Below are 45,522 nucleotides of genomic sequence, written 5' to 3' on the forward strand. Positions count from 1 at the left end.
TCAGTCCTTCCAGACCGCTGTCGTTATAGCGGCTGATGATCTTGTGACCGGTCTTGCGGGAGATGCCGAATTCGCGGCACAGCGCCGCTATCTTCTCGCCATCCAGAACCCGCGCAACGAATTTGAGACGCTCGTCCATGCGGTTGCACTCCTGCAAAGGCACCTTCGCTCTCCTCGCAAAGGCCAAAAGTGTAACCCATGTCTCCGGTATGAACTGTCACCCCTCTCTCGGGAAGGACAAACTGCTCGTTTCTTCAAAGATCGCCTCTTAGTTCCACGTATCGCGCCGATGCACCAACCCGCACGTGAAACCTTTTTGGCGCAGCCACGCAGGCCGCGAAGGCGGCTTTACCCGCAGGACGCTTGAGCGCCTCGTTCGCCCTCAGTTGGCCCAGCCCGGTCAGTAACCGCACGACAACGCGTTTGTCGGTCTGAAGCCATGTGCACAGGCGGGATTCACGGAATACCGCGGTTGATACTGAAAATCTCCGCGATTTGAACTTTGCGGAGTTGTTGTGCAGGCCGAAGCAAACGCGGCGAGCCCTATCAGCATAAGCATCCGAAGTCTGCGCATGGGTTTCTCCCTGCGGTGGGTGAACTCGTGTCGAGAAATAATCTATCACCGCCATCTGGCGCATGCGAACGAACAGTTGACGGCGAAATTGGCTTTGTGTGGCGCCAGTGGAGCGGTACCTTGCACGGCGTGAATACGCCCCTTGACGCTGTCGTAAAAAGAGAACAAAATAGGAACATTCCTATGGAGGTTCTCATGACCCATACTGAACAGGTTATCGCGAATGCCCTTGCTGCCGTCGCCGCAAGCCGGGCGGAGCGGGAGCGCGATGCCGAGCGCCGCAAACGCGTTTTCGGCCATATCGATATCGGCCGCCCTCTGCCTGTAATCAAAGGCCAGCAACTCAGCCTTGACCTTCACTGATGACGACGTGATTGAGACGATCGCCACCGTGCTGAAGGACGTCCGGTGCCAATCGGTATCTTGCGATGGCATTGCGTGGCCGGAACTCGTTTGCCGCCGGCCCAAATGAGTTGGTCCGCACCGGCTCCTGCCGCGAAATTCGACGACAGGGGTGCCTCTCGTGACTGCGGCCCAGTCGTCACCGTCGCCCATATTGACGGGACACGTGATCTGCCCGCCCTCTATTTAGAACGTGTCCCAGCCCGGACCCATGTCGATATTGCCGTTGACCGCTCCTGGATCGCTGAAGCCGAGATTGACATGTCAGTCGTCGCCCAGGCCCGTCGTCGCTGACCCAGCCTGATAGCGAACGCTCACCGCCGATGGCTTGCTGGCCGCCGCCTGAGGCAGGTCATCAACCTTCGCCGTTACCGTCGCCCGGCTCACGTGCTGAGGCGTGGTGGCAGGCACAGCCCAAAGCAGATCTTTCTCAGTCAGCCGATGTGGCGGTGAAGACAGCCAACTGGGCATCGAAGGCACGCTTGAAGGCCGGCCGCGCTTTGCCGCGGGCGACATAGGCGAAAAGGTTCGGGTATTCGTCCAGCATGCCCAATCCTTCCAATCTGCGCAGTACCGTCACCATGAGGATGTCGGCGGCACTGAAGTTCCCGTCGAGCCAGTCGGCATCGCCAAGCCGATCGGAAAGTTCGCTCAGTCGCTTGCGAATGCGTTTGTCAATCATGGGCAGGCGCTGCTCGTACCAGGGCTGGTCGCCCTCCAGGAACCTGGCAACTTCTCTATCGACGATCGGCGGCTCTATCGTGTCCAGTGCGGCAAACATCCATGCGATCGCGCGTGCCCGGGCATTTGTATCCTCAGGCAGCAGGCCCGCATGGCGCTCCGCGATATGCAGCACGATCGCCCCCGACTCAAACAGGGCGAGATCGCCCTCCTCATAGGTCGGAATCTGCCCGAAAGGTTGAACCGCGAGATGCGCGGGTTCCTTCATCGCTTTGAACGAAAGAAGACGAACGTCGTAAGGCTGGCCCACTTCTTCGAGCGCCCAGCGAACGCGCATGTCGCGCGCCAAACCCCGGCCGCGATCGGGCGACCGTTCAAAGGCGGTAATGGTGATGGCCATTGTTGTTCTCCATAGCGTGTCTGTCTTGAAGACGACTGGCTGAACGAGATTCTGACACCCAATGTTCAGGATAGTCCTCGCGGTTGTTCAAATAGTCAGGAAGGATTCCTGCTGGCGCGAGGGGGCAGCTTTCGACTTATGCTGGCCGTTTCTTCCGCACAGGTCGCAAACGCCCACATCGCGAAGGGTGCGTCGCCTGCTTCGACTAAGCCATCCTTCGCAGCACATCGAGCAGCGTCTGGGCGTCGTCATTGGCGCCGATCCGCCGGAGGCCGTCGTCCGCAAGCGTAGCGATCGCCTCGAGCGCTTCGTACTCGTTCCAGCCCGCATCGACCGATGCCGCGACGAGATCGCGGAAGGCGAACTGCAGCGCGTCCTGGCAGCGGATGTCCCGGTCGGGGTCATCAGTGGCGACGAAGGGTTTGTAAATGTCTCTCATCTCGCTCCCCGCGAATGTGCCGACGAGACAGAATAGTCGAAATGTGTTTAAGGAAATGCTTAAGAATTTGCCAATCTTCAGGGGTAAAGTGCCGATGCGATGGGCGGGGAGTGTTGCGGCGCGTAGCGGTCTCCCGAAACGGCAACAAAATGGTCTTCAGAAGGTTAAATCTCGGACGGCCGCCGTTCTCAATTCTATTGCGGAATGATAATACTGTCAGCGCAAACGGAGGGGGATACTCTATGCCACGCATATCGCAGCTATACTTCAGGACGGCAGTCATATTTCTGATTATCGGCATCCTCATGGGGCTGAACATGGCGATCTCGCAGGATCACAGCGTGATCGGCGCCCATGCGCACTGTAATCTCTTGGGTTGGGTGACCATGGCGATCTTTGGCGGCTACCACGCCCTCAATCCCCAGAAGGCCGAGAAGCGTCTCGCGATGATCCAGTATTACGTCTACACGGCAGGCATCGCGCTCATGGTGCCGGCGCTCTATCTCATGCTTCAGGGCAATACGGCCATGGAGCCGATCGTCGCTCTGGCGTCGGTCATCACCTTCGTCGGCGTGTTGCTGTTCGCTTTCATCATCTTCTCCAGCGAAAAGGTGGTACTCACACCGCCGGCGCCGTCATATCGCTGATCTGTCAAATGCAGCGTCTGGCAGGGTAGCCACCCTGCCCGGCACTCCGCCCAGCGCATCTCGTCGCCGGACATCGATGTCGCTTTAATTGCGAGCCCGTTGCGAGCACGTCGCCTCGAGTTTCAATGGACGATCTGAATCCGGATCTGTTCCTTCGCCGCGTATTCGTGGCAATCGCCGGCAGCGTCGCCGACGAAGATCACATCGCCATCGGAATCGAACAGGCCCCAGCAGGCTTCGTCGTCGAGGTAGACTTTTCTGACATAGCCGAAGGGTTCGGCATCGAGGACGACGCTGGGTGCATCAGGAACAGCCGCAAGTGTTCGCATGGATAACTCCAATGAGTCGTTTCTGTTTTAGTGCAAGCTTATATTGCACTTTGAAGCTGACCTGGGGCTATCCTTAGAAATCGGGATGGGAAACTGAGGTTGACGAGCGGACGGATTGGAGTCGGCCGAATCACCCGAGTGGTCTGTTTCCGCCCCTTCGCCGGAGCTGAAGCGCATTGCCGCGGGCAATCAAAATCCTTATCTAGCACAGGCTGTCATCACCAAAGGATTTTCTCATGGCCGCCGATCTCAAGGCTCGTCCCCGTCCCGTTGGAGCAACCGCCGTTCTTGGTCGCACCGGCTTTCCACATGTCACCTCGGCCACCAAGGGTGAGCTCGATATCGTCACCGGCGCCTCGCAACCTGGCTTCAATCCGCTCGACCTCCTCTATGCGTCGCTGTCAGCCTGCCTGGTCCTGAGCGCGCGCATTGCCGCAAGCCAGATGGGCATGCTCGACCGGATCACGGAGATCACGGCCGACGTTACTGGCGAGAAGGCAAGCGAAGGCCCGTCGCGTGTCCAGACATTCAACATCGCCTTCTCGATCAAGGGCGACCTCGATGAAGAGACGCGCCTGAAGATCGCCCATGCGGCGGAAGAAATCTGCACGGTCAGCAACACAATTCGCGGGGCGCCTGAATTCTCGGCCGTCATTTCCGGCTGATAGGCTCGGTGCTGCAAATTCGCATCGGCGGGCAATAAGATTGCGCTTTTGCCTGCCCCTGTCGCTCCTCGGCTATCACGACACCATCGCTTCTGATAGGTCCGTTGCTCGCCGCCGGTCGTCAGGCGGTCAGAACGCATCGAGAGCTAATGTCGCAGGCCGCTTCCACCGTCGCAGAAACCCCCGCATCCAACCGTTTTCCCCTCGCCGCCCTGATCCTCGGCGGCGCGGCGATCGGCGGCTCGCCGATCTTCGTGCGGCTGTCGGAAGTCGGGCCGATGGCGACGGCCTTCTGGCGCGTCGCCCTGGCGCTGATCCCGATCTTCATATTCTCGCTTGCGAAGGGCAAGGATGCGGGCTCGAAGCCTGAAAAGCTATCCGACTATGCCCTGCTGGTCGTGCCGGGTGTCCTGCTCGCCATGGATCTCGCGGCCTGGCACCTCTCCATCACCATGACGTCGGTGGCCAATGCGACGCTGCTTGCCAATCTGGCTCCCGTCTTTGTCACGGTGATCGGGCTTCTGTTTTTCGGCGCAGTCGTTACCCGTGTCTTCGTTCTCGGGCTGGTATTGGCGCTTGCTGGCGTGGTTGTCCTGAAGGGCGGTCCTGCGGCGCTTGGCAATGGCGACCTCAGCGGCGATGGCGTCGCGGTCATCGCAGCCGTGTTCTATGCCGGCTACATCCTGGCAATCGGCAAGCTGCGCAGCCGGTTCGATACGGTCCGCATCATGCTCTGGAGCACGGCGTCGGCTGCTGTCTGCATCTTCCCGATCGGCTTCTTCTACGAAGGCCACATGCTACCGCCGACGGCCTATGGCTGGGCGATCGTCTTCGGTCTTGCCTTCGTCAGTCACGCGGGCGGGCAGGTGGCGATTGCCTATTCGCTCGCCTATCTGCCGGCCGCCTTCTCCTCACTGACGCTGCTGCTGCAGCCGGTCGTGGCGGCAATCCTCGCCTGGGTTCTGCTCAGCGAACCGATCGGCCCGATGCAGGCGGTCGGCGGGGCAGTGGTGCTCGCCGGGATTCTGGTTGCCCGGCGAGGCTGATCTCAAATCAGGCGGCGGCCGCAGCGGCGACGCGACGCGCATCGAGGATGGCGAGCGCCTCGTCGACCGTTGAGGCAAGCTCCGCCTTGTCGCTGTTGCAGGTGCCCCAGGCCTCGATGAAGCTGCTCGTCTTGCCGTAGCTGTTGTCGAGAACGCAGTGATCGGCGCCCAAGAGCACGCACATGATATGCCCGTGCATGCGATCGGTGATGACCTGGCGCGCCGAGCTCAGCAGGGCGACGCCACGGTCGAAACGCTGCTGCGCCCGTTCGCGATAGGCAAGCTCCGTCATCCGCGCGCGGCCGCCGATACGGCCGGTCAGAAGGCCCTTCAGGATCGCGGCGTGCTTCGTCTGGCGCTGGAAATCGGCAGGCTCGTCGGGCCAGTCCGATTTCACGGTACCCGGACGCAAGGTTGCTGCCGTCAGGTCCTGTGCGGTGCCGACTTCCTGGTCCTCACGCAGATTGAGCAGCAGCTCGTGCTGCGGCGTCGGTCGAGTGACCGGACCGATGCAGAAGGCCATGTCCGGGCAAAGCCGCGTTTCGCACTGGAACCAGCGCTGGGCAAATTCCAGGCTTCGCTGGTCGCGAACGAGAAGCGTGAACTGACCGTGGCGCTCGATCGCACGCGCGGTGCTGTCGACATTTGCCTGCTCCTTGAAATGGATCGTCTGCGGCATCTGGACGATCGGGCGGCCCTTGTGCTTGTCGAGCAGGCCTTCGCGGAACTGGCGGTAGCCGGCCCAGATGTCACCGAAATTGCCGCCGCCGTGCAGGAAAATGCGACCGCTGCTGATCGCGCCGAGCATCCGGTCTTCATCATAGGTCGGGATCTCGGTCACGTAGGTCGGGCGCGTACGTTTCTTGTCGAAATAGGCAAGCTCGCCGAGCCAGATGGCGCTGTCGCCGATATTGTAGTGGTTCGGGAAGTCGAGAAGCGCAAAACGCTCGGACGGATCAAAGAGGTCGGAAAGGCAATTGGCGATCACGCCCTGCAGGCGGTTGATGATCGTAATATTGGATTCCATGAAATGCTCCTTGTTTACGGACACTCGGGTCCATGCAAGCGGCTAGGCTTCGGCCTGTTTGCGGAATGGGTTGAGGGACATGGCAAGCGCGATGTAAGGGCGGATGACCGAGCGGCCGAAGATCGGCAGGAACGCCAGGTAAATCAGTCCGCCCAGGCCGATGCTAAGGCCAAGCGCGAGCCAGCGGTTCTGAATGTGCTCTACGATGACCGGATGCGCGAACCACACGCAGACGGCCATCAGTGTCGCGCCGCAGAAGGGTAGGGCGACGGCCTTCAGCGTGCTTTTGGCGTCGATATGCGCGTATCGCTGAAGCACATATTGCTGATAGGGCATCGTCAGCCAGGCACGCAGCGTATAGCCCGCAGCAACGGCGACAACGCCGTAGGGGACAAGCAGCCAGGTGAGGATCAGCGTCGTCACGAGCTGCAGGGCGGCGACGGAGAGGATCGATTCCGCCCGGTTGACAGCCGAGAGCGCCGACGAGGCAAAGAAGTTCGTGACGAAGGGAACCGCCATCAGCACGAGGACGGTGGCGATATCGCCGGCATTGCCCCACTTGTTGCCGAAGAGCAGCGCGATCATGTCGTTCGACAGGGCGCCGAAGCCGAGCAGCAGCGGGATGGTTCCGAGCGCGGCTGCACCGACGATCTTGTTGTAGGCGTTGCGGAAGGCCGTGTGGTCGTTCTGCAGGCGCGACAGCGTGACGAGCGATACGCTGCCGATCGGGGCCAGCACCGCTTGGCCAATCAGCTCGATCAGCCGCCAGGCAATGCGATAGCGGCCGACTTCGACCGGGCCGAACCAGCGCGAAATGAAGATATCCTGCACGCGGGCGAGCAGCATCCACATCAGCTGGGTCACGACAAGGCTGATGCTGAAGAGGAAAACGGACCGGAACATCGGCACATTGAAGCGAAACTTCGGCATCCAGGGATAGTAGAACCAGCCGAGGAGCACGGTCACGGCGGCGTTGACCGCGGTCTGCGCAACGAGCGCCCAGACGCCCCAGCCGAGAAAGGCGCAGACGACGGCGGTGATGCCTGAGAGCAGGCTGGCGGCGATTGCCTGCCCGGCGAGGCTCTTGTGGCCGAATTCACGGGCAAGGCGCGCATTGTGGATGACGGCCAGCGACGAAATCGGAAGCAGTGGTGCCAGCCAGCGCAGAATGCCTGAAACCGATGGATCGCGCACCAGATCGCCGTAGTAGGGCGCGAAGAAGAACACCAGCGAGGCAACGATGGCGCTGAAGGCGATCGTCGCCCAGAAGGCGGTATCGGCAAGCTCCTCGTCGAGATCAAGCTGGCGCGTGACCGCATCACCGAGGCCTGCATAGGCAAGCACGCGGCCGATTTCCACGAAGAGGCTCGCAAGCGCGAAGGTACCGAAATCGCCGGGCCCGAGAATGCGTGCGAGGATGACGAAGATCACGAAGGTCGCGATTGTGCTCCAGGCCACGCGAATGACCGACCAGAGGACGGAAAGTGCGGTTTTCTTCTTAAGCTCGGCGTGCGCAATTGCCGTATCGGCCATGCATTATCCAATCGAATTTGGCTCGCGAAGAGTCGCGCGTTGATTCTGTTGGCGGCGAAGCGAAACCTCAGGCGGGCTGCTTTGCCTTCGGCCCTCGCCAGTAGGCGAGCATGCCGGTCAGGTTGTCACGAAGCTGGCTGCGGTAGGTCAGGCCAAGTTCCTCGTTGAGTTTTCGGCGCCCGATGGCCTCCATGAGCGCCTGGCGGATTTCCCAGCGCAGCATGCCGCGCATGTTCGAGCGGCGATCGAAGAGATATTTGGCGTACAGCGCTCCGTTGCCGAAGGCGTAGCCGGTCTGGAGACGCTTGATATCCGCGAGTTCACGCCGTCCATGGAAGTGTTTGACGGCAAAATCCGGCAGATATTCGACACGCACGCCGGCATTGAAGGCGCGGTGCACGTAGTCGGTGTCCTCACCGGAGCGGAAAGGGGAGCCCGCCCCGAAGCGAGTATCGAAAAAGCCGATCTTCTCGACCAGCCCATGGGGAAACGCCATGTTCGCGCCATGAATGAAGCCGCCGGCATGCAGCTCGCTGCTCAATACCGCAGGTTCCATCTCGGGCTTGATCGTGACCGGCAGGTCGCGTGTGTCGCCGAGCTCGATCCGCCCGCCGCGCATGACCATCTCGGTATCCGAGCTGAAAAGCGCTGCGAGCGTGCTGAAATAGTCGGGGAAAATCTCGCAGTCGTCGTCGGTAAAGGCGAGGACACGGCCTCTCGCGGCGTTGAGGCCCGTGTTGCGGGCGACGGCGAGGCCGGGTTTCGCTTCATAGATCAAGTTGGTCTTGATCGGCGCGGTCGACGCCCATTGGCGGACGACGTCCGACGTCTCGTCCGTGGAGCCATTGTCCACGAAGACCAGTTCAAGTCTCAGATAGTCTGCCTGGCGGGCGGCAATAGAAACGGCATCCAGGCAGTTCGTTAGTCCATAGACCCGATTTCTCGACGAGATGATCAGGCTGATGTCCACGGGCCGAGGAGGCATGCAAATTCCCCTTCTGCGATCGATGTCGAGGCGAGGATAGGGCTGGGACCCCGCTTCGGCAAGGAGCATTTTGCGCTGCAGCAAAATAGAACAGTTGGAGCAGTTCGCAGACGAATGTGGTAATTTCTTGCCTTCTGTATCGCTTAAGACAATCTAAATATAGATTTAAAAGATAAAAGCTGAATTCTGTGGATAATGTAAGTGGAAATAATTCTTAAAAATTCATAATTCTAGTTTTAATAATATATAGTGTGATCAAATTGAGAAAAGATATGTAAAGATGTCGACGTATATTGTATAAAAAAATACGGCAGCGTCGAAATATATTCACACCGTATAAGTGTTGCAAACAGTCATGGCATTGCTTTCAATTTCTGGAAAAGAGACGGGCACGTCTTCATGAATAACAAATAACCGAGGGCCCTTGCGCAGTGGCGTTCATTGTTGACGTTTAGCACGAAGCAGAAAGGTACAACCGTCGGGAACAGCAGACCTTTGTTCGCTATCGTCAAGCGCGAGTTTGTGAAGGCTTGTTTGTCTTTGCTTTGAAACGTTGCTTCCGAACGCCGCAAAAGGACGGAATTGCAGGCGTGTCCGCGCGCGTCGGTGCATGAATGCAGGGGAACGCAGGGCCGGTGCCGTCCCTGCGAAAAAGCCCTTCCGAGCTAGTTGATCTGCTGTGCCAGCCATTTCTGGATGATCGAAACATCAGCGTCGCCGAGATCGTGTCCGCCGGCGATGACATCAGAGTCGACGGTCGCTCCCGATTGTTTCAGCCGGGTTTCGAGGTCGCTGGCATATTTGCCGTAAGCATCCGTCTTGCCGCTGATGACCAAGAGATCCGTGCCTTTGAGATCGGCGTGCGGATAATCCTTCAGGACCGGCATGGAGCGCAACAGCACAGCTTTGTGCACCAAATTCGGATGCAGATAGAGGAGCGAGTTGAGGAGGTTCGCGCCGTTGGAATAGCCGACATAGACGATCTTCTTCGGATCCAGGCCGTAGGACGATACGGCTCCCTCGATGAAGGCGGCAAAGGCCTCGGCTTCGTTCTTGATATCGTCCTGGTCGAAGGAGAACGGCGTGATGCGCTTGTACCAGCGCGGAATGCCTTCTTCCGTCGCCCGTCCGCGCACGCCAAGCAGCGTGGCACGCGGGGCAACCTCGTGCAGCAGGGGCATCAACGTCGTTTCGTTGCCGCCTGAGCCGTGCAACAGCACGAAGACGCTGCCGTCAGGATCCGGCGGCGTATAAAAGCGGTGCACGAAGGGCAGGTCGCGGTAGTTGATGCGGGGCTCGCCGGGCATCGAAAATTGCGGCAGTACGACCTTCAGATCCTTGAGATCGGTGATTGGGTCCTTGGGAACGAAAAGCCTGGTGCCGAGCGTGGCCCGCGGCTCGTCCACCATCATGCCGGGCTTGTCTGTCGCCAATTCGATCAGTGTGCCGCCTGGCTCGCGGGCATAGAGCGATTCGAAATACTTGCGATCGTGCAGGTTCGTCGCCGACGCGCCGCTTTCCTTCAGGGCATCGTGCACCTTGTGAAGTTGCTTCTCGTCTACGGCGCGGAAGGCGACGTGATCGGCCGTCCCGGTACCGGGCGCGCCGGACCAGAATCCCTGGGCATTCCTGATGTCGACAATATCGCCCGATTCCGAGACAAGCCGGTCGATGTTGCCGCGCGTTTCCTGGAAGCGGTAGCCGAAATGACGCTCCGCGAAGTCACGGCTTTCGGCCGGTTTCTCGGTGAGCATGGTGACGCCGCGTACCCGCTGAATGGCGTGTTCGACCGGAACGCCCGCGCCGTCCCAGGTAGCGGGCGACTTCAGATCACGGGCGCCGGCGAGCTTGACGATGATATTGTCGGGGTCCTTCAGCCGCAGCACAGGTTCGCCAAACTCATCGGCCGGGCCCTCAGAGCGAAGTCCGAAACTCATGCAGCGGGTGAGCCAATAGCCGATGCTCGATGGATCGATCGCAAGCGACAGCTCACCGATCTGGCTGTGGCCGACGCGGCCGGGTGAACCGTCTTCCCATACAAGGAAGGTCACCAACGAGCCGGGGCTGCCAACGCCGTCCCCGTAGAAGAGATGAAGCTGCGTGGCGTCTTCGAATCCGGCGGTCTGCTTGACCAGCCGCATGCCGAGAAAACCCGCGTAGAAATCCACGTTTGCCTGCACCTTTCGGGTCAAGAGGGTCACGTGATGGATGCCAGATACCATTGAATACAGTCCGGATGGATTGGGAGGCGTCGCCATCGCCAGCATTAGTGCAAGTATAAACGTCATGCCGTTATAATTGGGGTTTGCCTCGAAGGTTCCGCATAAAGAACTAAGCTATCTCCACGCGCCTGCAAATTCAAACTGTCCAGTCCGTCCAACACTTCGCGGAATTGCTGAAGGGTCGGCGGCTTGAGCATGCAGGTGGATGCTGCCATCGAGCGCGCGCAGGTTTTTCTCGCGCGGCCGTGAGGCCAAGCCCCGGGCCGCCGGGTCGCCCTGCCTGCGGCAGCTTCCAGAAGGCGTCGAAGATCTTGTCCTGATAGGTGGGGTCGGTACCAGGCCCGGCTCTTCAACTGGTCGCCGTCAAGCTTGCCGGCCAAGTCGTCGAGCAGGATTTCCGCGTACATCGCGATGTCTCGCGGCGGCGATTGCAGATCGTGCGAGGCGATTGCCAGGAAGCGCCGAATGCGCTCCTCGTTTTCAGTCGATTCAATCGGTTGCTCGGACGACATGCTGCAGAACCTCCCAGTCGGGCGAGAATAGAAAGAGGGCGCCGGTTCCGCAACCGGCGCCCTCATTTCGTTTCATCTCACTAGCACTCAGCCGGCGGTCTTGCGCGGCTGGCCCTCTTCCGGAGGGATGATTTCTGCTTCGGGCTCGGCCGCAGCAATGGCCTTGCCGTGGCGACGACGCCAGTCGCCGAGGAAGAGCAGGATCGGTGCTGCGATGAAGACCGACGACGCGCCGGCAACGAGAATGCCGAAGACCATCGGGATCGCGAAGCTTGAGACCGCGCTGCCGCCCCAGATCGCCATCGGCAGCAAGGCAAGAAACGCCGTCGCGTTGGTGTAGAGGCTTCGTGCGAGCGTCTCGTTGATCGACCGGTCGATGATCTCGCGCAGCGGCATCGACTTGTAGAGGCGCATGTTTTCACGCATGCGGTCATAGACCACGACCTTGTCGTTCACCGAATAGCCGACGAGCGTCAGGATGGCTGCGATGGCTGTCAGGTTGAAGTCGAGGCCGGTCAGCGCGAAGAAACCGATCGCCTTGGTCACGTCGAGGATAAGCGTGACGATAGCGCCGACAGCGAATGGCCATTCGAAGCGATACCAGATGTAGAAAAGCATCGCCAAGCTTGCGATGACGACCGACAGAATGCCGGCCCAGGCGAGCTCGCCGCTGACCTTCGGACCGATGACATCGGTGCCGGTAACGGTTGCCGACGGGTCGATCTTGACGATCTCGGCCTTCAGCTTTTCAACGGCTGCCGTCTGGGCTTCTTCCCCACCTTCCTGACGCTGCGCACGCACCGCCATGGTGTTGTTGTCGCCGTAGGTCTGGAGGGAGACTTCGCCGAGGCCAAGGCTGTTCAAGCCTTCGCGGAAGCGGCCGAGATCGGCGGCGTCCTGCGTCTTGACCGACATCTGGATCCCGCCGCGGAAGTCGACGCCGTAGTTGAGACCCGGATGGATGAAGAGGACGACCGAGGCGATCGACAGAAGCGCCGAGACCGTCACGCCGAAGAAGCGAGCCTTCATGAACTGGATATGGCGGCCGTAAGGGTTGAACATCATCGGGATCATCGGCTTGATGTTCAGGACCTTCAGCTTACGACGGCGTGTGATCTCGATCATCGTGACGCGAACAAAGGCGACAGACGTGAACATCGAGATGATCAGGCCAAGCGCCATGGTCACAGCGAAGCCGCGGACCGGGCCGGTGCCGAACCAGAACAGGATGGCCGCTGCGATCAGCGCCGTCATGTTGCCGTCGATAATCGTCGAATAAGCGCGGCGGAAGCCGGTATCGATGGCAGCGAACGCGCTCTTGCCCTTGCGCGTCTCTTCGCGGATGCGCTCGTTGATGAGAACGTTCGCGTCGACCGCAAGACCGATACCGAGGACGACACCCGCGATACCTGGCAGCGTCAGCGTTGCTCCGACAAGCGTCAGGGCCGAGAAGGTCAGGATCGTGTGGATGAGCAGCGCGAAGTTCGCGAGGAAGCCCCACGTGCCATACAGGATGAAAATGAAGGCTGCGACAAGCGCGAAGCCGACGAGACCCGAATAGATACCCATGCGGATAGCGTCCGCGCCGAGGTCGGCACCGACGGTGCGTTCTTCGATGACGGTCAGCTTGGCAGGCAGGGCGCCGGCGCGCAGCATGGCGGCGAGCGTTGTTGCGCTGTCAGCCGAGAAGTTGCCCGAAATCTGGCCGGAGCCGCCGGTGATCGGTTCGCGGATGACAGGTGCGCTCAGCACCTTGTCGTCGAGAACGATGGCGAACGGATTGCCGACGTTCTGACGGGTGATGTCGGCGAATCGGGTTGCGCCGGCGCTGTCGAAGCGGAAGCTGACGACGGGCTCATGCGTATTCGGATCGAAGCTGACGCGCGCATCCGAAAGACGGTCACCCGAAATCTCGACGCGGTCGAGAACTGCAAAGCTGTTGCCCTGCTCATCCTTCAGCATCGTCACGCCCGGTCCCGGAGCGTTGTTCGGAGAAAGCATGTGGAAGGACATCTTCGCGGTCGAGCCGAGAAGCTGGCGAAGGCGAGACGGGTCCTGTGCGCCCGGGAGCTGCACGAGCACGCGGTTTCCGCCGATGCGCTGGATCGTCGGTTCGGCGACGCCGACCTGGTCGACGCGCTGGCGAATGACTTCAAGGCTCTGCTGGACCGCGGAATCGACATTGGCTGCAATGCCGGCCGGCGAGAAGGCGACGAGGATATTGCCGCCGCTGGTCGTAACCGAGAGATCGGACTGGCCGGCGCTGAGGCCGGTGGCAATCGCATTGCCGAGCGTCTTCAGCTGTGTGACCGCATCGTCCGTCTGTGCCGTATCCGTCAGGGTCACGACGATCTGGTTCTGATTGCGAACGACTGATTTCGTCTGGATGTTCTTCTCGCGAAGGACGCGGCGGGCATCCTGCAGGAGCGACTGCAGGCGCTCGCGGGTCAGGTCCGCTTCGTCAACTTCGAGAACGAGGTGCGAGCCCCCGCGAAGGTCGAGACCGAGCGAAACCTGGTTATGCGGCAGCCACGAGGGCAGACGCGCGAGGGTGGATTGCGGCAGTGCGTTCGGCAGAGCGATCAGAATGCCGAGGAGAATGATCACCGTATAGGTGAACACCAGCCATGGTGAATTACGCATGTTGTTGTTTATCCTTGATAACGCTTGAGCCTGCGCTCCTCGCGCTGGCGGCGTGTCTTAAAAGCAATGGAAAGCGCCGGACCGGCGCGCATTCATGCCGAGGCCGCAGGCGGGCCGTGCGAGTCGTAAGCCCTCGCATCGGCGCCGCGAAGCGCGGGATGGAAGGTTGCGAGGGGCTGCTCACCACCAAGGCGGAGCTCGATATCAGGCGTCGCGCCAATGGCTGCTGCGCCGGGGTCGTAAGGGACATGTTTGGGAGCCGCCTTGCGCTCGGCGGTCAAAATGCCGCGGACGGTATCGCGAGCGCTCAGCTGCAGCGGCTGGCCGTCCTTGGCGGACGAGGAGACCGAGTTCGCACCGCGGCTGGGGACGATGACCAGATTGCCGCCGAACAGAAGGCCAAGATAGGCGAAGACGGCAATGACCAGCGAGATCGCAACACGACTGCCCATGCGGCGTGCGTCGAGCCTCATCTCGTGATCATCTGGATTTTCAACCTCGTACCGGCTCAACGGCGCAAAAGTCTCTCATTCTTTATCGGGAGAAGGCGTGTCCTCGACTGCAATTGTAGCAGTGTCGGCCTCATCTTCATAGCGCACACTGTCATGATGCACTTGGGCGAGCCGGTCAACCATGCCCATGGCGATTTCGCGTTCGCCCATGATAACAGTGTCTGCACCGTACTCCAGCAATTCATCCACTTCGGCGTCGGAATGCGCGCGGGCGACGATCAGGAGCGAAGGGTTGATGGTGCGCCCTTGGTCGGCAACCCTGCACGCCTCGAATGCGTTGGGGATGGCGATGACGAGACTGCGGGCGCCGGCGATGTTTGCGAGGTCGAGCAGCTCGCGCGAGGCGGCATTGCCGCTGATCGCTTCGATCCCCTGATCCCGCAGTTCGCCGATGCGGTTGCTCGAGTCCTCGATGACAAGGAAGGGCGTGCCCGATGATTTGAGGTTTTGACCGACGATGCTGCCGACACGGCCGTAACCGACAATGATTGCATGCCCGCGAAGCGCCGTCGGCTGCCTGTTCTCCTCTTCCTCTGGCTCGGGCTCTTTAGCCGGCTCTGGCACATTCGTCGCTATCGGCTCTTCGCGCTTTGTCCGCTCCAGCACGCGGCGCAACCGATCGCAGGCGTAGAACAGCAGAGGGTTGAGGATGATCGAGATCAGCGCGCCGGCAAGGATGAGGTCGCGCCCCTCCTCGGGCAGCAGACCGAGCGAGACGCCGAGTGCGGCCAGGATGAAGGAGAATTCGCCGATCTGCCCAAGGCTCGCCGAAATCGTCAGCGCCGTGCCGACAGGTTTGCGGAACAGTCGTACGATCAGGAAGGCGGCGATCGACTTGCCGACCACGATAATGAGAACGGTGGCCAACACTGGCAGCGGTTTATCGATCAGGATGTTCGGATCGAACAGCATGCCGACCGAGACGAAGAAGAGGACCGTGAAGGCATCGCGGAGCGGCAAGCTTTCCTGGGCGGCGCGCTGGCTGAGTTCGCTCTCGGCCAGAACCATGCCGGCAAAGAAGGCGCCGAGCGCCAGCGACACGCCAAACAGCTTCGAGGCACCGAAGGCAACGCCGAGCGCGATCGCAAGCACGCCGAGGCGGAACAGTTCGCGGGATCCAGTGTGCGCGATGCGGTGCATCGTCCAGGGAATGAGGCGGCCCCCGAAAACCAGCATCACCCCGACGAATATCACGACCTTGACCAGGGTCATGACGATGATGCCGCCCATGCCAAGGTCGAGGCCGAGGAGCCGGCTGATCGCGGCTGAAAGCGGCTCTGCCGTCGCATGCTCTCCACCGCCGATGCTGGCGGCTGCCGGGATCAGAACGAGCGCCAGGACCATTGCGAGGTCCTCGACGATCAACCAACCGACCGCGATCCTGCCGCGATCGCTATCGATCAGCCGTCGCTCCTGCAGTGCCTTCAAGAGGACGACTGTCGAAGCGACGGAAAGAGCGAGTCCGAAGACAAGGCTCCCTCCCGTCGGCCATCCCATGAGCGCCCCCAGTCCCCAGCCGAGTAGCGTGGCAAATCCAATCTGCACGATGGCGCCGGGTACCGCAATGCCGCGAACGGAGAGGAGGTCTTTCAGGGAGAAGTGCAGTCCGACGCCGAACATCAGCAGGATGACGCCGATCTCGGCCAGTTCAGGCGCAAGGCTTTGGTCGGCAACAAAGCCCGGCGTATGCGGGCCGGCGAGAACGCCTGCGACGAGATAGCCGACCAGAGGCGGCATTCGGAGCCTGTGGGCGAGCGTGCCGAGAATGAACGCAAGCACGAGGCCTCCGACGATTGTCGAAATCAAAGGCGTATCGTGCGGCATCATTCTCTCCCGAACTGGAAATCCCGTTTAAAACATGACATATATGGCCTATATCAACCAATATGGGTGGTTTGACATTATGGGTCAAGGCGCAAAGGAAACAATTCTGACCCCGGCATTGTGCCGGGCCGCCCGCGGATTGCTTGGCTGGACGCAGCTCGACCTCGCGGAACAGGCCGCCGTGTCGCGCAGCACCATCCGTGACTACGAAGGAAAGCATCACGATATCCATCGTGCAACCGAGGCGCAGTTGCGTCTCGCCTTCGAGCGAGGGGGCGTCGTGTTTGTGGAGGTGGAGGGGACGGGAACATGCCTTGGCCTCCCGTCTACCCCGAAGTGAGGTCCTATTTGCCGGTCAGGCAGGCCGGCGAAATCCTGTAGGAAAAGAAAGTCTTGCCGCGGTAGTAGCCTTCCGTCGGCTGCCAGCTGCGGACCAGCTCAGGCGTTTGGGCGCACTCGACCGGGTGTGTCGTCACAAAAAGCACGTCGTCTGCAACGTCGCTCGGCAGCGCAAAGGTCTGCTCGTAATAGTTGTCAGGCGCGTCGACGGGCGGCTGCGCGTAGATACGGACAGGATCGTTCCTCAGCGTGTGGAACATGTCCGCCAGGAGATCGCGGCTGTCGCTGACAATGATCGAGGTGCCGGACTCCCGCGCCAGCTCGCCAGCCTCGCGGCTGATCGCGCTACGGCCGAGATAGCGCTTCATGATCTCGCTGCCGTTCGGCAGCACCAGCTGGTGCGCAAAGATCGCGGCAAGAGGAAACAGAAAACTCGCCGTGCCATTTATGGCAAGCGACAGGCGCAGGCCCTTGGGCCAGAGGCGGTCAAGCAACCACACGGCAAGGATCGTTCCCGCGATATAGGCCGTCACGCCCCAGTTGGCATAAGCCTTGGCAACCAGCGCCTGGAAGGTGATCAGCACAACGACAGGGATAGACAGCCAGATCAGCAGCTTTTCCCTAGGCTCGCTCTTGCCCTTGAGTGCGCGGACAACGGCCCAGAGCATCGCGGAGAATACGATCGGCCCGACGACGCCGAATTGCGCCGCGAAGAATTCCAGGCCGCCGGCCACATTGACGCCGAGCTTGCTCCAATGCGCGATGTTGGTGGTGTGACGGACCGTTGTTCCGTCATGGGCAAGATTCCACCAGAGATTTGGCGCAGCAACGACAAGCGCAACGATGACGGCTGTGAAAAAATCGCGCCAGGCGATGCGTGCGCTCGGAAGCAGAATGAGCGCGATCAACCCGCCGGGAACGACAAAGAGGATCGCGTATTTCGAGAGGAAGGCGCAGCCGACGGCAAATCCCATGAGGATGGAGAGGCCGACGGAACGCTTCTCGGTCAGGCCGAAATAGGCCCATAGTGCCATCGTCAGGAAAAAGAGAAGCACGACATCGGTCGAGAAGAACACAGATGACAGGGCAACGCCGGGCAGGGTGATGAAGGTCGCGCCGGTCCACCCTTCAATCCTCGGTCCGACAAAGCGGTTGGCCGTCTTCATCAGCATGATCGCGGTCGCCATGTAGATCAGCGGTCCGCTCACCCTGATCCAGTAGATCGACGTCGATCCTGCAAGCTCCGTCATGGCTCGAATGACCCAGGCGATCATCGGCGGCTTCGAGTAGTAGCCGAAATCGAGATTCTGCGACCAGAACCAGTATTGCGCCTCGTCGACGAACAGATCGGTCGTGTCGAAATGGAGGGTGATGACTCGCCAGAGCGTCACGCCAAGAACGATGAGGAGACCAAGTCTGGCAGACATGAATGCAATTCCCGCTGAACTCAAACCGCAGTAAAGCCAAAGATTAACGCACCGGCATGCCGGTGCGTTTGACCACTCGTTACAATCTGGTTGTGGAATTTTAAAGGACGCGCAGGGCAACCTGACTGCGGGTCGCTTCGATACGGTCAAGCAGCGCAACGGCTGCGAGAACAGCGATCGAAAGAACGCACGACCCCAATCCGAAAACAATCATTGCCCAATCCTTCTGACGTCATGTCACGGTTATTTCTGGGCATATACCACAAAGCTTGCCTAGGACTGTAGCAGCGCCGCAACGCAAGCCCAGTAATTCATAGATGGTTATTGGGGCCTGCTGGAAAGTCGACATTCATAAAATACGCATTAACCTTCAGGCAAGGAATTAACCATAAACATTGCATGACACGTCGGAATGGGAAAACTTACTCGTTCCCACCAGGCATGACGCCGCACCGCCGTACCGGTCGATCCGGAATCCATCTCATCAAGCAGCTCCGAAGCAGAATCGACTGATCGGGAGGCTTCACGCCGCCGGCTGCAGCCGAGGCAAGCCACCAATCAGCAGCGTGCACGCTGCGCGGAGCAATAGTTTAATGACGGGCAAGCGCCCGGCATGTGGTTGGGGACAGGTGTTGGGGCAGGAAATGCCATCAGATCAGGCTCGAGGAGCGCAGGCAGGCAGCTTGCGTGAGAGGCTGCGCTTTGCCGGTCTCGACGCCGAACACTGTGATTTGGTCCGGCGCCACCGTCTCGACCTTCAGCAGCATCTGACCGCCGGTCTGCGTGACCTTTTTCAGCGTTTTCAATCGTTTCCAGACGCGGCGCGGAATTTCGAGAGCGAACGTCAGGTCGAGCGCCTCCACGACCTGCAGGCCTCCCACTGGGATGTTCTGACCGATGCGCGTTTTGACAGCCTTTATGCCGAGCGTGTGAAGGTTCTGTCTGATTCCGAAAGCAAGATGGGTCTCGACCCGCGCTGGCATGTCGCGGGTCATGGCGTTGTTCTCGAGCATATCATCGGCGGCCTCGCAACCGAGTTGGCCGGTCGCTCCTTCCTGCCGAGCAGCCGTCGTCGGGCCAAGGAAATCTCCGACCTCATGTCGGCGATCATTCGCCTCGTGATGGTGGATGTCGAGATTGCCATATCCTTGCGTTTCAATGCCTTGCGGGCCACCCAGCAGCGTGCGCTTGCCGATCAGCGCGCCAGTGACAAGGCGGACGTCGCACGCGTATTCGCCGATGTTATCAATGGCCTTGCCACGCGCGACCTCACGGTTCGTGCGACCATCGAGGAAGACGGCGCCCATCGGGATATCGCGCAGGCGCTCAACGGTGCGCTCGATGCCGTCCAGGCCGAATTTCAGGCGATCGCCGAAAAGACGGCGGTTGCCGGAACCTCCGTCCAGACGCTTGGCGATGCGTCGAAGCAATTCGCCGGAAACGCGTCCGTTCATGCCCAGCAGTTGCTCTCCTCTGCAGCTGCGCTTGCCGATCTGTCGGAAAGCGTTCGCCACGGCGCCGCGGGTAGCCGGGCTGCCGAGCAGGCGGCGGCCACGACCCGCGCCGCGGCCGAAGAAAGCGGCCAGGTTGTCGGGCGCGCGATTGCTGCGATGGCGGATATCGAACAGTCTGCCGAGCGGATCGGACAAATCATCGGCGCAATCGACGAGATTGCTTTCCAAACCAATCTGCTGGCGCTGAATGCTGGCATCGAAGCCGCGCGCGCCGGCGATTCCGGACGTGGTTTTGCCGTGGTCGCGCAGGAAGTACGTGCGCTAGCGCAACGCTCGGCGGACGCGGCGCGCGAGATAAAGACGCTAGTGAGCACCACCAAGTCGCAGGTGGATGCCGGCGTCCAGATGGTTGGACGTACGCAGGATTCGATTGGCAGCATCGTTCGCCAGGTCAGTGAGATCAACACGGCGATCGCGATGGTCGCTAATCAGGCCAGCGAACACGCTGCGAACCTTGATGTCGTGACAGCTGACGTGAAGGGCCTCGGCGCCCAGATGACCGATAACGCGGCTTCCGCATCGCGTTCAGCCGAAGGCGCCGACTACCTGCACAGTGTCATCGTCGAACTCGGCCAAACGATCCGCGAGTTTCGTATTGCCCGGCAGAACGCCGAGCCCGCGCGCCCCCCGCCGGTGTTCTCCCCGGCGATCGGCATCAGGCGGACCGCCGATGTCGTGGCCGACGACGAGGACTTCGGATTTGTGCAGCCGGTCGCCTCGGCCGGAGGGCGGATTGTTTACTAACGGACCGGTATATGAGCGCCGCTCACATACGTTGAGCAGTAACCAGGAGACAAGGAAGAGCTGATGGCGGCAAGGAAAACTGGGAAAACGCTGAACCTGTCAGCGGTGCTTGATCTGAACGAAGCAACCATGCTTCGCGACAAGCTCGTCTCGTTGCGCGGCAATGATCTGGCCATCGACGCGTCCGCGGTCGAACGCGTCGGAGCCCTGAGCGCGCAGGTCCTGATGGCAGCCGCCAAGACCTGGGACCAGGACAAGCTCGCCTTCACGTTCAGCAAGGTTTCGGACGCATTTCAGAAAACCATGCAGCTGATTGGTGTCGATATCCATCTGCTCGCCAAGGAGATCCGGCAATGAAGAAAAAAGTGCTTACCGTGGATGATTCACGGACCATAAGGAACATGCTTCTCGTGACCCTCAACAATGCGGGCTTCGAGACGATCCAGGCTGAAGACGGCGTCGAGGGCCTCGAGGTTCTGGAAGAATCCAATCCTGATGTCATCGTCACCGACATCAACATGCCGCGCCTTGACGGTTTCGGCTTTATCGAGGGCGTTCGCCGCAACGACAAGTACCGTGCGATCCCGATCCTGGTCCTGACGACCGAAAGCGATGCGGAAAAGAAGAACCGCGCGCGCCAGGCCGGCGCCACCGGCTGGATCGTCAAGCCTTTCGACCCTGCCAAGCTGATCGATGCCATTGAGCGTGTAACCGCTTAAACCCAGGATTTTCTCCTATGGATATGAACGAAATCAAAGAGATCTTCTTCCAGGAGTGCGAGGAGCAGCTCGCCGAACTGGAATCCGGTCTTCTGAAAATGAATGATGGCGATCGCGATCCGGAAACCGTCAATGCGGTGTTCCGTGCCGTCCATTCGATCAAGGGTGGCGCTGGCGCCTTCGGTCTGGATGATCTCGTCGCTTTCGCGCATGTCTTCGAGACCACACTTGATTGCGTTCGTTCCAACAAGCTTGAGCCGACACAGGATGTCCTGAAGGTCATGTTGAAGTCGGCTGACGTGCTGGCCGACCTGACCAATGCCGCCCGCGACGGCGGCAGCGTTGATGAAAGCCGCAGCCGCGGTCTGGTGAAGGAACTGGAAGCACTCGCCAACGGCGAGCTGCCTACCCCGTCCGCTGGCGTGGAAGCTCCGGTGGCTAAGCCAACGCCTGTCGCCGCCACTCCGGCCCCCAAGCCGACCGATGACAGCGGCTTCCAGCCGATCCCCTTCTCCTTCGACGATTTCAGCGGCGAGGAAGAGGTCGGCTCCGATCTGCCGACTTACGAAATCACCTTCAAGCCGCGTTCGGACCTCTATTCCAAAGGCAACGACGCGACCTTGCTGCTGCGCGATCTCTCCCGCCTCGGCGAGATGAGCGTCTACTGCAACATGGATGCGCTGCCGGGTCTCGACGAGCTCGATGCGGAAGCTGCCTACTTCTATTGGAACATCACGCTCAAGACAGACAAGGGCGAAGATGCGATCCGCACGGTCTTCGAATTTGCCGAGTGGGATTGCGACCTGCAGATCACCGCAGGCGAGGAAAAGGTGACTGCCCCCGAAGCCGAAGAACTGCCGATGATCCCAGTGCCCTTCGACCTGTCGATCCTCGATGATGGCGCGACCGAGGCACCGGCCGAGCAGCCGAAGGCCGACGTGGCCGCTGCGGTTACTGCCGCCGAGACTGCTTCCAACGTCACGCAGATGGCCGCCGCCGCTGCTCGTGTCGAGAAGAAGGAATCGGCTGCCGCCGCTGCCGCAAGTGCAGCTGTCGCCGCCCAGAACAACGCCGCTGCCGGCGCTGGTCAGACCATCCGCGTCGATCTCGACCGCGTCGATCGCCTGATCAACCTCGTCGGCGAGCTCGTCATCAACCAGGCGATGCTTTCGCAGAGCGTCATCGAAAACGACACGACCGGAACGTCATCCATCAACATGGGCCTCGAGGAGCTGCAGCAGCTCACCCGCGAGATCCAGGATTCGGTCATGGCGATCCGCGCCCAGCCGGTAAAGCCGGTCTTCCAGCGCATGTCGCGCATCGTTCGCGAAATCGCCGACATGACGGGCAAGACGATTCGCCTGATCACCGAAGGTGAAAACACCGAAGTCGACAAGACGGTCATCGACAAGCTGGCCGAGCCGCTGACGCACATGATCCGCAACGCCGTTGACCACGGTATCGAAACGCCCGAAAAGCGCGCCGCCGCCGGCAAGAACGTCGAAGGCACGGTTCGCCTGACGGCGAAGCACCGCTCCGGCCGCATCCTGATCGAGCTCGCCGATGACGGCGCCGGCATCAACCGCGAGAAGGTCAAGCAGAAGGCCATCGCCAACGAGCTGATCCCGGCTGACGCCAACCTGACCGACGAAGAAATCGACAACCTGATCTTCTTGCCGGGCTTCTCCACCGCCGACAAGATTTCCGACATTTCCGGTCGCGGCGTCGGTATGGACGTCGTCAAGCGCTCGATTCAGGCGCTCGGCGGCCGCATCAACATCACCTCGAAGCCAGGGCAGGGCTCCGTCTTCACGATGAGCCTGCCGCTGACCCTTGCCGTTCTCGACGGCATGGTCGTCACGGTTGCCGGCCAGACGCTGGTTGTCCCGTTGACGGCGATCGTTGAGACGCTGCAACCGGAAGCCGCCGCGATTCATTCCTTTGGTGCAAACCATCGCCTGATCTCGATCCGTAACAGCTTCTGCCCGCTGGTCGATGTCGGTCGCATCCTGAACTTCCGTGCCACGCAGGCTAATCCTGTCGAAGGAGTCGCTCTTCTCGTCGAATCGGAAGGCGGCGGTCAGCGCGCGCTCATGGTCGATGCGATCCAGGGGCAGCGCCAGGTCGTCATCAAGAGCCTTGAGGCGAACTACACGCACGTTCCGGGTATCGCTGCGGCGACCATCCTCGGCGACGGTCGCGTGGCTCTCATCCTGGATGTCGACGCGGTCGTGGGAGCTTCCCGCGGTCAAGCGTTGAGGCAGGAAGTGTCGCTGGCAGCTGTGGGGTAAGCTATGTCGTATGCCGTAAAAAGTCTGAAGGATGGGGACCGCGAGTTGATCGCGTTCCGCATCGGGGATCAGGAATTTTGCGTGAATGTCATGTCGGTGCGCGAGATCCGCGGATGGACGCCGGCAACGGCGATGCCGCACTCGCCCGGCTATATGAAGGGCGTCATCAATTTGCGCGGTGCGGTGCTGCCGATTATCGATCTGTCGGCTCGCCTCGGCATGCCGGCGACTGTGCCGACGGCGCGACACGTCATCATCGTAGCGCAGGTGCACCGCAAGGTCGTCGGTCTGTTGGTCGATGCCGTGTCCGACATTCTGACCGTCACTGAAGACAATGTGCAGCCGACACCGGAAATCGCATCTGAGCTGCAACGTCAGTTCGCGCGCGGCATCCTGGCGATCGACAAACGCATGATCTGCCTGCTCGAGCTCGAAGCCATTTTCCCCGAAACGGAAAGCGAAGCCGCATGAATGTTCTGAGTGCAAAAGACATGCGGCAGGGAAACCCTGACGAGGTGTTGGCAAGCGGAGAGTACCCGCTGACGCGCCGCGACCTCACGGAAATCGCTGCGATGATCTACTCGGATGCAGGCATCTTCCTGAACGAGACCAAGGCCTCGCTGGTCTACTCGCGGCTGTCGAAGCATATCCGCAATCTGGGCCTTTCCGGATTTCGGGAGTATTGCGCGCTCGTTTCTTCACCGGCGGGTGCGGCGCCGCGCCGCGAGATGCTGTCGCATCTGACGACGAACTTCACGCGCTTCTTCCGCGAGAACCACCACTTCGAGCACCTTCGGGACCATGTGCTGCCAGAACTGCTGCATCGCGCGAAGATGGGCGGTCGGGTTCGTATCTGGTCGGCTGCCTCGTCGGATGGCCAGGAACCCTATTCCATCGCGCTCACCGTCCTGTCGATGATGCCCAACGTCGCCGACTACGATTTCAAGATCCTGGCGACCGATATCGATCCGAAGATTCTGGCGATCGCCCGTGCCGGTGCCTATGACGAGAGCGCGCTCGAAACCGTGTCGCCCGCCATGCGCAAGCAGTGGTTCAGCGAGGTCGAGGTCCAGGGGCGGCGCAAGTTCCAGGTCGACGACCGCGTCAAGCGTCTGATCACCTACAACGAGCTGAACCTGATGGCGCAGTGGCCGTTCAAGGGCAAGTTCGACGTCATCTTCTGTCGGAATGTGGTGATCTACTTCGACGAGCCGACGCAGATGAAGATCTGGTCACGCTTTGCCGAATTGCTGCCTGAGGGCGGCCATCTCTATATCGGCCATTCCGAACGCGTCTCCGGCGACGCCAAGCATGTCTTCGACAATATCGGCATCACCACCTATCGCTACACGACCAAGGGCGTTGGGAGGAAGGCATGAGCGCACCGGCCAAGGTTCTCGTCGTCGACGACTCCGCCACGATGCGCGGCCTGATTACCGCTGTTCTCAGCGCCGATCCCGAGGTCAGCGTCATCGGTCAGGCAGGCGATGCGCTTGAGGCCCGCGAGGCGATCAAGAAGCTCAATCCTGATGTCGTAACGCTCGATATCGAGATGCCGAACATGAACGGTCTCGACTTCCTCGAGAAGATCATGCGGCTCCGCCCGATGCCTGTCATCATGGTCTCGACGTTGACCCATCGCGGCGCCGATGCCTCTCTGGCGGCGCTTGAGATCGGCGCGTTCGACTGCGTCGGCAAGCCGCTCCCGGGCGATGCGCGTCCCTTTGGAGATCTTGCCGAGAAGGTGAAGGCTGCCGCCCGCTCGCAGCGACGCCAGTACCCTCAGCCGGCTCCGGTTGCTCCGCCACCTGCTGTCGCTGACTTCCGCGTCGGCCGCAAGATCGTCGCGATCGGTTCGTCGACCGGCGGCGTCGAGGCGTTGATTGCGGTGCTGCAGAAGTTCCCGGCAAACTGCCCGCCGACGGTTATCACGCAGCACATGCCGCCGACCTTCACCAAGAGCTTCGCGGAACGCCTCAACCGGCTTTGCGCGCCCGTCGTGCAGGAAGCGACCGACGGTGCGCGCCTGGAGATCGGGAAAATCTATCTTGCACCAGGCGGCGAGCGCCACCTGCAGGTTGCCAACGTCCATGCGCCATGCTGCCGCCTCATCGAACGCGATCCGGTGAACGGTCACCGGCCATCCGTCGACGTGCTGTTTGACTCGGTTGCCGAACTGGCAGGCCGCAACGCGGTCGGTGTGATCTTGACCGGCATGGGACGCGACGGTGCCGCCGGCCTCTTGAAGATGCGCCACGCCGGCGCGCGTACGCTCGGCCAGAACGAAAAGACCTCAGTGGTCTACGGCATGCCGAGGGTTGCCTACGAGCTCGGCGCCGTCGAGCAGCAACTGCCCCTCAATGCCATCGGCGAAGAAATTTTGAAAATGACAGCCGCCCGAAAGGAAGGAACTGACTAATGTCTATCGCAGAGAAAATCAAAGTTCTGATCGTCGACGATCAGGTCACGAGCCGTCTGCTGCTCAGCGACGCTCTGACCCAGCTCGGCTTCAAGCAGATTACGGCCGCCGGCGATGGTGAGCAGGGCTTGAAGATCATGACCCAGCAGCCGCATCATCTTGTCATCTCCGATTTCAACATGCCGAAGATGGATGGCCTCGGCTTCCTGCAGGCTGTTCGCGCCAACCCGGCGACGAAGAAAGCCGCCTTCATCATCCTGACGGCGCAGGGTGACCGCGCACTCGTGACGAAAGCGGCCCAGCTTGGTGCCAACAACGTTCTCGCCAAGCCCTTCACGATCGAGAAGATGAAGGCGGCTATCGAGGCCGTATTTGGAGCATTGAAATGAACCTCGATGTTGCGGCCCGCCGCGTTCATATCATCCAGGGCGAATGGAAGGTCCTGAATGATCCGAGCGCGGTACTGACGACCATCCTTGGCTCGTGTGTGGCTGCATGCCTGCGAGATCCCGTGGCAGGCGTTGGAGGAATGAATCACTTCCTTCTGCCAGGGACAGGAAATATGCCGATGACGGGCGCAGACGCCACGCGATATGGCGTCCACCTGATGGAATTGCTGATCAACGGTCTACTGAAGCAAGGGGCGCGTCGCGACCGCCTGGAGGCCAAGATCTTCGGCGGGGCGAAGACGATCTCGACATTCTCGAATGTCGGCGAACAGAACGCCGCCTTTGCGGTGCAGTTCCTGAAGGATGAAGGCATACCGGTCGTCGGCTCCAGCACCGGCGGGGAGCACGGGCGCAAGCTCGAGTACTGGCCGGTCTCGGGACGCGCTCGGCAGTATCCGCTCACCGGTGCGGAAACGCAGAGAACCGTTGCGCTTGAGCAGCGTCCGGTCGCTCCGCAGAAACCCGTCGAAAACAGCATCGAATTCTTCTGAGGGCAAGGACCTTACTAATGACTGTGAATGCCATGACAGAGCAGCCGTCGCCCGCCGAAGCCCTGCCTGATGTCCTGATGCGTATCGTCGCGGAGTTGCACGACGTCGCTTACCTGATCGAGCGCATCGAACCACAGCTCCTCGACGTCGGGGGCGGCGAACTGCTGAACTCGCCGGAAAGCATGAAGGTGATGCAGGGAATTGATCTTGCCGTGCAGAAGACGCGCGGTCTTGCCGAGTTCATAGATACCATCACGGGCGAGATTCCGCAGGACTGGTCTGTCGATGTCGCAACGGCCCTGAGCCTGGTGAAGCTCAGTGAAATGCAGCGCGCTCTCAGCGGGGCGGCGCGCTATAGCAGTGTTCAGCCGCTGGCGAAGGCAGCCGGAGACTTCGACTTCTTCTGATCCGGCCTGCTCGCACCCTCCGAAACGTTCGCACAAGTTTCGGCACCTATTGTCCACATGAGGCAACAAGCCTGCTTTGTCTGGATGGTCGTGCGAGAACAGAATGAATCTGTTAAATCAATTAGTTCAAATTTTTAAGAACTTCAGTTCGCTAGGACGGAATCGCTTGCTGGCGTTGGCGGGCGTGGGTGTCGTTTCCGTGGTACTCATCCTGGCGGCGGCCTTTTTGGTCAATAAGCCGGCCCAGGAAACGCTTTATGTCGGGCTTGATACGCCCGATCTGAACCAGATCAGCATTGCGCTCGCCGAGGCAAATATCGGTTTCCAGGTCGGAACGGATGGCTCCAGCATCACAGTTCCCGCCGGTATGACCGGCAAGGCGCGTCTCCTGCTCGCCGAGCGCGGCCTCCCGAACAGCGCCAACGCCGGCTATGAACTCTTTGACAACGTGGGCTCTCTCGGCCTGACGTCGTTCATGCAGGAAGTCACCCGGGTTCGCGCGCTCGAAGGTGAAATTGGCCGCACGATCCAGTCGATCTCCGGCATTACGGCAGCACGCGTCCATATTGTCATGCCCGAGGTCGGCAACTTCCGCAAAGCCGAACAGAAGCCGACCGCTTCCGTCATGATTCGCGCAAGTGTCGCGGCCGGCCGCACCGCGGCGACTTCGATCCGCCACCTTGTTGCGTCTGCCGTTCCCGGCCTCGATGTCGCCGATGTTACCATCCTCGACTCCGCAGGCCAGTTGCTCGCTTCGGGCGACGAGGCCAGCAACAGCTCGCTGAACCGTTCTCTGAACATCGTCCAGAACGTCCAGGGCGAAGTTGAAACCAACATCGACAAGGCACTCGCGCCCTTCCTCGGCATGGATAACTTCCGCTCCAGCGTCACCGCGGAATTGAATACCGATAGCCAGCAGATCCAGGAAACTGTCTACGATCCGGAATCGAAGGTCGAGCGCTCGATCCGCACGACCAAGGAAGCCTCTCAGTCGCTGCAGAAGCAGTCCGACAACGCGACGACGGTCGAGCAGAACATCCCGCAGGCGGCACCGGACTCGGGCGGACCCAACGGTCCCGAATCGCAAGACAAGTCCGACAAGAAAGAAGAGCAGACCAACTACGAGATCAACAGCAAGACCACTGCCACGACGCGCAACAGCTACAAGATCGAAAAGCTCTCCGTTGCAGTCGTCGTTAACAAGGGGCGCATTGCTCAGATGGTCGGCGAGCCGGCGGACCAGGCAAAGATCGATGCCTATCTCGCGGAGATGCAGAAGATCGTGGCATCCGCCGCTGGCATCAACAACAATCGCGGCGACATGGTGACCGTTACGGCCATGGACTTCCTGGAGAACCAGCTTCTCGAGGAAACCGGCGGCGGCGTCCGTGTCATGGAAATGCTGAGCCGCAATCTCGCAGGCATCATCAACTCGCTCGCTTTCGTCGCAGTTGCCTTCCTTGTGGTCTGGATGGGCGTCCGCCCGATGATCCGCAGCGTGACCGGCAACGGCGCCGCGGTCATCGGCGACACGTCGCCGGAAAGCGCCGGCCTCGAACTTCCCGATTTCGCTCCGGCGGGTGGCGTGGGCACCGGTGCTGCGCTCATGGATGGCTTCGGTTCGGACTTCGGCTTCGACAGCACTGAGGACCTGCTCAGCCTCGGCGACGACGACGGCAACTTCAATCGTCGCGTCAAGGAAGGCCCGGAACGCAAACTGGCGCGCATGGTCGAGATCAACGAGGAGCGCGCCGCGAAAATCCTCAGAAAATGGGCGGTCGACAACGCCGCGTAATGAAAGGCCGGGCAACCGGCCTTTTTCTTTTGCCCGTCTACTGCACCGCGATCGGCACAGTTTTGCCATCGCTCGGGCGCGCACGCGAAGATTTCTGAGGATAGGCTTGACACAGGGCTGAAATAGCTGCGCGTTTTACGCGAATCGTATTGTCAGGATTCCCCGAATCACTTTAATTTTAGAATTCATTAACAAGCGGAATTTCCGTGCGAATCAACGCACAAAGTGCGGGCGATGTAAATCCCGAGAACTCGGAGATGGCGAAGTTTACCACCTAGTGTAGTGTTGGATGGTTCGCGGAGGGGGCGCAATTTGCTCAAGGGCCGCGGATCGGGTTTCTGTCGTAGTGGTTCGCGGCCGCGGGGTTTTTGCCAATGGATATGCAGATATTGCAGGCTCTGAAGAGCGACACGCAGAAGGCAAACTTCGTTGGCATCGCAGCGACAAACCTGTCTTCGCGTGACGAACTGATCGCGCAGCTCTGCGAGATTTCGAGCACGGGGCGGTTGCAACCCGGCCTGCGCGCCCTGACCGACTATGTCGGCGCCTCGCACTACCTCCTGGCGCGGGCGGATCTCGTTCAGGAAGCGGGGCTCGATTTCGTGGTCTCGTCTGACTGGCCGTTCGATCTTGTCACCAATCTGGCGCATACCTTCGTTGGCGGCTTTGCCCGTGCGACGGAGATCGAAAAGTGTATGCAGCTGTTCCAGCCGCATTTCGCGCTCCTGCCGGATTCCGCGGATGCGCCAGACGGCGCCAGCCGCCAGTACTGTTCGTTGATGTTTAACATCGGACGCTCGCGCCTGGTGCTGATGTTCCTGTTCGATGACGGTTTCATTCTGTCGCAGGAGCGCTTGCGCGACGTGGGGCTCTTGTCCGCCTATTTCACGAGTTTCCTGCAGTGCGGCGCCGCCAAGGCCGACCGGGACTTCGAGCTGACCGATCGCGAACTGGAATGCCTTTTCTGGATCGCCGAGGGCAAAACGAGCGATGAGATTGCGATGATCCTCGGCATCTCTCGCAACACCATCAACAACTACATCACCAGTGTCATGCGAAAGACGGCGACGAAGACTCGTTCCGAGGCCATCGCATTCGCGGTCAGGAACAATCTCGTCTAAGGGGACGGCGTTATGGGGCAGTCGTCCGGTCGATCGATAGGAAATTCGGAAACAATGCGCGGCGTGCGGGTCAGCAAGGTCGCTAGTCGGTCCGACCTGTTTCCGCGTCTCATCGGCATGCAGAAGCTCGCCGACGCCCAGAATTTCGCTGTCTATCGAATCAGCGGTGCCGGCGTCCCGGGAAAGCAGCGTTTGGTCTGCGAACTGGAAAACTGGGGATCGGTGAACAGCGGCTTCAGTGGCGCATTCATCGACGCTCATGGCGAGGCGCTACTTGATCATATCGAGAAGTCGCTTCTTCCAGTCGTATGGGCTGGCGGGCTTGATCGCGCCGCTCCGGGGCCGGCAAGCATTGCACCTTTCATGACGCGCCTGAAGGGCGGCCTGACTCCCTTTTCCGGCATGGCGTTTCCGGTGCGCCTCGGCGCCGTTGGCAACGGCTTCGTTGTCTTTACGGGCGATGACCTCGAGCCGGCCAGCGATATGATCGTCGAACTGCACGTGAGATCGTGCCAGATCATGATCGACCTGCTTTCGCTCGACGAGCGCCGCGTGGCGGCTGCCGAAGCTCTCAGCGAACGCGAAATTGCCTGCCTGCAGCTTGCTGGAGACGGGCGCATCAGCGAAGAGATTGCAGAGAAGCTTGGTCTCTCGGTGCATACCGTCAACGCCTATCTCGGTTCGGCAACGATCAAGCTGGATTCGGTCAATCGAATCCAGGCGATCGCAAAGGCCATCCGTCTTGGATATATCAGCTGACGAGAAGCCGTGTGGGCTTTAGCCCGCCAAAGCCTGCAATGGTTCGACGTTATAGCGTGCGTCGCGCAGGCTTTGCTCGAGGAAAACAGTGTTTTCGTCGGGATCCGCCGAAGGGTTCTGGAACGCGATGTGGTTGATCTCGATGCCGGCGTGCGCCTCTGCAAGCATCAGCTGCGCATAGATCGTGACGCCGCGCGGCTTGATCTCAAGGTCGATGACCACTTCGGGCTTGCCGCCCCACTCTAGCGTGTAGCTGCCGCCATGGCCGAAATTGACCGTGCCGGGGTGGAAGAAGAGCTCGGCCGCTGACGATACGAGATCGGAAAGATTGCCGTAATACTCGAAGCGCAGAAGAGAGATGAGATCCGAGGCGTCCAGAAGCCGCAATTCCGTGGCAACGGGGCTGATGGCTTCAGCCAGGATTTTTTCACGCTGGGCAGAGTAGGGGCATTTTTTCATTCGGCTATCTTACCCGTTTGTTCTTGGCTTGCGCCGCGTAAACCCGATGGATGAGTTCCGCGACTGCCTTATAGAATACAGACGGTATGACACTATCGACCGAGACTTGCGCAAACATGGAGCGCGCGAGCGGCGGGTCTTCGAAAACGGGGATCCCATTCTTTTCCGCGATCTCCCTGATTTTCAATGCAATTAGGTCTTGCCCCTTGGCGACAACGACAGGCGCGTCGTTTTCCTCACGCACATAGCGCAGGGCGACGGCAAAGTGAGTCGGGTTGGCGATTACGAGCGTCGCGCGATCGACATTGGCAATCATGCGGCGGCGGGCACGGTCACGCATGAGCGAGCGCTGGCGGCTCTTGACGAAGGGGTCACCCTGCGACTGCTTGTTCTCTTCCTTGACCTCGTGCCGCGTCATCTTCAGTTCGGTGAACCAGTGGTAGCGCGTCCAGAAGAAGTCGGCGATGGCGACGACGGCTGTGGCGATCAGGACGACGATGGTGATCTTTTGCATCGACGTCATCATCCGCGTGAAGATCGTTTGCGGATCGGAGAACATCGCATCGATCGCGCTGAAGTATTCGCTCTTCAGCGCAAAGAACATGACGACGCCGACGATCACAATCTTCGTCAGCGATTTGCCGAACTCGATGAGGCCAGGCAGGCTGAACAGCCGCGACCATCCCTTGGCGATCGAAATGCGCGAAAACTGCGGCCGTATGCGCTCGAGCACCGGCGTTGGCAGGTTCTGCGAGATGGACGCGGCAACGCCAAACGCCATGAACAGGATGAAGGCGGGCGCGAGGAAGGCCGCCGAAACCCAGGCGAGGTGAACGAACAGGGAGAGCGCGTCCGGCCCGGTTTCGAGTTTCCATTGGTCGGGCTGCTCGAAAATGTCCTTCAGCGCCTCGCCGACCTTGCTGAGCCCACTCGGCAGGAAGAAGATGATATAGACGAAGGTGGCAAGCACGGTGGCAAACAGTGGCACCTCGCGCGAGAACGGCACGTTGCCTTTCTCGGCAGCGTCGCTTTTCTTCTTCGCTGTCGGGTCTTCTGTTTTGCTGTCCTTGTCGTCGTCGGCCAAGGCCGAAGCCCTCCATCAAAAAGAAACGGCCGCGCCAGGGCGCGGCCTTTCCTAGAAGGTATCTCCCTTTCGCCGCGGCGATCAACCGCAGCGGCCGGGAAGAGGTGCTTCGTACACAACAACAGCGGCTTAGGCCGCGGCCGAGCCTTCGCCTTCGGTCTCCTTGAGCTGGATTTGCCCGGAGTTTGCCAGGCGAATCGCTTCCTGGGCGATGGCGCGCCGGGCGATTGCGATTTCGCGCGGATTGATGCCAACGGTGCCGCTCTGCAGATCCGATTCGATCATGCGGCGCTGGCGCGGGCTGATCGATGCGAGGACGGCCTCGCGCATGTCGGCAGACGAGCCGCGCAACGCCATGGTCAGGATGTCGGACGAGATATCGTTCATGAGCATGACGCGGCTGCGCTGCGGCATGAGCATGAGGTCGTCGAAGAGGAAGATCTTCGGACGGACCTTGTTGACCGATTCGCGGCTGATCGATTCGAGCGAGGTGAGCAGGGTATCGACCTGCGGCTTGTCCATCTCGTTCATCAGTTCCGCAACCTTCGTCGAGCCGATCGAATTCTTCTCGGCGTCGATCTCTGCCAGCAGGCTTAGCACCTGCTTTTCGATGATCTGCGCGGCCTTGGGGCTGACGGCCTTGAGGTTGACGGTACGGTTCATGATGTCCGCGCGGCGGCCGTCCGGAATCTGCATCAGAACCTTGGCGCCGAATGAGGAGGGCATCATGGAGAGAATATAGGCGACAGTCTGCGGATGTTCGCGCAGGAGGAACTTGCCGATGAAGGCCGGGTCGCCTTCGCCGAGGCGATCCCAGATCGACGTCTCGTATGCCTGGAAGGTGGTGCGACGGCCAAGCAGGCTGTCGACTTCGTCGGGCGTGAGACCCTCTTCAAGGATGCTCTCGATCGCCTTGGCATTATCCATGAGGCCTGCACCCTCGGTGAACAGGTCCTCGAATTCGGCGACAAGTCCGAGCAATTCATCCGGCGGGATCGCACGCAGCGTTTGCGCCGAGCCGATGATCGTCTGCAGCTCGGCCTGCGTGAAATATTTCAACAGCCTGCCGGCGACCCCTTTCCCCATGGCGAGGAGAACGGCCGCCGCCTTTTCAGCCTGGGTCAACGGTTTCTCGGCTAGCGCGCCGCCGAAATCGTCAAAGTCCATCATGGTCTAACCTCTCCGTCCCTGCACCGGGATCAGGCTTTCTTTGTACTCAGAACTTCTATCAGTTTGACGCCGAAACGCGTGTCGTCGTTTTCCAGAACGGTGATCTCGCCGCGAGCGATCTTGCGGCCGTTCACCATGATTTCGACCGGCTCACCGATCTTCTTGTCGAGCGCGATGGTTGCGCCCTCGTTAAGGTTCATCAGGCCGGCGACCTGCATGCGGCTGCTGCCGAGCATGATCTGAACGTCGATCGGGATATCCATGATCAGGTCGAGGTTCGACTGCATGGCGCTGCCGAGCGGGGCAGGTTCGGAAGCGATCGCACCAAACGAGCTGTCGCCGAAGTTGGCAGAGCCACCAAAATCGGATGTTGCGCCGAAATCGTCGCCACCAAATGCGGGCTCTGCCGCATCTCCGAAACCGCCGCCAAAGGTTGACAGGTCGGTGCTGCCGCTAAAGGCGTCGGCCTCTCCAGCAAAATCCGGCAGGCCGCCGTCCGCGTCGGTCTTCAGGACGCCGCGCAGGTCATCGATGGCCTGATCAAGCTCGGCCTCGTTGCCCGGGAGCTCCATTGAAAGGTCACTGTTCTTGGGTGTTTTCTTCGTCGCCATGAAATCACTATTCCAGTTGAAACTTGCCTCAAGCTGCCGTGGCAGCCCGGTTGGAAAATGGGCTAATTCATCAAGTGGCGGATGAGCTCGTCATCCGAATTAATCGTATCCTTCACCCGGACGGTATAATGTTCGCCCGAACGTCCAAACTCGCAGATGTACAATTCCTTGCTGTTGGCGCTGACTTCGACGCGGACGTCGCCGCGGTCGTGGAAGGGGATGACATCGCCAGCCGCAAGTTTCGAAATGGTCCGCAGCGTCAGGTCCTGCAGACGGATCTTTGCGTCGAGCGTCACCGGCGAGCGGCGCACCTGCTCGCTGAGCTGATCACTCCATTCGGTCGATTTAGCCGACTGGCCCTTGGCCTTCGGAGCCGTCACCGTCGTCTTCAGCAGGGCAGCCTGGGGAACGATCAGCGAGAAATCCGAGGTGATGCCGGAGAGCGTGATCGACATGTTGATCGCGGCCGCGAACTCGTCGGGCTTGTCTTCGGCCGGCTTGATCCGTGTTTCGAACGCATGCGGAAACTCAAGCACTGGCTCGAAGCCGCCAGGCGCGTTCACTGCCGAACGAAGGACATTGGCGAACTTGTCGAAGGCCATGACCGCAAGCTCGAGCTCGATCACGGAGAGCAGGCGATCCGCCGGCTGCTCGACGGCGTCTGCCGCCGCACCCAGCAAGTGTTCCATCAGGGTGATGATGAAGCTGTTGCCGCAGGCAAGCGTAATGTTTGGTGACCAGTTGCGGAGCGTCGCATCGACGAGCGTCGTATTGTCGCCGAGGTTGGCGACCAGCTCGTTCTTGTGCCCGCTGTCGCAACCGAGATAGGCCACTTCGACGTCGAGGTTCGTCTCGCTCTTGATGATGTCGGGCAGAAAGACGACGTAGACTTCGCCGAATCCGCTGCAGATCTTCTCGACGGTGGCCTTGTCGCCCAGCCTGCCGGTCAGTTTGGCAAGAAGGGCTTCGCCCATGAGGGGTTTCTTGAGGGGAGCGTTCATGACCGTTTACGCCGCCTTGTTCTCGCCGCCGGGATTCATCATTTCCTGCTCGACCGCGTCGATCGAAGGACGCTCGTAGGCCGAAATTGTCTTGCGGCCGTATTCGAGCGCGACCTGCGGCACCGAGCCGTTCATGTAGGCAAGCAGGGTCTGCTTGACGATGACGTAGAGGCGATGCTGCTTGGTGCGGACGATCTTGATCTGGGAAATGATCGGCGAACACACGCAATAGGACAGGATGATGCCGAGGAAGGTGCCGACGAGCGCCGAGCCGATCAGGTGGCCGAGGACCTCAGGCGAATCGTTGATGTGCGCCATGGCCTTGATGACACCGAGAACGGCGGCGACGATACCGATCGCGGGGAAGGCGTCGCCCATGATCTGGATGGCGTGATAGGGCTTCATCTTGTCGTGAAGGATCGTGTTGATCTCTTCGTCCATCAGTGCTTCGATCTCATGCGAGCGGGCATTGCCGATGATGATCAGCCGGACGTAGTCGCAGATGAACGCCGTCAGTTCCTTGTTCTTGAGGATCGTCGGCGCGGACTGGAAGATCGAGGATTCGGCCGGATTGTCGATATGGGCTTCGATCTCGTTGCGAGACTTCGTGCGAAGATCGCGCATCAGGGAGTAGAGGACACCAAGCGTATCGAGATAATTCCGTTCCTTCGGCACCGTGTGCTTGAAGGCTTCGACGAGCGCCTTGCCGGAATCCTTCACCACCTTCATCGGGTTGCCCATGACGAAGCTGCCCAGGCCGGCGCCGCCGATGATGACTAGCTCGAACGGCTGCCAGAGCGCGTCCACGTGGCCACCCATCGCCATGAAGCTGCCGACGATACAGCCGCAGGTAATCACAAATCCGATAATGATATTCATCGTCAGTCCAAACCTGATCGTTATTTTCAACTCAACGGATAGGGCTGCTGGCTTGCGTGAGGCTGATGATAGTCCCTGCAAATCAAGCTTTTGCATGCCAGCTTCGCGCAAGCATTTGCTGTCATGTTGTCGGTGACGAATGGGCATCCGTGCCCGTTTCTGAGGTGCCGCCTCAGCGAAATTCGTGGTCGAACCGACTGCAAACACCCGGATTTCGTACCGTTCATCGCCAATGCAGGAGCCTATCGGGATGCAATCCGGTCTTTATGTTTCTTTGTCGTCGCAGATCGCACTCGAACGTCGCCTCACCACCATCGCCGACAACATGGCGAACGTGAACACGACGGGCTTCCGCGGGACGGAGGTGAAATTCGACGAGATGCTCGGCGAGACCGGCAACAAGATCAATGCGAAGATCGCCTATGTGTCCCAGGGCAACGACTATCTCTCCGGCGATACTGGCGAGTTCGAGCACACCGGAAACATGCTCGACTTCGCGATCAAGGGGGATGCCTGGTTCTCGGTCGACACGCCGGCCGGCAAAGTTCTGACCAAGGATGGCCGCTTCACGATGAAGGAAAACGGCGAGCTCGTTTCCGTTCGAGGTTACGCTGTTCTCGACGCCGGCGGTGCGCCGGTGACGCTCAACACGGCTGCTGGCGAACCGAAGGTCGGCTCTGACGGATTGATCTACCAGGACGGCAAGCAGGTCGGTTCGCTGGGTCTCTTCGAGGCCGATATCAGCAAGGGCTATCTGCGCTACGAGAATAGCGGCATCATGACGACCGAGCAGCCACGCGCCGTCACCGATCGTTTCAATGTCGGTGTCCGGCAGGGCTATCTCGAAAATTCCAACGTCAACGCGATGCGCGAAATTACGCAGCTGATCGAAGTCAATCGCGCCTTCGAGAGTATGACGTCGCTCTCGAAGGACAGCGAGACTTCGTTCAGCGAGGCGATCAAGACGCTCGGCGGCAGCCGCTGAACGGGGCCTGAAGCATGAGCAATACGCCGCTCACCGAATCCGACCTTTCGCCGAAGCTCACGCATCTCGCGGGGCTCGTGTCGCGCTATTCGAGCCCCGAATTCCTGGTCGCCCCCGGCGGTCACGTCCAGACGATCGCGGCCGGCCACTACACCGTGACCGGCCTGTCGCGCCATGTGCGGCTCGGAGAATTCGTCGCCCACAAGTCGCCGACCGGCATCCACCTCGGCGAAGTGGTTCGCGTCGAGCCTGAACTGACCTATGTCTGCCCGATCGAGCCGGGCGAGCCGATCGGCATCCATGATACGGTCATCCGCAAGGGTGCATTCCGCATCTCTCCGGCGGACAGCTGGTGCGGGCGCACCATCAACGCGCTGTGCGAGCCGATCGATGGCCTCGGTCCCATTGTCGAGGGGCTCGGCCGCCGCTCCATTTCGAACACGGCGCCGCCGTCCATGACGCGGAAGCGCGTGGAGACAGGCTTCAAGACGGGCGTTCGCGCTATCGACATTTTCTCGCCGCTCTGCCTCGGCCAGCGCCTCGGCATTTTCGCAGGCTCGGGCGTCGGTAAGTCGACGCTGCTGTCCATGCTGGCCCGTGCGGATGCTTTCGACAAGGTCGTCATCGCGCTTGTGGGTGAACGTGGCCGCGAAGTGCGCGAATTCATCGAGGACACGCTTGGCGACAACATGAAGAAGGCGATCGCCGTCGTCGCGACGAGTGACGAGAGCCCGATGCTGCGCAAGATGGCGCCGCTGACAGCGGTCACCATCGCCGAGCATTTCCGCGATCAGGGCGACAACGTGCTCTTGATCGTCGACAGCGTTACCCGATTTGCCCACGCGATCCGCGAGGTCGCGACTGCGTCGGGTGAACCGCCGATCGCCCGTGGCTATCCCGCCTCGGTCTTCACCGAGCTGCCGCGCCTGCTGGAGCGTGCCGGACCCGGACCGGAGGGGACCGGAACGATCACCGCGATCATTTCCATCCTCGTCGATGGTGACAACCACAACGACCCGATCGCCGACTCGACGCGCGGCATTCTGGACGGCCACATCGTCCTGCAGCGTAGTCTGGCGGAGGAAGGGCGTTACCCACCGATCGATCCGCTGGCCTCGATCTCGCGTTTGGCGCGCAAGGCCTGGACCCCGGATCAGGAGAAGCTGGTGTCTCGCCTGAAGACGCTCATCCACCGCTTCGAGGAAACACGCGACCTGCGCCTGATCGGCGGCTATCGCCCGGGCGCCGATCCTGATCTCGATATGGCGGTCAGGCAGGTACCGATTATTTACGATGTTTTGAAACAGTCGCCCGGCGATAGCGATTCGAGGGATGCCTTTGCCGATCTGGCCGGCGCCCTGAAAGCCGCGGCCGGCATCGGCGGCCAGCCGAGTATCCGCAGGTAGAGAGGCGCGACGTGACAGATTTCGATGACGATGAGAAGATCGCCCCGCTGAAGCCCCTGCGGCGCAAAACCGTCTTTCTCGACCGCGCCCTGACAATTACCGGCCTTACCCTGGCGGCGGCGTCCGCCTTCTTTCCGTGGTACGTCTTCTTTAACGAGGACAAGTTCGGCATCAATGTCGCGCAGGGCGACCGGACACGCGACCTTCCCGACTGGCCGGCACGAAACGTCTTCAGCGTTTCGCCCCTCGCGATGGCCAACAAGAACCGATACGACAAGAAGCCCGAGATCCCCGTCGATCCGCTGACGACCGCGACGGTCTCCAACATTGGCAAGGAAGACGATAAGGGTCCGCCGGCCGAGGATCAGCCGTTCCCCGGTAAATCCGGCTTTCGCCTCCTTCACGTGGCAAACGGCCGTGCCTTGATCGAAGATACCTCAGGCATGTACGTCGTTCAGGTGGGATCCATTCTGCCGGACGAAAGCCGGTTGGCGACGCTGGAGGAACGTGATGGCAAATGGGTCATCATCACCTCCAAGGGTGATGTCTATCAGCATAATTGAGCGTGCACCGCTCTCAAGCGCATCAGTCGAAGGCTCCACCGGATACGGTCGGAGCCTTCGTCCCGTTATGGGAGTGCGCGCCCGGCAGCCACGGAATGTCGGACCGCATTCTCCGTAAGTCTGACGCAAGATTACCGTCCTAGGTTCGCCCCAGTAAAAACGGAGAGTTCCCATGCAACCGATTCAACTTTTCGACTTGGCGTCGCGGCAGGCCGAATGGCTGACGATCCGTCAGGAGGTTGTGGCCGGCAACATCGCGAACGCGAATACGCCGAAATATCGCGCCAAAGACATCACGCCTTTCCAGGCCACCCTCGACCGGTCGGACATTACTATGGCGCGCACGAATGCTGCGCACCTGACCGGCAACGATCTCGGCACGAAAAGCGACATCGACGTCAAGGACGCGGCCCTTGACCAGGAGATCGGCGTGCAGGAGTCCGGCAACACGGTCGGTCTCGCCGAGGAACTCACGAAGTCCGGTGAAATCAAGCGTCAGTACGATCTGAACACGTCGCTCGTAAGCTCGTTCAATCGTCTGATGCTGATGACAGTGAAGAGCTAAGATCATGGATCCTTTGTCAGCAGCACTCAAAATCGCGGGATCCGGGCTTGAAGCGCAATCGACGCGCCTTCGCATCGTGTCCGAAAACATCGCCAACGCACGCTCGACCGGCGACACGCCCGGTGCCGATCCCTACCGTCGCAAGACCATCACCTTCGGCGAAGCGGTCGATCGCGCCAATGGCGTCACGACCGTCAACGTCAAGAAGTTCGGTGTCGACGAATCGAAGTTCATCACTGAATTCGACCCCTCCAATCCGGCTGCGGACGAGAAGGGCATCGTCAAACTCCCGAACGTCAACATGCTGGTCGAGATGGCCGACATGCGCGAAGCAAACCGTTCGTATGACGCCAACCTGCAGACCATCAAGCAATCCCGCGACCTGATTTCGTCGACAATCGACCTTCTGAAGAGCCAATAATCATGATCAACAACGTCAATAGCGTCAGCTCCCTGTCGATGACCCGCGGCCTTGCCGCCATCGAGAAGGACCGCTCCACAGCTTCATCGGCGGCAGAAAGTGCTGCAAACGACGGCGGCTTTGGCGCGGTTCTCACCAATGTTGCGACGGGCGCCGTCAATACCCTCAAGAATGCAGAAAGCATGTCCTTTGCCGGCATCAAGGGCACCGCGACGACGCGTGAAGTCGTCGATGCCGTCATGCAGGCACAGCAGACCCTTCAGACTGCGATCGCCATTCGCGACAAGGTCGTTTCGGCCTTTCTCGACGTTACCCGCATGCAGATGTAATTGATTTGAGGACGAAGCCATGAGAGCGCTTGCCATTGCTGCGACGGGTATGGATGCCCAGCAGACCAATCTTGAAGTCATCGCCAACAACATCGCGAACATCAACACGACCGGCTTCAAGCGCGCTCGCGCTGAATTCACGGACCTGTTGTATCAGACCGAGCGCGCCAAGGGCGTTTCGAACCGCGCGAACCAGGCGATCGTACCTGAAGGTGCGAACATCGGTCTCGGCGTCCAGACGGCCGCCGTCCGCAACCTACACATCCAGGGCGAGCTTTCGCAGACCGGCAACGACCTCGACGTAGCGCTTATTGGTCGCGGCTTCTTCCAGATCCAGGCGCCCGATGGCACGACGCTCTACACGCGCGCTGGCGCGTTCAATAAAAACGAGACTGGCCAGATCGTCACCACCGACGGTTACCTGGTAGCGCCTAATATCACGATCCCGCAGGGTTCGACGCAAGTGACCATCAGCCGCTCGGGCGAAGTTTCGGCGAAGCTGCCGGGCGACACCGATCCGACCGTGCTCGGCCAGCTGCAGATCGCCGACTTCGTCAACGAGGCCGGCCTTCAGCCTCTCGGCGACAACCTCTTTCAGCAGACACCTGCGTCGGGCGATCCCGTGGTCGGCACGCCCGACGAAGAAGGCTTCGGCTACATGAAGCAGGGCTACCTCGAATCGTCGAACGTCGACCCGGTGAAGGAAATCACCGAACTGATATCGGCGCAGCGCGCCTATGAAATGAACTCCAAGGTCATCACCACCGCCGACGAAATGGCCTCCATCGTCAGCAAGAACCTGAAGTAATCGGGAAGGGCCGAAACATGATGTTTTGCCGGGTCAAAGGTATCCTCGGATGGGCGGCAGCCGCCGCCGTTGCGATCACCGCATTTGCCATGCCGCAGGCAGCAGCCGCTGCCGGCATGGGATATGCCGTCGTTCCGATGACGACCATCTACCCCGGCGAAACCGTTTCCGGCGCCCAGCTCCAGGAAGTGGAAGTGACCAACCCCAACCTCAAGGGCGACTATGCAAAGTCGATCCGCCAGGTCGAAGGGATGATTTCGAAGCGCACGCTCCTGCCGGGGCGCACGATCTCCGTCTCGGCGCTGCGAGAGCCCTATACCGTGACGCGCGGCTCCTCGACCCGTCTTATCTTCACGCTCGGCGCGATGACGATCTCGGCGGCCGGCTCGCCGCTCGAGGATGGTATGACGGGGCAGCTCATCCGCGTTCGCAACATGGATTCCGGCGTGATTGTCAGCGGCACCGTGCTCGCAGACGGCACCATACACGTGGCCGCAAAATGAAGATGTTTTTTCGCCTATTCGTAGCCCTCGCGTTTCTGTCTCCGAATGTCCTGGCCGTCACGCCCGCTGCGGCGATGAACTCGCGCATCAAGGACATTGCCTCCCTGCAGGCCGGACGCGACAACCAGCTGATTGGCTACGGTCTGGTCGTCGGTCTTCAGGGCACCGGCGACGGTTTCCGCGCTTCCCCGTTTACCGAGCAGTCGATGCGCGCCATGCTGCAGAACCTCGGCATCTCCACGCAGGGCACCCAGTCCAACGCGAAGAACACCGCAGCTGTCATGGTGACAGCAAATCTGCCACCCTATGCCAGTCCCGGCAGCCGCATCGACGTGAACGTCAGTTCGCTTGGCGACGCGACTTCGCTGCGCGGCGGCACACTGATCATGACGTCGCTGTCGGGCGCCGACGGCCAGATTTATGCTGTCGCGCAGGGCTCGGTCGTGGTCTCGGGTTTCACCGCCCAGGGCCAGGCCGCGACGGTAACCGAGGGTGTGACGACCGCTGGACGGGTGCCGGGCGGCGCCATCATCGAACGTGAACTGCCCTCGCGCTTCAAGGATTCCGTCAATCTCGTCCTGCAACTGCGCAACCCGGACTTCTCGACGGCGATCCGCATTGCCGATGTCGTCAATGGCTATGCTTCCACTCGCTTCGGCGGCCCGGTAGCAGAAGCCAAGGACGCGCAGGAGGTCATCGTCCAGAAGCCGAGAACGGCGGACCTGACGCGCCTGATGGCCGATCTGGAGAATCTTATCGTCGAGACCGACACGCCCGCCAAGGTCGTGGTGAACGAGCGAACGGGAACGATCGTCATCGGCGCGGACGTGCGCGTGTCGCCGGTTGCCGTCAGCTATGGTACTCTCACTGTCCAGGTAACCGAGACACCGCAGATCATTCAGCCAGAGCCGTTCTCGCGCGGTGTGACCGCCGTGCAGCCGCAGACCGACATCGCTGCGCAGAAGACGGGCGGCAAGGTGGCTCTGCTGGATGGGCCTGATCTCAGGACGCTCGTGGCGGGTCTCAACAATATCGGCGTCAAGCCGGATGGCATCATTGCCATCCTCCAGGGCATCAAATCAGCCGGCGCGCTGCAAGCGGAGCTCGTCCTGCAATGATGAAGAATATGGCCTTGTCAGACTTGCTTCAGCGGCTTGCACTGCCTGCGATGGCCGTCGTGGCGTTGTCCATTCCCGGCGCCTTCGCACAGGAACAGCCGTCGCCGAGGGGTGAAATGACATCGCAGGAGGAGATCAAGCAGTTCTGCACGAACATTGCCGATCCCGCGCGCGACCAGCGCTATCTGCTGCAGAAGCAGGAACTCGAGAAGCTTCGCGCCGACGTCGATTCCCGCATTGCGGAAATGAGCAAGCGCAAAGAGGAATATCAGGACTGGCTGAAGCGCCGTGATGATTTCCTCAAGCAGGCCGAAGCGGGCCTCACCGATATCTATAAGAAAATGAAACCGGACGCAGCCGCATCACAGCTGCAAGAGGTGAAGATCGAAGTGGCGGCCGCCGTCATCATGCGGCTGAACGCGACCCAGTCGAGCTTGATCCTCAATGAGATGGATCCGCAGAAGGCCGCGGTCATCGCCAATATCATCGCCAGCGCGTCCGATCCCAATACGTCGAAGGACCCCTCATGAACATGCGTTTTCAGGTCGCGATCGCCGCCGTCGCCCTTCTTGCAGGCTGCGCATCGCCGCAGGCTGTCAATGAGATCGGTCGCGCCCCAGCCATGAGCCCGATCGGCAGCGGCCTTGCTTATGGCCAGACGCCGCAGATGGCGCTTTATCCGAAGCAGCCGCGCCAGGTCGCGCAGGGCTATTCTCTCTGGAGCGACTCGCAGGCCGCCCTCTTCAAGGATGCGCGCGCGCTGAATGTCGGCGACATCCTGACCGTCGATATCCAGATCAACGACAAGGCGAAGTTCGAGAACGACACCAGCCGCAGCCGGACCAACTCGAGCGGCCTGAACTGGGATGTGAACGCCAACGTCATGGGTTGGAATCCTCAGTCGAAGACCGATGTGACCTACGGTTCGGATACCAGTACCGACGGCAAGGGCAAGATCGACCGGTCCGAGACGCTGAAGCTCATGGTCGCCGCCGTCGTCACCGGTATCCTCGAGAACGGCAACCTCGTGATCAGCGGTTCTCAGGAGGTTCGCGTCAACCAGGAGATCCGCATTCTCAACGTTGCCGGTATCGTGCGCCCGCAGGACGTGAACTCCGACAACCAGATTTCCTACGAGAAGATTGCTGAAGCGCGCATCTCCTACGGCGGTCGCGGCCGCCTGATGGAAGTACAGCAGCCGCCGCGCGGCCAGCAGGCCGTCGATCTCTTCTCGCCGCTCTGAGGCACACATCATGGCAGAGACAGAAACCGCTGGGGGCCAGTCGAAAAAGGCCACAATAATGACGATCGTCGGGCTTGCGGTCCTGACGCTGCTCGGCGCCGGCGGCGGCTGGGTGGTCGGTGACATGGTCGCGCCCAGCATCAAAGGCGCCGAGCAGGCGGAACAGGCCAAGGCAGCCAAGGACGAGGCCGCGCAGAAAAAGGAAGGCGAGGCGGGCCTGCCTCGCATTTCGACGGAAGCCAACAACATCGTTCAACTCGAGCCCATCACCACGAACCTTGCCTATCCCTCAGAAAGCCTAGTTCGCCTGGAAGTCGCGCTGCTCTTTAACGGCCCGCCGGACGTCAAGGTCGCCGAGGATGTCCATCAGGACATCCTCGCCTATGTCCGTACGGTTTCGCTGCAGCAGATCGAGGGACCGCGAGGCTTCGAATATCTTAAGGATGACATCCAGGAGCGTGTTGACCTTCGCGCGCAAGGGCGCGTATCGAAGGTCATGTTCAGGACCTTCGTCGTCGAATGATTCGATTCATATTGTTATTCGCTGCCATGATGGCGGCACCGGAGCTGGCCCATGCGCAGCAGCTCCCATCAAACCTTTTGAACTTGCCGGTCGACGGTTCGGTTGCGGCATGGATCATCAGAACATTCGGCCTGTTGACCGTTCTTTCGGTCGCTCCGGGCATCCTGATCATGGTGACGAGCTTCCCGCGCTTCATCATTGCATTCTCGATCCTGCGATCGGGAATGGGCCTGTCTTCCACGCCCTCCAACATGATCCTCCTGTCGCTCGCGTTGTTCATGACTTTCTACGTCATGCAGCCCACGTTCGATCAGGCATGGCAGACCGGCGTCCAGCCGCTCCTGTCGAACCAGCTCGACGAGCAGCAGGCGGTGGCGCGTATCGCCGAGCCCTTCCGGGGATTCATGGCGAACAACACCCGCGACAAGGATCTGGCGCTTTTCGTGGATCTGGCGCGCGAGCGTGGCCAGACTGTCGAGACCGGCGAGAAGATCGACTACCGCGTCCTCATTCCGGCTTTCATGATTTCGGAAATCCGCCGCGGCTTCGAGATAGGCTTTCTCGTCGTCCTTCCTTTCCTGGTCATCGATCTGATCGTCGCCACCATCACCATGGCAATGGGCATGATGATGCTGCCGCCGACCTCGATCTCGCTGCCATTCAAGATTCTCTTCTTCGTGCTCATCGACGGCTGGAACCTGTTGGTCGGAAGTCTGGTCCGCTCGTTCCACTGACGAGGTTTCGCGGCTTCACGCTCCACACAACAAAAAGCCCGCTGGCGTTCACCGGCGGGCTTATACATTGCGAGGCCGGTGCATCGGTTATGATGCACCGGCCTCGTTTGCCATTGAGGTGATTGCAACACCGCAGTGACGATGCGCAGAGCGGTTGGTCCTAGCGGGCCTGAACTTTCGTTCGTAAAAAAGCAGAACCCTTTG

Annotated in this window: 49 protein-coding genes; 31 read left to right on the plus strand and 18 right to left on the minus strand. The window is 60.5% G+C overall.

Annotation, left to right across the window (positions count from 1 at the left end; genetic code table 11):
- Positions 1–139: helix-turn-helix domain-containing protein (locus tag AC1DPR_RS25610; protein WP_477817422.1), on the minus strand; the 139-nt coding region annotated here is incomplete at its 3' end.
- A 630-nt stretch (positions 140–769) separates the two neighbouring features.
- Here AC1DPR_RS25610 and AC1DPR_RS25615 point away from each other — a divergent pair.
- The gene (locus AC1DPR_RS25615) at positions 770–937 is read left to right on the plus strand and encodes a hypothetical protein (protein ID WP_169683789.1); all 168 of its coding nucleotides are present in this window, start codon (positions 770–772) and stop codon (positions 935–937) included.
- Positions 938–1,406: 469 nt separating this feature from the next.
- Here AC1DPR_RS25615 and AC1DPR_RS25620 read toward each other — a convergent pair whose 3' ends face one another.
- Entirely contained in the window at positions 1,407–2,057 is a 651-nt protein-coding gene (locus tag AC1DPR_RS25620; RefSeq protein ID WP_018859722.1) for a glutathione S-transferase family protein, read from the minus strand.
- A gap of 205 nt (positions 2,058–2,262) precedes the next feature.
- Complete coding sequence (locus AC1DPR_RS25625; RefSeq protein WP_018859721.1) at positions 2,263–2,496, minus strand: hypothetical protein; 234 nt, start codon at positions 2,494–2,496, stop codon at positions 2,263–2,265.
- 242 nt (positions 2,497–2,738) lie between these two features.
- On the opposite strand from AC1DPR_RS25625, the gene AC1DPR_RS25630 reads away from it, so the two are divergent.
- Positions 2,739–3,143 (plus strand): heme-copper oxidase family protein, encoded by a 405-nt coding sequence (locus AC1DPR_RS25630; protein WP_018117009.1) that lies wholly within the window; start codon positions 2,739–2,741, stop codon positions 3,141–3,143.
- A gap of 122 nt (positions 3,144–3,265) precedes the next feature.
- Here the strand turns inward: AC1DPR_RS25630 and AC1DPR_RS25635 are convergent, their stop codons facing one another.
- Positions 3,266–3,472, minus strand: coding sequence for a hypothetical protein (locus tag AC1DPR_RS25635; RefSeq protein WP_018117010.1), 207 nt, complete (start codon positions 3,470–3,472; stop codon positions 3,266–3,268).
- A 236-nt stretch (positions 3,473–3,708) separates the two neighbouring features.
- Between AC1DPR_RS25635 and AC1DPR_RS25640 the strand changes: the two genes are divergently transcribed.
- Positions 3,709–4,137 carry an OsmC family protein gene (locus AC1DPR_RS25640; RefSeq protein ID WP_018859720.1) on the plus strand — a complete coding sequence of 143 codons (429 nt, stop codon included), beginning with the start codon at positions 3,709–3,711 and terminating at the stop codon, positions 4,135–4,137.
- A 149-nt stretch (positions 4,138–4,286) separates the two neighbouring features.
- Positions 4,287–5,183, plus strand: coding sequence for a DMT family transporter (locus tag AC1DPR_RS25645; RefSeq protein WP_192240391.1), 897 nt, complete (start codon positions 4,287–4,289; stop codon positions 5,181–5,183).
- 7 nt (positions 5,184–5,190) lie between these two features.
- On the opposite strand, the gene AC1DPR_RS25650 is transcribed toward AC1DPR_RS25645, so the two are convergent.
- From AC1DPR_RS25650 to ybaL, 7 genes are all read right to left on the minus strand, one after another.
- Positions 5,191–6,210, minus strand: a complete 1,020-nt coding sequence (locus AC1DPR_RS25650) for a polysaccharide pyruvyl transferase family protein (protein ID WP_062369596.1) — start codon at positions 6,208–6,210, stop codon at positions 5,191–5,193.
- 42 nt (positions 6,211–6,252) lie between these two features.
- Positions 6,253–7,743: a lipopolysaccharide biosynthesis protein gene (locus AC1DPR_RS25655; RefSeq protein WP_018859717.1), complete on the minus strand. Its 1,491-nt coding sequence runs from the start codon at positions 7,741–7,743 to the stop codon at positions 6,253–6,255.
- Positions 7,744–7,810: 67 nt separating this feature from the next.
- On the minus strand, positions 7,811–8,728 hold the full coding sequence (locus tag AC1DPR_RS25660; protein ID WP_477817418.1) for a glycosyltransferase family 2 protein: 918 nt from the start codon (positions 8,726–8,728) through the stop codon (positions 7,811–7,813).
- A 665-nt stretch (positions 8,729–9,393) separates the two neighbouring features.
- A complete protein-coding gene (locus tag AC1DPR_RS25665; protein WP_477817419.1) occupies positions 9,394–11,016 on the minus strand; it encodes a VOC family protein in 1,623 nt (540 codons plus the stop codon).
- Positions 11,017–11,549: 533 nt separating this feature from the next.
- On the minus strand, positions 11,550–14,105 hold the full coding sequence (gene secD / locus AC1DPR_RS25670) for a protein translocase subunit SecD (RefSeq protein WP_018859713.1): 2,556 nt from the start codon (positions 14,103–14,105) through the stop codon (positions 11,550–11,552).
- Positions 14,106–14,197: 92 nt separating this feature from the next.
- Positions 14,198–14,578 carry a hypothetical protein gene (locus AC1DPR_RS25675; RefSeq protein WP_018859712.1) on the minus strand — a complete coding sequence of 127 codons (381 nt, stop codon included), beginning with the start codon at positions 14,576–14,578 and terminating at the stop codon, positions 14,198–14,200.
- A 54-nt stretch (positions 14,579–14,632) separates the two neighbouring features.
- Complete coding sequence (gene ybaL / locus AC1DPR_RS25680; RefSeq protein ID WP_025660319.1) at positions 14,633–16,441, minus strand: YbaL family putative K(+) efflux transporter; 1,809 nt, start codon at positions 16,439–16,441, stop codon at positions 14,633–14,635.
- A 34-nt stretch (positions 16,442–16,475) separates the two neighbouring features.
- Between ybaL and AC1DPR_RS25685 the strand changes: the two genes are divergently transcribed.
- Positions 16,476–16,781, plus strand: coding sequence for a helix-turn-helix transcriptional regulator (locus AC1DPR_RS25685; RefSeq protein ID WP_018859710.1), 306 nt, complete (start codon positions 16,476–16,478; stop codon positions 16,779–16,781).
- A 4-nt stretch (positions 16,782–16,785) separates the two neighbouring features.
- Here AC1DPR_RS25685 and AC1DPR_RS25690 read toward each other — a convergent pair whose 3' ends face one another.
- Positions 16,786–18,207 (minus strand): ArnT family glycosyltransferase, encoded by a 1,422-nt coding sequence (locus AC1DPR_RS25690; protein ID WP_477817420.1) that lies wholly within the window; start codon positions 18,205–18,207, stop codon positions 16,786–16,788.
- A 644-nt stretch (positions 18,208–18,851) separates the two neighbouring features.
- Here AC1DPR_RS25690 and AC1DPR_RS25695 point away from each other — a divergent pair.
- The 13 genes from AC1DPR_RS25695 (at position 18,852) to visR (ending at position 30,916) form a co-directional block, all read left to right on the plus strand.
- Positions 18,852–20,465, plus strand: coding sequence for a globin-coupled sensor protein (locus AC1DPR_RS25695; RefSeq protein WP_026372125.1), 1,614 nt, complete (start codon positions 18,852–18,854; stop codon positions 20,463–20,465).
- A 63-nt stretch (positions 20,466–20,528) separates the two neighbouring features.
- Positions 20,529–20,822 carry an STAS domain-containing protein gene (locus AC1DPR_RS25700; RefSeq protein WP_018859706.1) on the plus strand — a complete coding sequence of 98 codons (294 nt, stop codon included), beginning with the start codon at positions 20,529–20,531 and terminating at the stop codon, positions 20,820–20,822.
- Positions 20,819–21,184, plus strand: a complete 366-nt coding sequence (cheY1, locus tag AC1DPR_RS25705; protein WP_007530053.1) for a chemotaxis response regulator CheY1 — start codon at positions 20,819–20,821, stop codon at positions 21,182–21,184. The genes AC1DPR_RS25700 and cheY1 overlap by 4 nt, the downstream gene beginning before the upstream one ends.
- Before the next feature lie 17 nt (positions 21,185–21,201).
- On the plus strand, positions 21,202–23,475 hold the full coding sequence (locus tag AC1DPR_RS25710) for a chemotaxis protein CheA (protein WP_018859705.1): 2,274 nt from the start codon (positions 21,202–21,204) through the stop codon (positions 23,473–23,475).
- A gap of 3 nt (positions 23,476–23,478) precedes the next feature.
- A complete protein-coding gene (locus AC1DPR_RS25715) occupies positions 23,479–23,946 on the plus strand; it encodes a chemotaxis protein CheW (protein ID WP_018117028.1) in 468 nt (155 codons plus the stop codon).
- The gene (gene cheR / locus AC1DPR_RS25720; RefSeq protein WP_018859704.1) at positions 23,943–24,854 is read left to right on the plus strand and encodes a protein-glutamate O-methyltransferase CheR; all 912 of its coding nucleotides are present in this window, start codon (positions 23,943–23,945) and stop codon (positions 24,852–24,854) included. Before AC1DPR_RS25715 ends, cheR begins: the two co-directional genes overlap by 4 nt.
- Complete coding sequence (cheB, locus tag AC1DPR_RS25725; protein ID WP_018859703.1) at positions 24,851–25,894, plus strand: protein-glutamate O-methylesterase CheB; 1,044 nt, start codon at positions 24,851–24,853, stop codon at positions 25,892–25,894. Before cheR ends, cheB begins: the two co-directional genes overlap by 4 nt.
- Entirely contained in the window at positions 25,894–26,283 is a 390-nt protein-coding gene (locus AC1DPR_RS25730; RefSeq protein ID WP_007530058.1) for a response regulator, read from the plus strand. Before cheB ends, AC1DPR_RS25730 begins: the two co-directional genes overlap by 1 nt.
- Positions 26,280–26,834 carry a chemoreceptor glutamine deamidase CheD gene (gene cheD, locus AC1DPR_RS25735; protein ID WP_018117031.1) on the plus strand — a complete coding sequence of 185 codons (555 nt, stop codon included), beginning with the start codon at positions 26,280–26,282 and terminating at the stop codon, positions 26,832–26,834. The genes AC1DPR_RS25730 and cheD overlap by 4 nt, the downstream gene beginning before the upstream one ends.
- Before the next feature lie 17 nt (positions 26,835–26,851).
- Positions 26,852–27,241 carry a chemotaxis protein CheT gene (gene cheT, locus AC1DPR_RS25740; protein ID WP_062369605.1) on the plus strand — a complete coding sequence of 130 codons (390 nt, stop codon included), beginning with the start codon at positions 26,852–26,854 and terminating at the stop codon, positions 27,239–27,241.
- 103 nt (positions 27,242–27,344) lie between these two features.
- On the plus strand, positions 27,345–29,036 hold the full coding sequence (gene fliF, locus AC1DPR_RS25745; protein ID WP_026372124.1) for a flagellar basal-body MS-ring/collar protein FliF: 1,692 nt from the start codon (positions 27,345–27,347) through the stop codon (positions 29,034–29,036).
- Between the two features lie 374 nt (positions 29,037–29,410).
- Entirely contained in the window at positions 29,411–30,157 is a 747-nt protein-coding gene (gene visN, locus AC1DPR_RS25750) for a transcriptional regulator VisN (RefSeq protein WP_018859700.1), read from the plus strand.
- 12 nt (positions 30,158–30,169) lie between these two features.
- A complete protein-coding gene (gene visR / locus AC1DPR_RS25755) occupies positions 30,170–30,916 on the plus strand; it encodes a transcriptional regulator VisR (protein WP_026372123.1) in 747 nt (248 codons plus the stop codon).
- 18 nt (positions 30,917–30,934) lie between these two features.
- Here visR and AC1DPR_RS25760 read toward each other — a convergent pair whose 3' ends face one another.
- The 6 genes from AC1DPR_RS25760 to motA form a co-directional block, all read right to left on the minus strand.
- The gene (locus AC1DPR_RS25760; RefSeq protein ID WP_018117036.1) at positions 30,935–31,375 is read right to left on the minus strand and encodes a hypothetical protein; all 441 of its coding nucleotides are present in this window, start codon (positions 31,373–31,375) and stop codon (positions 30,935–30,937) included.
- A 4-nt stretch (positions 31,376–31,379) separates the two neighbouring features.
- Complete coding sequence (gene flhB, locus AC1DPR_RS25765; RefSeq protein ID WP_018117037.1) at positions 31,380–32,459, minus strand: flagellar biosynthesis protein FlhB; 1,080 nt, start codon at positions 32,457–32,459, stop codon at positions 31,380–31,382.
- A gap of 129 nt (positions 32,460–32,588) precedes the next feature.
- Positions 32,589–33,629 (minus strand): flagellar motor switch protein FliG, encoded by a 1,041-nt coding sequence (fliG, locus tag AC1DPR_RS25770; protein ID WP_018859697.1) that lies wholly within the window; start codon positions 33,627–33,629, stop codon positions 32,589–32,591.
- 29 nt (positions 33,630–33,658) lie between these two features.
- A complete protein-coding gene (gene fliN / locus AC1DPR_RS25775; protein ID WP_018859696.1) occupies positions 33,659–34,240 on the minus strand; it encodes a flagellar motor switch protein FliN in 582 nt (193 codons plus the stop codon).
- A 62-nt stretch (positions 34,241–34,302) separates the two neighbouring features.
- Complete coding sequence (locus AC1DPR_RS25780) at positions 34,303–35,241, minus strand: FliM/FliN family flagellar motor switch protein (RefSeq protein WP_113472020.1); 939 nt, start codon at positions 35,239–35,241, stop codon at positions 34,303–34,305.
- 6 nt (positions 35,242–35,247) lie between these two features.
- Complete coding sequence (gene motA, locus AC1DPR_RS25785; protein ID WP_018859694.1) at positions 35,248–36,120, minus strand: flagellar motor stator protein MotA; 873 nt, start codon at positions 36,118–36,120, stop codon at positions 35,248–35,250.
- A 250-nt stretch (positions 36,121–36,370) separates the two neighbouring features.
- Between motA and flgF the strand changes: the two genes are divergently transcribed.
- From flgF to fliP, 13 genes are all read left to right on the plus strand, one after another.
- On the plus strand, positions 36,371–37,105 hold the full coding sequence (gene flgF, locus AC1DPR_RS25790) for a flagellar basal-body rod protein FlgF (RefSeq protein WP_477817421.1): 735 nt from the start codon (positions 36,371–36,373) through the stop codon (positions 37,103–37,105).
- 14 nt (positions 37,106–37,119) lie between these two features.
- A complete protein-coding gene (gene fliI, locus AC1DPR_RS25795) occupies positions 37,120–38,511 on the plus strand; it encodes a flagellar protein export ATPase FliI (protein WP_169681181.1) in 1,392 nt (463 codons plus the stop codon).
- A gap of 11 nt (positions 38,512–38,522) precedes the next feature.
- A complete protein-coding gene (locus AC1DPR_RS25800) occupies positions 38,523–39,074 on the plus strand; it encodes a flagellar protein (RefSeq protein ID WP_113472022.1) in 552 nt (183 codons plus the stop codon).
- Between the two features lie 172 nt (positions 39,075–39,246).
- A complete protein-coding gene (flgB, locus tag AC1DPR_RS25805) occupies positions 39,247–39,639 on the plus strand; it encodes a flagellar basal body rod protein FlgB (RefSeq protein WP_018859690.1) in 393 nt (130 codons plus the stop codon).
- A gap of 4 nt (positions 39,640–39,643) precedes the next feature.
- Positions 39,644–40,060, plus strand: coding sequence for a flagellar basal body rod protein FlgC (gene flgC / locus AC1DPR_RS25810; protein WP_018116161.1), 417 nt, complete (start codon positions 39,644–39,646; stop codon positions 40,058–40,060).
- Positions 40,061–40,062: 2 nt separating this feature from the next.
- Entirely contained in the window at positions 40,063–40,389 is a 327-nt protein-coding gene (gene fliE, locus AC1DPR_RS25815) for a flagellar hook-basal body complex protein FliE (RefSeq protein WP_018859689.1), read from the plus strand.
- A gap of 19 nt (positions 40,390–40,408) precedes the next feature.
- On the plus strand, positions 40,409–41,197 hold the full coding sequence (gene flgG, locus AC1DPR_RS25820; RefSeq protein WP_018859688.1) for a flagellar basal-body rod protein FlgG: 789 nt from the start codon (positions 40,409–40,411) through the stop codon (positions 41,195–41,197).
- Positions 41,198–41,214: 17 nt separating this feature from the next.
- Entirely contained in the window at positions 41,215–41,700 is a 486-nt protein-coding gene (gene flgA / locus AC1DPR_RS25825) for a flagellar basal body P-ring formation chaperone FlgA (RefSeq protein WP_018859687.1), read from the plus strand.
- A complete protein-coding gene (locus tag AC1DPR_RS25830; protein ID WP_018859686.1) occupies positions 41,697–42,818 on the plus strand; it encodes a flagellar basal body P-ring protein FlgI in 1,122 nt (373 codons plus the stop codon). Before flgA ends, AC1DPR_RS25830 begins: the two co-directional genes overlap by 4 nt.
- Positions 42,815–43,348 (plus strand): MotE family protein, encoded by a 534-nt coding sequence (locus AC1DPR_RS25835; RefSeq protein WP_018859685.1) that lies wholly within the window; start codon positions 42,815–42,817, stop codon positions 43,346–43,348. Before AC1DPR_RS25830 ends, AC1DPR_RS25835 begins: the two co-directional genes overlap by 4 nt.
- The gene (gene flgH / locus AC1DPR_RS25840) at positions 43,345–44,061 is read left to right on the plus strand and encodes a flagellar basal body L-ring protein FlgH (protein WP_018859684.1); all 717 of its coding nucleotides are present in this window, start codon (positions 43,345–43,347) and stop codon (positions 44,059–44,061) included. Before AC1DPR_RS25835 ends, flgH begins: the two co-directional genes overlap by 4 nt.
- 10 nt (positions 44,062–44,071) lie before the next feature.
- Complete coding sequence (locus AC1DPR_RS25845) at positions 44,072–44,584, plus strand: flagellar basal body-associated FliL family protein (protein WP_018859683.1); 513 nt, start codon at positions 44,072–44,074, stop codon at positions 44,582–44,584.
- Positions 44,581–45,318, plus strand: coding sequence for a flagellar type III secretion system pore protein FliP (gene fliP / locus AC1DPR_RS25850; RefSeq protein WP_018859682.1), 738 nt, complete (start codon positions 44,581–44,583; stop codon positions 45,316–45,318). Before AC1DPR_RS25845 ends, fliP begins: the two co-directional genes overlap by 4 nt.
- The last annotated feature ends 204 nt before the right edge of the window (positions 45,319–45,522 follow it).

The organism is Rhizobium sp. 01T417 (assembly GCF_056398905.1).

Bases quoted from the DNA above. Each gene is read 5' to 3' on its own strand.
- AC1DPR_RS25695 (WP_026372125.1), top strand. From the start codon at position 18,852: ATGCCATCAGATCAGGCTCGAGGAGCGCAGGCAGGCAGCTTGCGTGAG.
- cheD (WP_018117031.1), top strand. From the start codon at position 26,280: ATGAACCTCGATGTTGCGGCCCGCCGCGTTCATATCATCCAGGGCGAA.
- AC1DPR_RS25845 (WP_018859683.1), top strand. From the start codon at position 44,072: ATGGCAGAGACAGAAACCGCTGGGGGCCAGTCGAAAAAGGCCACAATA.
- AC1DPR_RS25710 (WP_018859705.1), top strand. From the start codon at position 21,202: ATGGATATGAACGAAATCAAAGAGATCTTCTTCCAGGAGTGCGAGGAG.
- visN (WP_018859700.1), top strand. From the start codon at position 29,411: ATGGATATGCAGATATTGCAGGCTCTGAAGAGCGACACGCAGAAGGCA.
- AC1DPR_RS25780 (WP_113472020.1), bottom strand. From the start codon at position 35,241: ATGAACGCTCCCCTCAAGAAACCCCTCATGGGCGAAGCCCTTCTTGCC.
- flgB (WP_018859690.1), top strand. From the start codon at position 39,247: ATGCAACCGATTCAACTTTTCGACTTGGCGTCGCGGCAGGCCGAATGG.
- cheR (WP_018859704.1), top strand. From the start codon at position 23,943: ATGAATGTTCTGAGTGCAAAAGACATGCGGCAGGGAAACCCTGACGAG.
- AC1DPR_RS25700 (WP_018859706.1), top strand. From the start codon at position 20,529: ATGGCGGCAAGGAAAACTGGGAAAACGCTGAACCTGTCAGCGGTGCTT.
- AC1DPR_RS25655 (WP_018859717.1), bottom strand. From the start codon at position 7,743: ATGGCCGATACGGCAATTGCGCACGCCGAGCTTAAGAAGAAAACCGCA.
- fliF (WP_026372124.1), top strand. From the start codon at position 27,345: ATGAATCTGTTAAATCAATTAGTTCAAATTTTTAAGAACTTCAGTTCG.
- fliP (WP_018859682.1), top strand. From the start codon at position 44,581: ATGATTCGATTCATATTGTTATTCGCTGCCATGATGGCGGCACCGGAG.
- AC1DPR_RS25640 (WP_018859720.1), top strand. From the start codon at position 3,709: ATGGCCGCCGATCTCAAGGCTCGTCCCCGTCCCGTTGGAGCAACCGCC.
- AC1DPR_RS25645 (WP_192240391.1), top strand. From the start codon at position 4,287: ATGTCGCAGGCCGCTTCCACCGTCGCAGAAACCCCCGCATCCAACCGT.
- AC1DPR_RS25730 (WP_007530058.1), top strand. From the start codon at position 25,894: ATGTCTATCGCAGAGAAAATCAAAGTTCTGATCGTCGACGATCAGGTC.
- AC1DPR_RS25835 (WP_018859685.1), top strand. From the start codon at position 42,815: ATGATGAAGAATATGGCCTTGTCAGACTTGCTTCAGCGGCTTGCACTG.
- AC1DPR_RS25620 (WP_018859722.1), bottom strand. From the start codon at position 2,057: ATGGCCATCACCATTACCGCCTTTGAACGGTCGCCCGATCGCGGCCGG.
- AC1DPR_RS25665 (WP_477817419.1), bottom strand. From the start codon at position 11,016: ATGACGTTTATACTTGCACTAATGCTGGCGATGGCGACGCCTCCCAAT.
- AC1DPR_RS25760 (WP_018117036.1), bottom strand. From the start codon at position 31,375: ATGAAAAAATGCCCCTACTCTGCCCAGCGTGAAAAAATCCTGGCTGAA.
- flgH (WP_018859684.1), top strand. From the start codon at position 43,345: ATGAACATGCGTTTTCAGGTCGCGATCGCCGCCGTCGCCCTTCTTGCA.
- cheT (WP_062369605.1), top strand. From the start codon at position 26,852: ATGACTGTGAATGCCATGACAGAGCAGCCGTCGCCCGCCGAAGCCCTG.
- cheY1 (WP_007530053.1), top strand. From the start codon at position 20,819: ATGAAGAAAAAAGTGCTTACCGTGGATGATTCACGGACCATAAGGAAC.
- AC1DPR_RS25650 (WP_062369596.1), bottom strand. From the start codon at position 6,210: ATGGAATCCAATATTACGATCATCAACCGCCTGCAGGGCGTGATCGCC.
- fliN (WP_018859696.1), bottom strand. From the start codon at position 34,240: ATGGCGACGAAGAAAACACCCAAGAACAGTGACCTTTCAATGGAGCTC.
- flgA (WP_018859687.1), top strand. From the start codon at position 41,215: ATGATGTTTTGCCGGGTCAAAGGTATCCTCGGATGGGCGGCAGCCGCC.
- AC1DPR_RS25625 (WP_018859721.1), bottom strand. From the start codon at position 2,496: ATGAGAGACATTTACAAACCCTTCGTCGCCACTGATGACCCCGACCGG.
- visR (WP_026372123.1), top strand. From the start codon at position 30,170: ATGGGGCAGTCGTCCGGTCGATCGATAGGAAATTCGGAAACAATGCGC.
- AC1DPR_RS25685 (WP_018859710.1), top strand. From the start codon at position 16,476: ATGACATATATGGCCTATATCAACCAATATGGGTGGTTTGACATTATG.
- AC1DPR_RS25675 (WP_018859712.1), bottom strand. From the start codon at position 14,578: ATGAGGCTCGACGCACGCCGCATGGGCAGTCGTGTTGCGATCTCGCTG.
- cheB (WP_018859703.1), top strand. From the start codon at position 24,851: ATGAGCGCACCGGCCAAGGTTCTCGTCGTCGACGACTCCGCCACGATG.
- fliI (WP_169681181.1), top strand. From the start codon at position 37,120: ATGAGCAATACGCCGCTCACCGAATCCGACCTTTCGCCGAAGCTCACG.
- AC1DPR_RS25635 (WP_018117010.1), bottom strand. From the start codon at position 3,472: ATGCGAACACTTGCGGCTGTTCCTGATGCACCCAGCGTCGTCCTCGAT.
- fliG (WP_018859697.1), bottom strand. From the start codon at position 33,629: ATGATGGACTTTGACGATTTCGGCGGCGCGCTAGCCGAGAAACCGTTG.
- motA (WP_018859694.1), bottom strand. From the start codon at position 36,120: ATGAATATCATTATCGGATTTGTGATTACCTGCGGCTGTATCGTCGGC.
- AC1DPR_RS25830 (WP_018859686.1), top strand. From the start codon at position 41,697: ATGAAGATGTTTTTTCGCCTATTCGTAGCCCTCGCGTTTCTGTCTCCG.
- AC1DPR_RS25630 (WP_018117009.1), top strand. From the start codon at position 2,739: ATGCCACGCATATCGCAGCTATACTTCAGGACGGCAGTCATATTTCTG.
- secD (WP_018859713.1), bottom strand. From the start codon at position 14,105: ATGCGTAATTCACCATGGCTGGTGTTCACCTATACGGTGATCATTCTC.
- AC1DPR_RS25715 (WP_018117028.1), top strand. From the start codon at position 23,479: ATGTCGTATGCCGTAAAAAGTCTGAAGGATGGGGACCGCGAGTTGATC.
- ybaL (WP_025660319.1), bottom strand. From the start codon at position 16,441: ATGCCGCACGATACGCCTTTGATTTCGACAATCGTCGGAGGCCTCGTG.
- fliE (WP_018859689.1), top strand. From the start codon at position 40,063: ATGATCAACAACGTCAATAGCGTCAGCTCCCTGTCGATGACCCGCGGC.
- flgG (WP_018859688.1), top strand. From the start codon at position 40,409: ATGAGAGCGCTTGCCATTGCTGCGACGGGTATGGATGCCCAGCAGACC.
- flgF (WP_477817421.1), top strand. From the start codon at position 36,371: ATGCAATCCGGTCTTTATGTTTCTTTGTCGTCGCAGATCGCACTCGAA.
- AC1DPR_RS25690 (WP_477817420.1), bottom strand. From the start codon at position 18,207: ATGTCTGCCAGACTTGGTCTCCTCATCGTTCTTGGCGTGACGCTCTGG.
- flgC (WP_018116161.1), top strand. From the start codon at position 39,644: ATGGATCCTTTGTCAGCAGCACTCAAAATCGCGGGATCCGGGCTTGAA.
- AC1DPR_RS25615 (WP_169683789.1), top strand. From the start codon at position 770: ATGACCCATACTGAACAGGTTATCGCGAATGCCCTTGCTGCCGTCGCC.
- AC1DPR_RS25660 (WP_477817418.1), bottom strand. From the start codon at position 8,728: ATGCCTCCTCGGCCCGTGGACATCAGCCTGATCATCTCGTCGAGAAAT.